Genomic DNA, 57671 nt, shown 5'->3' with positions numbered 1-57671 from the left:
AGTCCGCCATGGCCGGAGCACTATAACGAGCAGCATCGGAAATATGCGAATTTACCGCTGTTGCCAACGCCTCATCACGCTCAACTGTTCGCCCTACTTCCTCCAAGGCATGAGCAATTTTGCCGCTCAACTTACCATTTTTTTTAGCCACATCATTCACCAACCAAGTTCTCATATCCTGCCATACCATCAGTAAATAGTGTTGCAGTTTTTCATTTTCTAAAAGCTGCTCTCGCAATTGAACCAGTTTTGCTTCCACGTCAGGATCATTTTCCATGTTAGCGATAAAGTTATGTAAATACGTGTCAAAGCTTTTTCTGATCGGGTGACATTTATCATGGGCAATGTCTAAGAGCATGCCCACCAATGCTTTGGAAGCAATGCGGGCCCCCTGTTCGCTAATCCAGCCTGTGGGTAGTACCAACTCAATTCGTCGATATTCCAGTTTCAGCCACTCGTGCAGTTTTTCAGCAATTAGCGCTTCACTGGCAGGGCGTTCAGCCAATTCTGCCACCTTGAGCAGAACCTGATCAAGCACATCCTGATGCCGCTGTTCGCCGGTCAACACACGTAGGGTCCCTGCGGCAACCGGCGCCATGTCTACTTTCCTAAACGCCCGTTTCACGCCGGTAACCAGAAGTTTTTGTACTGGCTTATCGTCAAGTATATTCACCACACCGCCCAGCATCCCAGTAATAAATTGAGACGCCCGTTGGCTATTTCGCGGTACCAGCAGCCATTTCGCCACCCCCTGTGCAGGTTGACTCGTTCGTATGAGACGATCGATTGCGGCGTCATTAAAGAATTTTTCTTTCACGAAGCCGGATAAATTGGTCGCTACCGCTTTTTTATTTCGGGCCACAATGTTGGTATGCGGTATTGGCCAGCGAGCGGGAATGGGTTTAAACAGCGCGGTAACGGCAAACCAGTCAGCCAGGCCACCGATGAGAGCAGCTTCTGACGCCATTTTAAGCATACCTGCCCACACTGGCCATGGCGACAACCACTGTTTGGCTTGCGTCACGGTGAGAAATACAAACAATAGCGCTGCACCTACTAGCCAAGCGGTGGCAATACGTTTAGCTCGGGCGAGCTGTCGCGTTTTGTCCCTGTACATGGGTTTCCCGAATAACGTTACGATAGAAAAGATATGGTGGCGCTCGAAAAAAGTACAAGCGCTTCCATGCGCTTCCCAATATAGCTAGTCCCAATCGGGAGCAAAGTCAGGGTTTACAATACGCTCGCCGTTATCGAGTTCGTCAATACGAACGATGTCTTCACCAGTGAGGTTTACTGAAGTATAACTAATATTGTCTTTGAGGTGCGATTTGTCAGTAGATGATGGAATAGCATGAACGCCCTTGTACTCCAACCACGCCAAGACCACCTGGGCAGGAGTCGCTCGATACTGTTTTGCAATGGCAATCAATGTCTCATCCTTCATAACCTTGCCTACCGCAAAGGGCATATAAGCAGTTACAGAAATCCCTCTTTCCTTGCAATGTTCTACTACCTGTCGGTTTTGCATAAACGGATGTAATTCAATTTGGTTCGTCAGTATTTCTCCTTTACCAAGAATTGACTCAGCTTCATCAATTTGCGCCATAGTAAAATTAGACACGCCAATATGACGAGTGAGTCCGTCCTGTTTTACTTGCTTGAGCAATGAGAGGTAATTAGACATGGGTATATTGTCTTTGGGCGAGGGCCAGTGGATAAGCAATAAGTCGACATAGGCCAATTTTAACTTGCTTAAACTTTCATGTACTGAGGGAATAAAAGTCCCCTGTTCCAGATTTTCATGCCACACTTTGGTGGTCACAAAAAGCGTCTCCCGCGCCACCCCGCTAGTTTGAATAGCATCACCTATCTGCTCTTCATTCCCGTAAAACTGAGCGGTATCAATATGGCGAAACCCCACGTCGAGCGCATCTATTATCGTTCGTCTCGCCACGTCATCCTCGAGTCTGAATGTACCTACGCCAAGCTGCGGCATGGATTGCATTGTTGCCTCCTTGTTAATTGAAAATACGGGTTTACCCGCTGGATATTCCATGGCTACGGGAAAAAGTAAATTTGAGTTTACTTCTACTGTTCCCCCTCCGGGAAGAAAACACTAATAAACTTTAAATATCAGCCAGATAAACCATTTCAATAAATTTCAACAACTATTAGGTATAATTTTCAATACAATTATTTATTGGCAATGACGGAATGTTTTACCTGTGATTGATAAGATCTGATGAGCGTCTTATTATAGGAAATTGAGGGCAGAACCATGGGTTTAAAGAAGGCGTTACTTTGCCTCGCACTGACGTTTTTTTCTTCTATTATCAGTGCAAAGGACACCTTTTATATCGGCGTGGAAGCAGAACAAAACACACAAGTTCAGCCGGTGAACGGTCACTACTATCACCCGGTTGTGGAAGCTGTATTGCAAGCATTCGCTGTAAAAGAAGACATTCGTATCAAGTTTGTTTCTCTTCCCAACGATCGATTTAGCCAGTGGTTTAATGAAAACACCATCGATTTTCGCTTTCCCGACCATCCCAGATGGAGCGCTGCAGACCAAACCTTATTTTACAGTCAACCGGTAGTTAACATATGTGAAGTCGTGAGATTCATGCCACAAAACAGCTGGATGAGAATGCCTGACGTGAAGCGATTAGGCACCCTTGAAAATGTGCCTTTGCACTCTGACTGGAAAAAGCAAGAGCGCAAGGGTTTTACCCAGGTGCTGACATACAACAGTGAGAAAGCCTTGATAGATGCAGTGGTAAGCGGAAAAATTGATGCGGTTCTTGGAGCGAAAGAGCAAATAGAATCAGGTCTTAGAAGCTTAGGCGAACCCGAGGATACCCTTGCGCCTTCTGAATATCTCACTGACAAAAAAAGCAGTTTGCGCATTTCCAGCACTCAGTACCCTGCTATGTTGGAAAAACTCGATATGTTTATCAATAGCCATCAGGGTCTGATTACACAGGTGGCGCGCAGACACAACATCGACAACGCCAGAACCTGTGGACGTCGAACAGTAAAAAATCAGTCCGAGCTGGCCGACTGATTTTTCTGATGGTTTTGCTTAGCACGATGCTTTTTCACTGACCGTCGCATACGAGTAAGTCGCGCGTGATCAAGTTTTCCTTGCTTCACATCTACAAGCGACTGTGTTTCATTGGACAGACGTACCAGGCTGCGTAATTTGTTCACATCTTCCAAGCCTAATTCAACCCAAGCGCCCTGTGGCAGGCGTTTTTGCAATTCAACAGGCCCGTAACGCACTCGCATCAATCGGCTAACCTGCACATCTTGGGACTCCCAAAGACGACGCACTTCACGGTTTTTACCCTCAGCTAAAGTCACGTTATACCAACGGTTCATACTTTCGTCATCGCTAACAGATTTAGCCCGTGGTTTAATCTCAAGAAACTTCGCCAAACCATCTTCAAGCTCTACCCCAGCTTTCAATTTGCTGATGGTTTTACCCGATACTTCACCAAATACCCGTGCAGCATACTCTCGCTCAACTTCACACCGCGGATGCATCAGGCGATTTGCCAATTCACCATCATTGGTAAATAACAGCAATCCACTGGTGTTAATATCCAGGCGACCAACGGCAATCCAGCGACCGACCTTAATAACAGGCAAGCGCTCAAACACCGTCGGTCTGCCTTCCGGATCGTGTCGGCTACACAATTCACCTTCAGGTTTATTGTACATCAATACGCGACAAACCGGCTGCTCTGTCTGCCGCGACAGCAAATGTCCATCAACGCGGATTTGTGCCGACAGCTCCACCCGGTCCCCTAGTGTGGCGGTTTTGCCATCAACGGAAACACGGCCCGCTTCGATCCAACGTTCCATTTCACGTCGTGACCCTAATCCCTGGTTAGCCAGGACTTTTTGCAACTTTTCACTCATTTTCTTCTCGCTTTTGTTCAGCGGTTTCAATCGCACGGTCATCTTCAGACGGTGCATCCAGTGTAGCCGTCGCAGGCGGCTGTGTTTGGTCGTCCAGTGCTTCAAATACATCAGAACTGGGAAGATCGGCCAACGATTTTAACGAAAAATAGTCTAAAAACTGGCGGGTTGTCGCATACAGTGCTGGCCTGCCCGGCACCTCTTTGTGTCCAACCACTTTGATCCAGTTTCTTTCGGTGAGCGTTCGCACAATATTACTGCTGACAGCAACCCCCCGTACGGCTTCTATTTCTCCCCGGGTAATAGGCTGCCGATAGGCGATAAGTGCCAGGGTTTCCAACATGGCTCGAGAATAACGCGGTGCACTCTCCTGCCACATCTTGCTCAGCCAAGGACTCAAACTGTCTAAAGACTGAAAGCGATATCCGCTGGCTACTTCAACCAGTTGAATCCCTCTGGGCTGATAATCCAGCATCAGGGTTTTCAATACATCGTTGAGCGCCCTTTCACTAACCTGAAAATCTGACAACACCGTCTCTTTGAGTGTCACCTTAGACACGGGCGAATCGGCAACAAACAAAGCTGCTTCGACTAACTGCTTAAGCTGTTCTTTATTGATTTTCTTCATGCTGGCCCAATTTTACATGAATTCTTGAATAAGGTCCTGCCTGAACGCACAACAAGAGTTGCTCTTTTACTAATTCGAGAATAGCCAGAAACGATACCACTACACCACCGCGCCCTTCCTCTGGCGTAAACAGTGCATCAAGTGGCGTATACGTTTGACTGTTTACCATAGATAATATTTGGCTCATCCTTTCCCGGGTACTTAGTACTTCCCGTTCTATCGTGTGATGTTCAAAGGCTGCGGCCCGTTTCATAGCATGGCCAAAGGCCAACACCAATTCCTGTAAGCTGACATCAGGCTCAATCCGAATGGGTGACACACTATCAGCTACATCCGCTTTTACAGCAAAAATATCGCGCTCTAGCCGAGGTTGCTCATCCAGCGATTGCGCTGCCACTTTTACCGCCTCGTATTCCCGCAGACGACGAATCAGTTCAGCTCTGGGGTCTTCCTCGTCGTCATCTTCGTCACTGCGCCTGGGTAACAATAAGCGAGATTTAATTTCTGCCAGAATAGCCGCCATCAGCAAGTACTCGGCCGCCAATTCCAGTTTCAGGCTTTTCATCACCTCAACATATTCCATGTACTGAGCAGTAATATCTGCAACTGGCAGCGCAGTAATATCAAACTTTTGTTTGCGGATGAGGTACAGCAGTAAATCCAGGGGCCCCTCGAAGGTTTCCAGAATAACTTCAAGTGCATCTGGCGGAATATATAAATCCTGAGGTTTTTCAATCAACGCTTCACCGTGGATAAACGCCAAAGGCAACGGCTGCTGTACTGGGTCTGCCGCTGTTAGCTCCGAGGCGTTCTCCACGTCAGTCATAGACATCCTTTGGGCGTTCTAGATAAATGGCGTTGGATCGCCACTGCCTTCTCTAATCACTTCAGCGGTTCCTTCTGAGAAATCGACAATCGTTGTAGGATCTTCGCCTAAATAACCCCCGTGAATAATCAGTCCCACCTGTTTCTCCAATTTGTCACGAATGTCATCAGGATCGGACTCAGCGATGTCGCGACCAGGCAAAATCAACGAGGTAGACATTAAAGGTGCATCAAGCGTTTCCAGAAGTTTCAGCGCAATGATGTTATCCGGCACGCGAATACCAATGGTTTTTCGCTTTGGGTTTTGCAGCCGTCTTGGTACTTCCCGCGTCGCTTTAAACACAAAGGTGTAAGGTCCAGGCGTATTATTCTTGATTAACCTGAACGCAATATTATCGACTTTTGCGTAGAAGGATAACTCTGACATGTCCCGACACATGAGTGTAAAGTTGTGATCTTGTTCTATTTGTCTGATTTGGCAAAGCCGATCGAGTGCACGTTTATCTTCCATTTGACAACCAATGGCATAGCCGGAATCGGTGGGATAAACCACCACTTCCCCCTGTCGAATAAGCTCCGCCGCCTGATTGAGTAATCGCTGTTGAGGATTCTCCGGATGTATGTAAAAAAACTGACTCATACCCTGTTCCTAGTTAATTATTGACACACTGCCCAGTCGTGCCAGATGGGCGTAAGCGACGATGCAATACCCAGGTTTTTTCCCAGCTCTGTCCAGCGGGATGGAAAATGGAAATCTGAACCTGCAGACGCCTTGAGCTGATGTGCCACAGCCAATTCATTGATAAGCGCTTGTTTATCCGGATTAATACCAGGAAAAGCCGTTTCTATGGCATCGCCTCCCAATGCGGTAAATTCTGCAACTAGCCTGCGTAGCCATTTCGCTGTCATGTCGTAATGGGCAGGATGCGCCAGTACTGCCTGCCCACCAGCTTCGTGAATAGTCTCTATTGCAGCAGCCATACCAGGCCAAACGGCCTTGACCATCGCCCGTTTTCCCTTGCCGAGGTACTTTTTAAATGCGTTATCCATACTGCCAACGCCATATTCGTTCACAAGTACACGGGCGAAATGTGCGCGGGTAACCTGCCCTTCTCCGGCCAGACAAAACGCTTTATCAATGATCCCCACAAACCCACATTTCATCAGCTTATCACCAATTTTAAGCGCACGTTCGCGACGTATTGATGTCTGTTCAGCTAAAAACTGCTCAAGACTTGGGTGCTCACACTGAATATTGAGACCGACAACGTGTATATCAAAGCCGTGCCATGCAGTGGAAATCTCAACACCATCGATGATGGTCATCGCCCGTTTCTGCTTCGCTTGGGTGCTATGGGCCTGATGCAGCCCCGCCACCGTATCGTGATCGGTAATGGCCAACACATCCACCTGCATGGTATGGGCTCGGAGCACAAGTTCCTCTGGTGTAAGGTGCCCGTCTGAGTGTTTTGTATGACTGTGTAGATCTATTTTCAATGTCTTATGCAAATTTCCGGTTGACACAACTTCAATTTTGTTTTCTTCTATAGGGCATATTATACGTACTTACCCCTTCGATGCCTATCGAAGAATTTCGAGAGAAGACATGCAAAATCAATCTGCAGTTTCCGTTGTAATCAACGCTGTTTGGTGGTGGCACTCCCAGTAATTTCGGGCGGTGTATGCATGAGTGCGTAAAAGAACACATAAAAGGCCCGTTTAACGGGCCTTTTTTTTTAATCGCAGCGGGAGAGAATGCGACAATGAGTTTAGCAGAACTGGGCACTGAACCAGGCAAAGTGGAAACAATTGAACAACTGGGTACTTATCTACACGACCCTCTGGCTGCATTTACACATCTTTGTGCAGACAAAGCGAATGCGCTATTGCTGGAATCCGCTGAAATCGACAGCAAGGACGATTTGCAAAGTCTGCTGATGGTAGACGCCGCCATGCGTTTAGTGTGTAAGGGCAATCAGGTGATTTGCACAGCACTAACGGCAAATGGTGAGTCTGTACTCCCCCTTATTGCGTCTCATTGTCCGCCAAACACCGACCTCAGCCGAAGCGGTAATACGATTACACTCACCTGTCACCTCACCGATGACAGCCTGGATGAAGACAGCCGTTTAAAAGCCGCCAGTGTGTTCGATGCGCTTCGTTTGCTTGTTCGCGATATAACGCCCATCAGGCAGCATCCTCACGCCGTCTTTTTAGGAGGCGTATTTGCGTATGACTTACTGGCCACCTTTGAAAAGCTCCCCGATGTACCTGACGGAGAAAATGATTGTCCTGACTACGTATTCTATCTGGCTGAAACATTGCTGACGGTCGATCACCAATCCCGTGAAACCCATCTGATAGGCAGTGTGTTTAGCGGTCCTAACGTCGCCCAAAGCTATTTTGATATTGCACAGCGCTTGGAAAACCTGCAGGCTAAGCTTAACGATATTCCCGTGACAGCGCCGCTAGCGACCACCACACAAACTGACACCACAGATATTGATACCGATAAAAGTGACGAGCAATACAAAGAGGACGTGATACATCTGAAGTCTCACATCCTCTCCGGTGATATTTTTCAGGTTGTACCTTCACGCACGTTCTCACTTCCCTGTTCCAACCCTCTCGCAGCCTATGCGCAGTTAAAAATAAGTAATCCCAGTCCGTACATGTTTTATATGCAGGACGCAGACTTCACCATATTTGGTGCCTCTCCGGAATCAGCCATTAAATATGAAACGCAAAGTAATCAGGTTGAAATCTACCCCATTGCTGGCACCCGCCCAAGGGGAAAACGAGCAAATGGCGAAATAGACGCAGATTTAGACAGCCGTATCGAGCTGAATTTGCGCGAAGACAGCAAGGAAAAAGCCGAGCACATCATGTTGGTAGACTTAGCCCGAAACGACGTAGCTAAAGTCAGTGAACCGGGCACCCGATTCGTGAAGGATTTGCTAAAAGTAGATCGCTATTCCCACGTAATGCACTTGGTTTCCCGGGTCGTCGGCCAACTCAGAAACGATCTCGATGCCCTTCATGCTTATCAGGCCTGTATGAATATGGGTACGTTAGTCGGTGCGCCGAAAGTCAGCGCTGCCAACCTCATTAGGCAAGTCGAGAAAAAACGCCGTGGGAGTTATGGCGGTGCCGTAGGTTACCTCAACAGCCATGGCGACATGGATACCTGCATTGTTATACGTTCCGCCTACGTTAAAAACGGCCGCGCCTATATTCAGGCGGGCGCGGGTGTCGTTTACGATTCAGATCCGCAATCGGAAGCAGATGAAACCCGAGCTAAAGCCCAGGCCGTTATCAATGCTGTTAAACGCTCACTCACGTCAGGAGAATAATATGCGTGACAATATTACTGTTTTTCTCTTAGACAATGTCGATTCCTTTACCTATAACCTGGTAGACGAACTCCGGGCGCTACAGTTGCACATCCTCGTATACAGAAACACTGTAGATGCAGAATTGCTCTACGCACGTATGCAGGATGAAGCCCTAAAAGCACAAGTTCTGCTGTTGCTAAGCCCTGGTCCGGGTGCACCCCACGAGGCGGGCTGTATGCCTGCCCTGCTAAAAAAAGTGCAAGGTGCTTTTCCGGTATTGGGTATTTGTCTTGGCCACCAGGCTATCGTTCATCACTACGGCGGTGTAGTCGACCGTGCAGCAGAGGTTATGCACGGTAAATCGTCTGCCATAACACACAACGGTGAAGCCATGTTTGCGGGTTTACCTCAACCGCTTCACGTGGCGCGCTACCACTCACTGGCAGCAACATCATTGCCACAAGGCCTTAACCCTATCGCCCATTTTGGTGACACCACCATGGCGGTGTATCACGAAAAGGACAGGATGCTTGGTTTTCAATTTCATCCTGAATCCATATTAACCGCAGAGGGTAGTCGCCTTTTGCTGCAAAGTATTCACTATTTAACGAATAAGGAGCCAGCACATGTTTGATGCTTCTCTTTTACTGGAAAAACTTTTTGACAAAAAGCATTTAAGCCAGGCTCAGTCATTTTCCCTGTTCAACAGTATTATGCGTGGAGAACAATCAGAAACACTGCTGGCAACTATTCTGACGGCACTGAAACTCAATGGTGAATCGCCGAACGAAATCGCCGGCGCTGCCAGTGCAATGGTGTCAAATGCGCAGCCATTTCCCACGCCTGACTACGCGTTTGCTGATATAGTGGGTACCGGTGGCGATGGCCACAACACCATTAACATATCCAGTGCTGCCGGCGTAGTTGCAGCCAGTTGTGGTGTAAAAGTCGCTAAACACGGAAATCGAAGTGTAAGCAGTCGTTCCGGTTCAGCAGACTTGTTTCGGGAATTTGGCCTCAAACTCGACATTACCCCTGACGTCGCCAGACAGTGCCTAGACGACGCGAACTTCTGCTTCTTGTTCGCCCCTGTGTATCACGCAGGTATGCGTCATGCCGCTCCCATCCGCCAACTTTTGAAAACCCGAACAATATTTAATATTCTCGGTCCATTAGCCAACCCGGCTGGCCCGACGCATGGTTTGTTCGGCGTATACTCGCCGCACTTACTTGATTCCTACGCGCAAACCCTTATGCTGCTTGGCCAGCACAGAGCCATGATTGTTCATGGTGATGGCTTGGACGAACTGGCGTTACACGGCGAATCACATATCGTGGATTTAGAACACGGCGACCTACGCAAGTTTACCGTCACCGCAGCGGATTTTGGGTTGCCATCCTACCCACTCAGCGCTATTGAAGGCGGTGAGCCTGAAAAAAACCGTGAAATGATAGAAGCCGCCCTGGCTGGAAAAGGCCAAGAAGCGCACCGTGCTGCTATTGCGATGAATTGCGCAGCCCTATTGAAGCTTACCGAAAAAGCTGCATCCTTTAAAGAAGGGACAGAAATGGCGATGGAATCCATGAACCAGGGTAAGCCGCTGGCAACACTGACAAAAGCAGCCATGATCAGCCATCAGGAGAGTAACACCGATGAGTAATGTGTTAGCGAAAATCGTCGCCGACAAACACGTTGAACTGGAAACTAGAATGGCAGAAATGCCGTTGGCTTCTTTTATCGACACCCTGACGCCATCTACCAAGAGCTTGTTTAAGGCGCTACGTGAAGAAAACGCTGGTTTCATTTTCGAGTGTAAAAAAGCCTCGCCATCCAAGGGGTTAATACGTAGTGAGTTCAATCTCGAGGAAATTCTCAACGCCTACGAGCCCTTCGCCGCGGGTATTTCAGTACTCACTGATGAAAAGTATTTTCAAGGCAGCTACGACTACTTAGCGTATGTCACCGCGCGGGTAACTCAACCTGTCCTCAACAAAGACTTCTTTGTAAATGAATATCAGGTTTATCTGGCCAGATACTATCAGGCCGACGCTATTTTATTGATGCTTAGTGTGCTGAATGACGAGCAATACCGAACCCTGTCTGCCCTTGCCGATACCCTTTCTCTTGACGTACTTACCGAAGTGAGTAACGAAGATGAGATGCACCGTGCCATTGCCCTTAATGCTAAAATTATCGGTATAAACAACCGAAATCTGCGTGATTTGTCCACCGATTTGGCAACCACGGAACAATTGGTGCCTCTGCTTGCCAATGCCACCCACGATTTTGTGGTTATTTCTGAGTCAGGCATATACACCCACCGCGATGTACGTCGTCTGGCTCCCCTGTGTCAGGGGTTCTTAGTTGGCAGTGCACTGATGGCACAAACCGATCTCAAGGCTGCGGTAAAGGGCCTGGTTTACGGCGACATCAAAGTATGTGGCTTAACCAGAAAAGAAGACGCTGAAACCGCTTTTTCCCATGGAGCCAACTACGGCGGGTTAATCTTTGCAGAACAATCAAAACGCTGTATTTCCGTAGCCTCGGCAAGAACCATTGTCGAGGCGGTCCCTGGACGTTATGTGGGCGTATTTGTGAATCAAGCTACTGATGTAGTCGCTGATATAGCAAACGACCTGTCCTTACACGCTGTTCAGCTTCACGGTGACGAAGACGACACTTATCGTCAGATTTTACGTCAGCAATTGCCCCCGGCATGCGAAATTTGGCAAGCTCTTGGGGTTTCTACAACATTGCCAGATATCCTGGACCACTGTTTGGAAGACGATCACGTGAACCGGGTTTTACTTGATTGCCAAGTAGGCAAGGACAAAGGCGGCACTGGCCAAACCTTCAACTGGCGCATGCTCGATGACGTGAAACACAAAGAAAAACTTATCATCGCCGGAGGCATTAGTGCAGACAACCTGGTAGCAGCGCTTAACACCGGCGCCGGTACTATCGACGTGAACTCCGGTGTGGAAGACTCACCCGGTCAGAAATCGGCTGAAAAGCTGGCAGCACTGTTTGCCATAGCGCGACATTACTAATTAAACAACACAGGATCATTCATGAACCAACTCGATTCAAAATTTGGGGATTTCGGTGGCATGTATGTGCCGGAATTATTGATCCCAGCATTAGATCAACTCGAACAGGAATTTATCAAAGCCAAAGACGATCCTGCCTTTCAGAAAGAATTTACCGATTTACTCAAAGACTACGCGGGGCGGCCGACTGCCATGACACTCACCCGTAATCTGGTGAGTAACCCGAAGGTAAAGTTGTATCTGAAACGGGAAGACTTGCTCCATGGCGGTGCCCATAAAACCAATCAGGTACTGGGCCAGGCACTGCTTACAAAGCGCATGGGCAAAACGGAAGTCATAGCGGAAACCGGCGCAGGCCAACACGGTACAGCTACAGCGCTGGCATGTGCACTGCTCGGACTAAAAGCGCGAATTTATATGGGTGCTAAAGACGTAGAGCGCCAGGCGCCAAACGTCTTTAGAATGCGTCTGATGGGCGCAGAAGTGATCCCCGTGAACGCAGGCTCCGGCACATTAAAAGATGCGGTAAACGAAGCATTGCGCGACTGGTCTGCAAACTATGACAAGGCACACTATCTGTTGGGTACAGCCGCCGGCCCCCATCCCTTCCCCCATATTGTACGAGAGTTTCACCGCATGATCGGCGAAGAAACAAAAGCACAAATTCTGGAGAAAGAAGGCCGGTTACCTGATGCTGTGGTGGCATGTGTAGGTGGAGGCTCAAACGCCATTGGTATGTTTGCCGACTTTATCGATGACCCGTCTGTTAAGCTCATTGGCGTAGAACCTGCGGGCAAAGGGCTACACACCAAAGAGCACGGTGCCACTATCTGCACCGGCTCAAAAGGAATTCTACACGGCGCCTACACCTACATCATGCAAGACAAAGAAGGACAAATTGAAGAGAGTTACTCTGTGTCTGCCGGTCTTGATTATCCCGCCGTTGGGCCTCAGCACGCACATCTGGCCGACATCGGCCGGGCTGAATATGTAGCAGTCACTGACGATGAAGCCTTAAACGCTTTCCAGCTTCTGGCCAGAAAGGAAGGAATTATTCCCGCCCTCGAATCATCTCATGCGCTGGCTCATGCGTTGAACATGGCCGATGAAGCAGAGGACGACACTATTATCGTGGTCAACCTGTCCGGCCGCGGCGATAAAGATCTTGCGCACGTTATCAACATTTTGGGAGAAGATTTCAATGGATCGCTATAGTGCTATGTTCCAACGCCTGAATGAGACAAACCAAGGCGCCTTTGTTCCTTTCGTCATGGTGGGCGACCCGGATATTGAGACTTCAGAAAAAGTCATTTGTCAGTTGATTGAAAGCGGCGCAGATGCACTGGAGCTCGGTATTCCGTACAGTGACCCTATCGCCGACGGGCCAACCATTCAAGCCGCCAGTATTCGCGCATTAAAAAGCAATGTTACTCCGGATGCGTGCTTTGGTTTACTTAGCCGGGTACGGGAAAAATATCCCGACGTGCCTATTGGCCTTTTGCTTTACAGCAACCTGGTGATGGCCAGAGGCATTAGCGAATTTTACGCTCGGGCGAAAGCAGCAGGGGTAGACTCAATTTTAGTCGCCGACGTCCCTTTGCGCGAAGCCAAACCGTTTATCAAGGCTGCAAACGCCTCCGACGTTGCGCAAATTCTTATTGCGCCACCAAATGCAACTGAAGAAACCTTGCGTGAAATAGGCAAGCACTCCGCCGGTTACACATACCTGCTTGGCCGCGCTGGAGTAACGGGGGTAGAAACGGCAGCAGATATCCCCGCTGACACGCTAATTAGTCAGCTCAACGCCTATCAATGTGCGCCTCCGCTACTCGGCTTTGGTATTTCTTCACCGGCACAAGTGCAAACTGCCATTAAAGCCGGTGCAGCGGGAGCCATCAGCGGATCAGCCACGGTAAACATTATTGCGCAGCACCTTAATAATGTACCCGCCATGCTGGCGAAGTTGGATGAGTTCGTTGGTAACATGAAAGCCGCAACGCAAAAGGAAGGTTAATGATGTATTACATGATTTGTGCAACGGATACCCCAAACAGCCTGGAAAAAAGACTGTCTGCACGCCCAGCACATTTGGCGCGGCTAAATGCGTTAAAAGACGAAGGGCGTTTACTTGTGGCAGGCCCCTTCCCCGCCATTGATAGCGAAGATCCAGGCCCGGCCGGTTTTACCGGTTCTCTGGTGGTGGCAGAATTTGATTCACTCGAAGCTGCACAACACTGGGCCGATGCCGACCCATACATAGAAGCCGGTGTGTATGAAACGGTAGTGGTAAAACCGTATAAGAAAGTCCTTCCCTAACTTGCTTTTCCCATTGGCTTTGAGCAGCAGACGTACACAGCTCGAAGCCAAATTAGGAACCCTGACCACTCTCGCAGCTAAATAAAGGAAATAATTCGCCTTGCAAAGTAAAACGAATCATTTATCTTGTTACGTTACTAGTGGCAGGGAGCGATAGTATGAATAAAGTTTTAACGATGTTTTTAATAGTTTTAGCTTTTGCAATCGGATATCTGACAGGAAGTCATCAGGCAACAAATCAAACAGCTCACAATTTAAAATCCAATTCGTCTACCCAACGAACGCCGTCGAACATTGACATTGAGTTAGTCCGTAAAAACCCAGCTAATAGTGGGCAGCGTACTAATCATCCATCAAGTACTGTTTCATCTGATCCCCGCCCATCTAACAAGGAAGACAGGGTCGCAGTTTTAGGCGAAAAACCAGAAACCAAAAAAGAAGTACCTTATGGTGAAAAAACAGACGTTCCCTCTGACTCATTGCAAGACAAACGCAGGGACTTTCCTCTCGCTCAGCGCGAATTAGAAGAATGGCAAGATAGACATAAAGAAGAACTGAAGTCTCGCATGGAAGAAGTCCTGGGTGATTATGCCGATTTAATGTTTGACAAAATAGTATCGGAAAGTCCACTGCTAAACGAAGCTAGCGCTGAAAATTCCCTTGAAGATGATCTCGCGTGGCGCTATCAAGCCGAACAAGTGCTTACTGATTTTATCTTAAACAACACAAATGATTCTTCAGTAGAATTATTACAGGTCACTTGTATTCAAAAAAAATGCGAAATTACGATGACAGGGAATAACCAGCAGTCTGCTACCAATCTATATATGCAAATAACAGCGCAAAAGCCATTTGGATTAAAAGCTGCTTCAACACCAACTCTTTATATACAGGACGACAAAAGCTATTGGCTCTATTTAGCTTTATTTTTTAATTAACAAGCATTTAATTCTGACTATTACCTATGCCTCCCTTGGTAAACTCCTGCTACACATTCTCCTGCAATTACAAAATCCTTATTAATTCGTTAGATATTCTACAAGCATTTCCTCCCTGACTTTCCATACTGGTGCTGTTTGATAAGGATTATACCAACACCACTACAAATTTTACTTGACCCGCTGTCGCTAACATTACTGTGCATTTATGCTGCGCTCATCGCGATTGACCTATATCTTCCTGCTTTATTTTTGGCACCGGGCAATACAAACGTTTACTCCCTTGTGGCTCATGTTTAATCACAGTGCTGAACGCGCAGACACGTACGGAGTGGTCTATTTAGGCCCATTAGATATGATTGCCTTTACGTTTTTGCGAAGTTTTGTACTTGTCATCGTAGCAGGTGTTGCTGCAGAGGCTGCCACAATTTATAAGCCTCTATGTCTCTCCCCATATTTCAACACTTAAACGTTAAAGCTCCATAGACTTTGCACCGGAGGTAGGGCTGCACAACGATACCTCAACTCGGATAATCGAGATGATAACCGGTCGCGATGTATCAAGGCCCCCTGCCCCTTTTTGATAAAAAAATAGGAAATGTGCCTCGTTAATCCCTATTTAATCGTGGTTCAGCCAATGTTCATTTCAGTTGACTATGCTAGGATAACGCTTGTGTGTATTCACGCTAAAGTCACCTGAAGAGCATTGAAACGAATCTGTATGAAACTGTTAAAGCCACTGTGTGTAATATTGCTAACGTTGGGATTTTTCTCCCAGGGTGCAATGGCGCGTCAGGATCGCAATGCCCAACCTTTAGACAGAACCCAGGCAGCAGCGCGGGCCCAACAGCATACCAAAGGTCGGGTGCTGCGTATTGAGCAAACTAATACAAAATTTCGGGTAAAAGTGCTGAAAAAAAATGGCCGGGTTGTAATGCTAGACGTAGACCGACAAACCGGTCAGGTACAACCAACAACTAACAGGGACAATCAACATTAATGCGTATTCTTATAGCAGAAGATGACAGCAGGCTGCTGACGCAGTTAGATACGTTTTTACAACAACACGGGTACAGTGTTGATTTGGCAGACAACGGTGAAAACGCGTTATTCCAACTGCAGGAATACAGTTACGATGCCGCTATCGTGGATATTGGTTTGCCTTTGCTTGACGGCTTCGACGTTATACGAAAAGCGCGACAGAACGACATTCGCACACCGGTACTCATTCTCACTGCACGGGATCGATGGCAGGAAAAAGTTGAAGGCCTGGATGCTGGTGCCGATGACTACTTAACTAAACCATTTCACAACGAAGAGCTTTTGGCCAGAATCAAGGCTCTTATTCGACGGGCATCCGGTCAGGCGAACCCGACTATTCAGTTTGGGCCTATCAGCTTAGATACGGTTTCAGAAGAAATATTGTTACACGGCAGCCCCATGGAATTGACCGCGTACGAATACAAAGTCATGGAATACCTGATGCTCAACCCGCAAAAGGTGGTATCAAAAACAGAACTTACAGAGCACATCTACGATCAGGATTTCGACCTCGACAGTAACGTCATTGAGGTATTTGTTGGTCGACTTAGAAAAAAGCTGGACCCGGAGGGTAATCTCAAACCCATTGAAACCCTGCGCGGGCGAGGTTACCGGCTAAACCGCAATTTATGAAAAACCTGTCGCTAAAACTTCGAAGTTTACTGGTTGCGTTTATCGCGCTGGCACTTTTTATTCCTTTTAGCGTTTTCACTCTCGACAAAGCCTTTACCGAAAGCCTGACACAGGCTAAACACAACGAACTCAAACTGATGAACCTGGCGCTGGTATCAGCTTTCGAACTGGATGGCGACGTACCCTACATGCCGGAATTACTTTATGAAGAGCAGCTTAACCTTCCCGATTCCGGTTATATTGGATTAATCGTGTTCAGAGGCGAAATTGTGTGGAAATCGGCCTCTGCACTTCACAATACGATAAATCAGCCCCCCGCACCAGCAACTGTCGGAGAAGAGCGCTTTTTACTTACTGAAGAGGGAAGTATAGAACGGCTTTCAAGTTATTTTACCTACGCGTTTACCGCTGAATTTGCCTCGGAACGTGATTTTGAGCCCGTGCATTTTTACATTATCAATGACAAAACCGAGTTTAATCTTGAACGTGAAGCCTATCTGCATACGTTATGGCAGTGGCTGGCCATGTTGGCCGTAGGCCTGCTGATCTTACTTCTGGTAGGTATCAACGTGGTTCTCAATCCTGTGAGACAACTAATCAGTGAAATTAGCCGCACCGCCAATGGCCGGCAACCACACCTCAGCCAACGTTATCCGGTAGAATTTATTCCTTTAAAAAACAGTATTAATCGCTTGATTGACGTGGAAGCTGAACAACGCAGTCGCTACAAAAACAGTTTAGGCGATCTTGCCCACTCTCTTAAAACTCCTCTTGCCGTAGCAATGGGCTCACCGGCACTGCCCGATGAAACCTCGGAAGCACTTCAGCAAATAGACAATATAATCCGGCGGCAACTAAAACGATCCGCAGCGGCCAAATCCGGATGGCAGGCAAAGGTAGATGTAGAGCCTCTCGGCAAGAAACTGATCAGCGCCATGAAAAAGGTCCACCGGGAGCGAAACCTTCAGTTTGCCTTGGAAGTACTCGATACATGTGAGCTCCGCGGCGATGAAACAGACCTGATGGAAATGCTGGGAAACCTGCTGGACAATGCGTGCAAAGCCGCGAACGGCATCGTACAGCTAACGCTGAAACAAGAAGGGGAATGGCATCAAATTATCGTAGAGGATGACGGCCCCGGTATTCCCCATGCACAAAAATCTGTGCTACTTGAACGGGGAAAACGGCTGGATACCTATATCGAAGGTCAGGGGATCGGCATGGCAGTCGTATCTGATTTAGTTGCTATTTATGAAGGCCGGCTAGAAATTGAAAACAGCCCACTCGGCGGCGCAAAAGTCATATTGTCCTTTCCAGTAACCCAGTGAATTTAAACTCATTCAGCAACCATAAACAATGTTACGCCCGTCACTGAAACTAATTACTTTGTTTGCCCTGACCCGCATTACTGGACAACAACACCGCAAGCCACTGGCTTTCTTCACGAGATTCCAACGCTATTTTGACGACCATAGTCAATGGTACGGACAACAACATCCCCACACTGCCGAGTAACCACCCCCAGAATACCAAAGACAGAAAAACCACCAGCGTTGATAAGCCCATGCCCCGCCCCATTAACCTGGGTTCGACCATGTTGCCCATAACGGTGTTAACCATCACAAAGCCCAAGGCAACTAACCCGGCGGTGCCAACACCATATTGCACTAAGGCAATAAGCACGGCGGGAACCGCAGCGATAATAGAACCAATATTGGGAATATAGTTGAGTAGAAAGGCCAGTACACCCCATAAAAGAAAGTGATCGACACCGAGCACATAAAGCCAGACACCAATGATAAGCCCCGTACCCAGGCTCACAACGGTTTTGATGGCCAGATAGCTGTTCACCGACTGAATGAAGCGATCGATGTGCTTCATTTTCATCTCTGGATCAGCTAACGCGGTATGCAAACGAGATGGCATACTGTCGGCCTCAAACAACATAAAAATCACCGTGAGCAAGATGAGAAACAGATTCGATAACGCCCCGCCCATACCGCTTAAAAAATTGGTTGCCACCGACATAGCCATACCCGGGTCGAAATGCTGGGTAAACAATTCCCGATTGACGTGAATGTTAAAGGTAGCCAGTTTATCAATGACCCAGGCAAATTCGTTGTCGAGTTTTTCCCGGTATTGAGGCAGGTTTTCCTTAAAATCAGTTAATGATTGCCCTACAAGGCCTGCCAGCAGAAAACCAAAAACCAAAATAAGCAGTATTACTAATGTAATAGAGGCCCATCGCGGAATTCGTCGTGCCGTGGCCCAGTTGATAACAGGACTACACGCAATGGCGATAAACACCGAGAGAAAAAATGGCACCATGATCGCGCTCGCAGCTTTAATGCCGGCAAACACAACCACAAGGCAAGCCAATACCATCATGGCTTTCGCTGTGGGAGATCTTATTTCCATAGAATACTTATGTAATGTTCGGTTTCTGCTATCAAATTAACAAATTATACTGCTGATAGATATACTGAAAATAATGAGAAAAGAAATGACGTTAAATCAAGCCACCATCCGTATAAAAAACCTTCGCCTGCGTACTTATATTGGCATTAACGAAGACGAAATTCGCAATAAGCAAGATGTAGTTGTAAATGTCAAAATGCATTACGACGCTGCCAGAGCAACTGATACCGACAATATGCAGGATGCACTCAACTATAAAACTGTCACAAAGGCTATTATAAAATTAGTTGAAGACAATCGCTTCTCGTTGTTGGAGAAATTAACGGCAGATGTGCTGGCCATTGCGGCTGAACACGATTGGGTAACGTTTGCCGAAGTGGAAGTAGACAAACCCCACGCACTTAGGTTTTCTGATTCTGTTTCACTAACACTGTCCTGCACGAAGGGCTAAGAGGGTCACTTGAATATACTGCTCACCGGCGGCACGGGCCTTATTGGCACTCGCCTTATTGCTAAGCTGAATGGTGAAAGTCACTTTACAGTACTTTCTCGGTCACCGGAAAAAGCCAGACGCAAACTTCCTGCGAACGTTAACATCATCTCCGGGCTCCATGATGTACCTGATTTTTGCGACTTCGATGCGGTTGTAAACCTTGCCGGCGAACCGATTGCAGACAAGCGGTGGACATCGCTGCAAAAACACAGAATATGTGACAGTCGATGGGCCTTAACCGAGCAACTGGTTGAACGCATAAACCAGTGCAGTTTCCCCCCGGGGGTTTTCATTTCAGGTTCAGCGATTGGTTATTACGGCAGGCAGGGAGACAAGCCTGTTACAGAGTGCAATTTCACTATTCACGACGAATTTACCCATACTGTCTGCAGCCGCTGGGAAAACATTGCCATGAAAGCGGCGAGTGATAAGGTGCGGGTTTGTCTGTTACGCACCGGGGTGGTGCTGGATAAAGATCGCGGCGCACTGCCCAAGATGGCATTGCCAGTAAAACTTGGCGTGGGTGGCAAAATAGCAAGCGGACAGCAATACCTTTCATGGATCCACATTGACGATATGGTGAGTGGAATTATCCACCTGCTACACAACAGCAAGTGTGATGGCGCCTATAACCTTACCGCGCCCAACCCTGAAACCAACGGGGCTTTTACCGGCAAGCTCGCTCGCACATTACATAGGCCGGCGTTGTTCACCATACCGGCCTTTGTACTTGAGTTGCTAATGGGAGAGGCTGCGGATTTGGTAGTAACTGGGCAACGGGTACTCCCGGAGCGCTTATTAGAAGGTGGATTTGCATTCCAATACCCTACCCTCGAACAGGCGCTAAACAATCTGTACCCGAACTAAGGGCCAGCCATTGTCACACCATTTTTCGCAATAGTGCGGTGGTGTTTAACGACAACAATCGCCAACATCCGACAGCGCCCAGCCCCCCCACCATAGCAGCGCCGGCCACAGGCGCAATAATCCAGTATAACGGATGCAAAGACGCTTCCATCTGGAACACCTCGGTTTGCAATAGATAAAGGCTCAATTCGTTTGCCAGCGCCGCCATAAATCCGGCCACAGTACCAATAATGATAAACTCATACACAACACTCAACCGAATTAGGGAACCTCTTGCACCCAGGGTCCGGAGAATTGCCAGTTCTTGTTGCCTTTCATCCATAGACGCCTGAACTTGTGCAATCAACACCAGCGCCCCTGCCGCTAAGACCAAAACGAGGATAAACTCCACTGCCAGCGACACCTGATCGACAATATCTCGCAGTTGGTTAATACGCGCATCAACATCAAATAAGGTGGCGGACGGAAAGGGTTGCAGTAAATTAGTTAATTCAGCTTTACGCTCGGTCGGCAGATGAAAACTGGTTATATACGTGGGTGAAAATGCCGTCATGGCAGCAGGCGACAGCACAAAGAAAAAATTGGGTTGCATGGTTTGCCAGTCAACTTTTCGCAAACTCGTTACTCTTGCCTTTATCACTTCGCTACCAATATTAAAGGTGAGTTCATCACCAAGAAAAATATCCAGCCGCTCGGCTATCTGTTCTTCTACTGATACCGGATAGATACCGTCTTTCGGAGCCGTGGCGTCGTTACCCTGCCAGGTACCTGCGGTAATTTCATTGCCAGGCTGTAATGTGTCACTCCAGGTTAAATTGGCTTCCCGTCCCAACCCGTCTCTGCCCTCATCCTTGCGGGACGCGTCTTCTTTTGTCACTTCCGTATTTACCCGTTCGTCATTAACAGCAACAAACCGACCGCGAACCACGGGATAGAAATCTGACATTTGTACATCAGCCTGGTTGAAGTGTTTCTCAAGTATGGGTTTTTGTTGCTCCGTGATGTTAATGAGAAAGTAATTTGGCGTGCCGGCGGGCAACTGTGCTCGCCACTGAGACACCATATCGTTGCGCATGACCAGTACAATCAATAAGAGCAGCAACGTGATAGAAAAACTAATGAGCTGAACACTGTTGTCCATGGCTCGGCGCCGTATCCTTGCCCATGCGAGTTGTCGGGCACCCATGGAGCCGCTGCCGAGCCTGCGTCCCAACCGAATGAGCCCCAGCGTCACCAACAACAGTCCGGCAACTAAGGCACAGCCAGATGCAAATAGAATTGCGCTGATTTTTAAATCCTGGCTGTACATCCACATGAGGCAGAAAATGGCACCACCGGCAGCAAAAAACTGCAGGCTCTTGGCACTAAGCTTAGCATCCATATCACGCCGAAGCACCCGCAACGGCGGTACAGAAAATAGCCTTAACAAGGGATATAGAGAAAATAGAAGTGCACAGATGACACCGGTTAATACCGCTATAATAACAGGCCGCCAGTACCACACATCAAGGGCTACGTCAACAGTACCAGCCAGCGCAATCACCACTACCTGCTGAATAATAAATCCAGCAACGACGCCGAGAAAAATCCCCACTGTGGCAATGAAACAAATCTGCAGGGCATAGATGCGCTGGATAGTAGTTTTGCTCGCTCCCAGTGTTTTCATAATGGCAACAGGATCGAAATGTCGCTGGCTGTATCGCTGGGCCGCCACGGCAATAGACACGGCAGCAAGAATTATAGCCAGCAAGCTCGCCAACAGAAAATACCGGCCTGCCCGGGCAACGGAACGGCCAATAGGAGAGTCGTCGTCGCCCACAGCTCGCCAACGGTGAATTTCATCATCTAAATTCGGTCGTAACCAGTTAAAATAGGCGTCAAGAGCATGATTGTCCCCGGTAAAGTATGCCTTGTAAGTCACACGGCTTCCCGGCCCCGTAATATTAGCTGCGTCCAGGTCTGCTTTTCGCATCAGTACAATGGGATCTGAATTAAACACACTGAAGCCCGCATCGGGGATTTCCGACAGTACGCTTGTAATAGTTAAGGCAATATCGCCAATATACACAGTATCGCCAACACTAACGTCCAATAGCTGAAAAAGTCGAGAATCCAGCCAGGCTTCTCCGGGCGCTGGCAATTGTGCAGTACTGGTCGCCTCGCCAAATGGGGTTGTGGCAACTTTTATTGTGCCTTTTAACGGATATTGCGCATTCACTGCCCGTAAATCTACCAACGACATTTTCTCGTCGCCAAAGGCCATAGAACGCATTGATACCTGCTCAGCAGTGCCCAGGTTTTGTTCACGTGCTGTCGCCAGCCACTCGGGATTGATGGGTTGAGACGAACGCAACTGGCTATCTGCTGCCATAAAACTGGCAGAGCGCTCCGTCAAAGCGCCTTGCAATCTTTCACTGAACAATGACAACGACAATACAGACGCAACAGACAGCACGATAGCCAGTAAAATGATGGTCAACTCGCCGCGTTTAGCCTCGTGCTTGAACAATCGCCAAGCCAAATTATACGCCGTACCCATATTATGCTCCCTGTGCTATGACGGAGGCTGTTGTGGTTTCTGTTAACGCTCCGCCTAGCATAGTCAATTGTCTTTGACAGCGCTGCGCCAGCGCGTTGTCATGGGTCACCAGAACCAATGTCGTACCAATGTCTTTGTTCATTTGAAACAGCAACTGCTCAATTTTATCGCTGTTAGCCGCATCGAGATTACCGGTGGGTTCATCAGCAAACAGGATCTTTGGCTGGCCGATAAACGCCCGTGCAATTGCCACTCGTTGCTGCTCTCCGCCCGACAACTGATTGGGATAATGATGAGCCCGATGAGATAGCCCCACCTGTTCGAGAATGTCCTGCGCCCTGGCTTTGGCATCTTTATAACCGGCAATCTCAGCTGGCAACATCACATTTTCAATGGCAGTCAGGCTTTGCACAAGCATAAAGCTTTGAAAAATAAAGCCTACTTTCTCGCCGCGTAAGCGCGCTCTGGCCTCTTCATCCATGGTGTGCAGAGGTTCGCCATCCAAGAGAATTTCTCCGCCAGACACTTCATCGAGGCCCGCAAGCAAGCTCAATAAGGTGGATTTACCGGAGCCGGACGCACCGACAATGGCAACGGACTCGCCATCCTTGACTTCAAAAGAGATTGGTTGAAGGATCTGAAGTTCACCTTCACTCGTCATTACGTTTTTTATAATATTTCGGGTGCTGATCATAGGAGTCGTCACTGTCGTGGGTTTGTTACATCAATATCGCCGCAGATTGCTTGTCTGGGCCATTCTCTTTTTACCGCTTTTAGCGTTTTCAGATCATCTTTACGCCAGTGCAGATGACCATAAAACGTCTGCACAATTCAAGCTGTTAGTATTAGGTGACAGCTTAAGCGCCGGGTATGGATTAGCGCAACACCAAGGTTGGGTTAGTTTGTTACAAAATCTGTGGAACCACGATGAGGTTAAGATCGACGTTATAAATGCTGCGATAAGCGGAGAGACCACCGACGGTGGCCTTGCCCGGCTTCCCAGACTGTTACAGCAGCACTCACCAACTCACGTATTAATAGAGTTAGGGGGGAACGACGGCCTGCAAGGCCATGCAGTGCAGAAAACAAAAGCCAACCTCGACACCATGGTAACTATGGCTAAGCAAACTGGCGCTACTGTGTTCATACAAGATATGGAAATTCCCACGAACTACGGTCGACGCTACACCCAAATGTTTGCCGACGCTTTTGATTCTGTTGCAAAAGAGAACGATATCACGTTAATTCCATTTTTTTTGCAAGATATAGCACTTGACCCGGCTCTGATGCAAAAAGACGGTATACATCCAAATGCCGAAGCACAGCCTGTGATAGCTGAATTTATGAAACAACAGCTCACGCCCCTCATTGTGAAATAAAAAAGAGGATGCATGGGCATCCTCTTTTTTGGCGTTACAATGCTCGCAACTAGGGTTTCACATAATGGGATGTGGTGTCAGTCTTATTGCCTGACAACTTCAGGTAACGATCTCGCAATTTAGTTTGCCGGGACGTCATATCGATGGCTTCACCTTCAATAAACACCTGCTCAGCAGCTTCTGTCACTTCCAGTGGGTCACCACTCCACACCACTACATCGGCACGCATTCCCGGTGCCAGTGAACCAACTTTATCATCAACACCTAAGATGGCCGCTGGAACCGATGTCAAACTCGCAATGCCACCTTCGTACGACAAACCGTTCGCTACCGCATTACCGGCGTGCTGTGCAGCCAGGCGAATGTTGTGCGTATCCATGCCAATGGCAACTTTCACCCCCGCCGCTTCAAGCCGCGCGGCGTTGTGAAGTGTGGCACCCAACTGCCCAAAGTTGCCCGGTAAATTAAGCTGTGGATCCAAAATAACCGGAATATCTGCACTGGCAAGCTGATCTGCCACTCGCCATGCTTCTACACCGTGTAGGAGCACAATGCGCATTCCTGGATGACGTTTTTTAAAGGCCAAAACCTGACGAATATCAGCTGCTCGATCGGCCTCAATAAACAAGGGCATCTCGCCTTTTAATACGCCTCTTAGCGCTTTGACGTCTGCCCGTGAGTTAATGCCGTCCCAATGGGTTATGAGGTTAGGAACTTGAAGAGTATTTTTAGCCTCATCAATTAATGCTTCAAGGGTAACCCATAAAGCCGCCCGTGAACCACCATGACTATCCACAGCATTTCCGTCCACATTAACAACCATAAAGGCTTTTTCTTTTAGTAGTTCAGCATCGTCATCTAAGCCAATAACCGCCCCCTGCCCATGAAAGAACATGTCGGTGTACTGCACCGTGGTTGCTGCAGATGTTACCCCTTCAATACGGCTGACATCAATAAGCGTGGAATCAGGGTTGATGGCAAAAGTCACATCCAATGCAGCCCCCGTATGGGTAATCGGTGATTGGCTGGCAGACGCATCAACTTCTCCGGCCCAGGAGGATATTTCAACAAGGCCCAGGGAGGTAAGCGCGCCAATAAAACCAGGGGTGACCACCTTACCTGTAGCATCAACACGGGTATAGCCTTCAGGGACTTGTTCGCCTTCCAATACCTGGCTGATAATACCGTCTTTCAGTAACACCGTACCCGTTTCAATTGTGCCTTGCTCGGTTTGTGTTATGACCTTACCACCTACAATGGCAATGTTTTCTGCCAAAGCACTGGTGCTAATTGCCGCGGCGATAGCCAATGAAAGTAAATGCTTCATTTCTCGTCTCCTTCACCTACCTGGCCTACTTCAAAATCACTCAACGGCCAGCTCTGCGGGTCATTCAGGTTGAACGCCAGGCCTCCATCTATATAAACCTGCTCCGCTTTGGTATAGGTAGAAAACGGGTTGCCTGTCCACAACACCACATCAGCATTTTTGCCCACTTCCAGAGAGCCGGTTTTATCGAAAATTCCCAATGATTTCGCTGGGTTAGCACTCAACCACTGCCACGCTTGGGCCATGGGTATGTCGATACCCGCACGACGCCCGTCCGACCAGGCTTTGGCTGCTTCCTGATTTAGTCGCTGAATTCCCAACTCGTCATCGGAATGTACGATGGCACACGCCTTAGCCTGATGCACAACAGGAATATTTTCCCGAATACCGTCATAGGCCTCCAGTTTAAAGCCCCACCAATCTGCCCACATAGAAGCACATACGTTATTCTCTGCCAGTTTATCGGCTATTTTGTATCCTTCTACGGCATGGTGAAATGACGCTATCTGGTAGTCAAATTCTTTCATCATGTCCATCATCACCACCATTTCGTCGGCGCGGTAACAATGCATGTGCACAAGTATGTCGCCGTTAAGTACCCCTGCCATGGTGTCTTTGTCCAAATCCCGTTTTGGCGCTTTAGGGTTCTTTCCTGCGTCGTAATCGGCCTGATATTTTTCCCACTCACGCATGTAAGCCTGCGTATCCGCCCAAGCCTGACGATACCCTTTTACATTGCCCATGCGAGTCATAGGGCCGCCCTTCTTACCGTAAACCCGTTTTGGGTTTTCACCGCACGCCATTTTCATACCGTATGGGGCATCTGGGAATTTCATATCCTGCATTGTTCGGCTAGGCACATTTTTCAATACTACAGAACGACCACCAAATAAATTAGCTGAGCCCGGCAATATCTGTAGTGATGTGACACCGCCTGCCAGCGCACGGCCAAATCCCGGGTCCTGGGGCCATACGGAATGCTCTGCCCATACGCCGGGCGTCACCGGACTGGTCATCTCGTTGCCATCGGAGGTAGAGCCAACAGATGGTGAAGGATAAACGCCTAGGTGACTGTGATTATCGATAATGCCAGGTGTTACCCACTTTCCTTTACCATCTATCACGGTGGCGTTATCGGGGAAAGAAACCGTATCACCGACGGCCATTATCTTGCCATCAGCAAAGTAGATCATGCCATTTTCTATTTTGCTACCCAGCCCATCGAGAATGGTCACATTCTGAATTACCGTGGGATTGCCCGGAATGGGTGTATAAGTGCTTGGATAAGGATCGGTATTAATTGATACGTAGGCTGCCTGCTCTTGTGTGTCTGCGGGCTCGTCGGAGCAAGCCACCATTGCAACAGAACACAAACAGGCCAGCCCTACGGCCAACTTAGGAGGTGTGTGTTTCATGATAATATCCGTTTATAGTTTGAATTATGTGTTAAGGCATGCCATTGCAATAAAACAATGAACAACGAGCCTGACACCAACTTAGACAAACAAACGGCTTTACACAATAGTGTTTAAGATTAAGCAACCTTGACGTGCGAGGATTGCCTTTTTAAAACGGCCACGATGTCATCGGCATTTTGCATACGCCGAATATCATTAAACAGTACTTCTGCCTGACCATACTGGCGCTTCAAATAACCACACCATTGTTTGATGCGGTTAGGGTAATAACGCCCCTTGTCGCCGTATATCTCATAACCTGAATAACGGATCAGCAAACTGGCCACCTGTTCCCATGGCATTGGGTTTTCAACGCCGCGGATGGTTTGCGCCAAGTTCGGCAAGGCCAAAGCACCACGCCCTAACATTAAGTCTGTACAAGTGGATTGCTGTTGACAGTTTCTTGCGTCATCGGCAGTCCAAATTTCACCATTTGCTACCAGTGGAATATCGGTATGTTGCCTTATCTTGGCTATCCAATCCCAGTAAGCTGGCGGTTTATACCCTTCGGTTTTCGTACGGGCATGAACAACTAACTGACTGGCTCCGGCTTCAGATATGGCCACGGCATTGTCAACTGCCAAGGTTTTATCTTCGAAACCGAGGCGAATTTTCGCCGTCACGGGTTGATCCACAGGTACGGCTTCTCTAACGGTTTTAACAATGTTGTAAAGGGTTTCGGTTTCTTTTAGCAACACCGCCCCCCCCTTACTTTTATTCACCGTTTTCGCTGGGCAACCGAAATTCAGATCCACACCAGGCGACCCTAACTCCACGGCAGTTTGCGCGTTTTCGGCCAGCCACTGCGGATGCTGCCCCAGTAATTGCACACGCACGGGAACGCCTGCCGGTGTTTTCGAACCATGGTGTAATTCCGGACACAATTTGTAGAATGTGCGTTTGGGTAATTTCTGATCCACCACTCTGATAAACTCGGTTACACAGAGGTCAAAACCACCAACGCGAGTAAGCATATCCCTCATCAGGTGATCGACGACACCCTCCATGGGCGCGAGTAAAATTCTCATAACCGATACAGTCCAGCAAACCCCTGAAGTGGGACGAGATAAAAATGGACCCGAAGTATAGCAGATTTACCCTCGGGTTACACGGTAAATGCTGCTACCAACTGCTTGGTTTCTTTGGCCATACGGGCCAATTCATTCGTCGCTTCGGAGGCTTCTTCAGTACCTCTACTCAGTGCTTCTGTCATCTCCGCAATGCGGTTGATATTTTCACTCACACTGTTAGACGTTGCATCCTGTTCTTCCGTTGCCGACGCAACGCTGTCAGCCATAAGTTGAACTTGCTCAATAATGTTAGAAAGCTCATTCATTGCTGTGGTCACCAGATCGACCAAATGAATGCCACCATCCGCTGCGGTAGACGCTTTGTCCATCTCCTGCACAGAACGATGGGAGGAGACATTCATTTTTTCAACGATCTGGCCAATTTCCACCGTGCTTTTTTGCGAGCGATTTGCTAGCGCCCGCACTTCATCAGCAACAACAGAGAATCCTCTCCCCGCTTCCCCAGCCCGCGCCGCTTCAATAGCAGCGTTTAATGCAAGGAGATTGGTTTGATCGGCAATTGACGTGATGTCACTTAACAGGGAATTAATTTGCCCTACTTCATGTTGCAAAGATGAAATAACTTGCGTTGACTCACCCAGCAATGAAACGAGTAGCTTAATATTCCCTGCAGCGAGCTCTGCCCTTTCCATATTTTCTTTTAAGCTTGAGGATGCACTTTCAGTTTGTGAAAGGGAGTGAGTTGTACTCCTTGATACATCTGCAATAGACATTGACAATTCTTCCACGGACGACGCCACCACCTGTGTTTCATCCAATTGTTCATTGGCCTTGCTTCGACTTTGCAGCATGATTGCACTGAGAGAATCCGAGGCTTCGGCAAGCTTGGAAGCATCAATCTTTATTGTTTTAACAATTTGATGAATTTGACCAATAAACTGATTAAAAGGGTAAATCACATTGTTAATTTCGGGAATAGATACAGTCTCTAATCTTACGGTTAAATCCCCCTGCCCACTGGCTAACGCCGTACATGCCAATCCCAATCGCTTTAATGGTCTAACCATAGTATTGGCCAGCCATAACGCAATAAAAATAGCCACAGCTATAACAAATAGAGCTTGGATTAATGTTGAAATAAGCAACGTACTTTGTAAATCACTTGCAGGGCCTAAAGCTTCTTCCACATCAACTTCAGCAAGTAAAGCATATGTATATTCACCAATCTTCACCGGAGAAAATGATGAAAATACTTCCACGCCCCGGTAGTCTTCTACAATCCTAAAACCTTCTTTCCCCGTTAGTGCATCAACGCTAGATAAAGAGCGTACTTCTTGCAAACCTATAGATGTATCTGCACCCTTTATCTGTTTGGAAATGGAGGGGCTAATGTCGTTAATCGCGGCGAGATACCCTTTTTTATCTTCAAGAAAAAAGCGGCTTTCTGTGACAAGCAAATTATCTGGTGAAACGAGATAGGTCTCCCCACTTTCGCCAAAACCACTGCTTACCCATTCGCGATGATGGGTAAGTACACCGTTAATTCTATCTATGGGGATTTGAAATATAAGAATAGCAACTTTATCGCCATTTTCGCTGAAAACCGGCGTTGCTAGAAATCCTGCCATAGCATTATACGATGGCAAATATTGTGCAATTTTACTCACAACAACCATTTGCGAATCCGTTATTGCTTTGGCGAGCGTGAAGGCTTCACCAATACCGGTTCTCGCATATGGGCCGGACAACAAGCTCGTTGCATAATCCAATTCTTTGAACACACTGTAAACAATTTCTCCTGTTTCAGGCTCTGCGATAAAAATATCATAGTACCCAAAATCGAGTAAAAACTGACGTATCTCTTGATGGTATTGTTCGTGAACGCTGGCATAATCCGTACCATTGTTAAGATTAAGCAATTCATCTTTTTCGCCTAAAGGATATGAAGAGTTGGCGATAAAGTCGAATTGTAATTTCCTAGCGGTGTCTGGCAGGTTATTCACTAGTGAGGCAGGATCTGACAAGCGATTTATATTGCGCTCCCGATAGGTTTCGGCAAAAGCACTGGTGTAGTAATTGGTCAACTGGCTTGCCTCAGCCGCTGTAAGAGAGGCGCGTTGCTGCGCATAGCTAGCATAAGAGGTGGTAAAGGCTTTACTGGCATTGAGTATCAATGAAGAAGAAGCAAAGTTTCGCATTTGTGCTTCTATAAATTCGATGTAGCTTACAACAGCTTTTTTTGTTTGCGTATTCTGTTGGCGCAAACTGTGCCTTGCGGCCTCCTCCAAAGCTTGGTTTGATTGGGAAACGGCAACGAAAGAAGCCGATGATGCCAAAAATAGCACACACAGCGACACAAGTGTCACAATAGCAAACAGCAATCGATTTTTCAGCGTCAAAGCTCTTCCTAATTCACATTATCTGGATATATATCCTAAGAATAGCTGACAAATGAGAGAAATCACCGTTTAAAACACCAAACTGTAAACCAAATTTATTACTTTTACCCAAGCGATTGGTTGATTACGTTTTTTTGCATCCACAAGCACACATAGATACTGAATATTTCCCGCAAATATGCAGTAAATTCAGCCTCGCTTTCACAAGTATGCTTCACCAGTTGCTGACGGTTGCCATCAAAAATTAACGCGTAGAAAACGCTCATCGTGTACCTCCAGAAAACAGAAGCACAATATACATCCAGACGTCTAAACTTTCAAACATCCAGACACCCAAAATGGATAGATAGAAAAAGATGGTAAACACCTAATGATGAATTACAACAAAATAAAACGTAAGCCGCCAATAATCGCAGCTACTTGCGCGTCGTTACACACACCTGCGGTTGCCTGAGGACTGTCGGGATACACTTCCGTTGTAGTGACATAAGGTGCGTCTGTTAGCCCGCCACAGAGAAATAGCGCCTTTTTGTCATAGCCAATGACCCCGTCAGACAATAAAGAAACACCGATAATTTTCCCGTGTTCATCCGCGGGGGCAATGTGAGTAACCTGACGAACCTGATGAATGATTGCCTCCTGAAACGCCAGTTCAACTTTTTTGCTATCTGCAACCAAATAAAAGCCATCCGGTATATTCCAAATGTCATGGGACGTACCATCTCTAGCAGCAAGGGCAGGACGAAATTCAGTATTGTCAGTGTCTGTAGTCTCGTGTAAATCGATGTGCATATGCACGGGTTCTTCGATGTCATCAACCATGGCTTTTAACAACGCCGATTCTGGTGCCGCTGAATTTGCCTTAAAATTCCGGTTGGGATCAAGCGCAAGGGGATTCCAGCGGTTCACCGTTTCGTAACCCCATGGACTGACACAAGGAACAATGACAAAATTACATTTGTCGGTCCATGAAGCCAGGTGTTCTCGAGCAAATTTCAACGCTCCTTGAACTCCACTAGTTTCGTAACCGTGTACGCCACCGGTGATCAGTACCGTTGGCAATGACGGATTAAATGTTGCCGGACGGATAGACAACAACGGATATCGGCCGGTGTCGTAAGGAAGCGCACCGTATTGCACGATGTCATAACCAAATGGCAATTGAGGCATTCGCGATATCACCTCATCCCGATAACTTCGCTTAATAGTTTGATTGTCCCGCCATTGTTTTTTTTCTTCTTTTGACCAGGGAGTACCTGGCGTACCAATGGGATAATTGTGCATAGTTGACCTGAACGTAAATGTAAAAAGGAGTGCAGTCTATCACGACCCACACTTTCTTAGTTTGCTTTATAAGAGGCGCAAATACACCCAGTTTGATGTGGGTAAAGAATAACGGCTTATGAAGATTTTCAGCAGTAAAAAAAAAAGACCAGCAAATGCTGGTCTTTTTCGTTTTATGGCGTCCCCTAGGGGATTCGAACCCCTGTTACCGCCGTGAAAGGGCGGTGTCCTAGGCCTCTAGACGAAGGGGACAGAAATTTGGTTTTGCGAAGCCAAGCTTCGCTAAATTTCCGCAAGGCGATTCACGATTTGTCGCGAGTTCAACCTTAACCCAGGTTCGAAAGCTACGCTTTCGAATTTTTCAGTAGTGCGAGGTAAGTCAGCGAACTGAGCGACCTTTGTATACTGAATTTTTCAGTCAGAAGTTGAATTATCAACTTCAGCTTATTGCACAGTATTTATCGACTGTGATGCGATGTATATGGCGTCCCCTAGGGGATTCGAACCCCTGTTACCGCCGTGAAAGGGCGGTGTCCTAGGCCTCTAGACGAAGGGGACAAAATTTTTACTGGCGCTGCGCTGCAACACTAAAATTTTGTAAGGCAGATCACTTTAACGTGATAGCGGCCTTTACCTAGGCAATTTTGCAAGTGAAGCAAAGCTTCACTAAATTTCCGCAAGGTGAGATAAACGCTGCGAATCGAGCAACTTTTCCTTACCGAAACTTCTGTCCGAAGGTCAAACCTTCAGCCAACATCACATACTGGTACATGATGAAAATTGGTGGAGCCAGGCGGGATCGAACCGCCGACCTCCTGCATGCCATGCAGGCGCTCTCCCAGCTGAGCTATGGCCCCGTCCTGAGTTCAGCCACTTTTTAATGCGGCTGTTCCGTGACAGCGGGGCGCATTCTAGGCATCCCCTACTGTCCTGTCAACGCTTTTTTTAAGAATTTTCTCTGTTTGCTATAAAAGTAAGCGCATTGTCTATTCTGTCGGCAATCTTCTGTTTTGACAGCAGATTCAATGTAATATCCAGTGATGGCGAATTACCACTGCCAGTGGCGGCTACACGCAAAGGCATACCTATTTTGCCCATACCAACCCCCAACGTCTCTGCCGCCTTATTAATAGCGGCAGCAATATTCTCTGGATTCCACTCTTCCACTGCCAACAACATTTCTTTAACTGTCTTGAGTGCTTCTTTCGCCACCGGACGAAGATGCTTTTTCGCCGCATTAGCATCAAATGCTTCAAAGTCCTCATAAAAATAACAGCTGATTTCAGCCATTTCTTTTAACGTTTTAACTCTGTCAGCCTGAATAGCAATGACAGACTCCAGTGCAGGCCCGGCACTCAAATCAATATTCATTTGATCAAAATGCCACTTCAATCGGGAAGCCACTTCACTGGCAGGCAGTGTTTTCATGTAATGTTGATTTAGCCAAATCAGTTTCTCGGTGTTAAAGGCTGAAGCCGATTGACCAATAGCGTCCAAATCGAAGTACTCAATCATCTCATCAACTGAGAAAATTTCCTGGTCGCCGTGGGCCCACCCCAGCCTTACCAAGTAATTTAAAACAGCTTGGGGGAGAAAACCATCATCACGGTATTGCATAACACTCACGGCACCGTGACGTTTCGACAGTTTTTTACCGTCATCACCCAGTATCATTGACACGTGCGCATACTCAGGAACCGGCGCTCCTAATGCCTTGAGAATATTAATTTGACGCGGGGTATTGTTAATGTGGTCTTCACCGCGCACAACATGAGTAATCCCCATATCCCAGTCATCAACAACAACACAGAAGTTATAGGTTGGTGAACCGTCAGAACGCTGAATAATCAAGTCATCCAGTTCCGCATTACTTATCTCGATTTTGCCTCGAATGTGATCGTTAATAACCACTGTGCCTTCCTGAGGGTTTTTAAAACGCACAACAAAGGGTTCCCCCTCAGGATGATCTGTACGATCGCGCCAGGTACCCGGGTATCGCGGTTTCTCGCCGTTCTCTTTTTGCTTCTCTCTTATGGCGTCCAGTTCTTCTGGAGACATAAAGCACTTATAGGCTTTTCCCTCATCCAACAGTTGCTGGATGAGCGTCCTGTACCGATCAAAGCGCTCGGTTTGATAATAGGGCCCTTTGTCCCATGTAAGGCCGAGCCATTGCATACCGTCTAAAATAGCTTGTTTAGCGTCGTCAGTAGAGCGCTCTAAATCTGTATCTTCTATTCGAAGGACAAATTCCCCCCCCTGACTTTTTGCATATAACCAGGAGTAAAGAGCGGTTCGGGCACCGCCTACATGAAGATAGCCTGTTGGGCTAGGAGCAAATCGCGTTACGACTGACATTGATAATCTCTATAATAAAACGTGGAATGAAAACTGCGGGCATTCTACCAGTGTCGGTAGTTTTGAAAAAGCCCGGCTACACAATTCCGCAAACGCGAATGAAAAATCGCCTTTCTATTACTACCCTTCTGTCAATTTTTTACCATACTTAGGCAAAGTCACGGGTAATCACTTGCTTACAAAACGGCCAACATTGTTAAAAATCCATCGAAAAACCCAACGATTGGCGGCAATTCAGCCAATCAGTCATTTTTCCTTAATTTTGTGGTTGACAGTACGCCAAGCAACTCTATAATACCGCCCCACTTGCCAAGCACGGCAAGAAAACAAATAGCGGACGCTTAGCTCAGTTGGGAGAGCATCGCCCTTACAAGGCGAGGGTCACTGGTTCAAGTCCAGTAGCGTCCACCACTTTTCAGGCAGGATTCCACTGGTTTAGCAATACCCATTGCCGTTGCCGGTTGTAGTGAACAAGCCTGTGAAAAGGCTATTTGTAGTAAGAAAGACGGACGCTTAGCTCAGTTGGGAGAGCATCGCCCTTACAAGGCGAGGGTCACTGGTTCAAGTCCAGTAGCGTCCACCACTTCTCTGCAAGTGGTAATTTAGCGTTACTTTTTTACTATCATCTCAGGACGCTTAGCTCAGTTGGGAGAGCATCGCCCTTACAAGGCGAGGGTCACTGGTTCAAGTCCAGTAGCGTCCACCATCCTTCTTATTTTCAAGTTCTTGCTCGGGTCACTGGTTCAACAACATTCGTTGCGAGTCGCAGTAGCGTCCACCACTTTTCTGTCCAATCCATTCTCAATCCCTGTACATGTTGTTTTATTGTTTCATTCGCTTCACGGTTTCTCGCGATCCGTGCTATCTTCGAAAAAAGGAGCCAAGACAATCAATTTCTCAGGGAATTGTTCTTTTCGGCCGATAATTCGAATTAAACCTTGCTGCTATGGATAGGTACTAGCGTAACTCATGAACACACAACTCGCCCAACAAATCCGCGTACTCATTGTGGATGACCAAATCCTGGCAAAAGGATACCTGAAATACACCATGGAAGAGCTGGGCTTTCAGGATATAAGTTATATTGATAGTGCCGAAGAAGCGCGCAGAACTATCAGTGAATCAAATTTCGACCTTGTGGTTTGCGCTTACGACTTAAAAGAAGAAAAAGAAGGTTACTTTCTCTATGAGCAACTCAAAGCGCATCAGCTTCTGCCTCTGGCAACAGCATTCGTATTTATATCCGCCGATACCACAGCAGAAATAGTACATTCTATTGTAGAGCTTCAGCCAGACGAGTTCCTCGCTAAACCGTTTTCTGTTTCTGAACTCGACAAGCGGTTAAGCCGTGTTTTGGTGCGAAAACAATCCCTCAAGCCTATCTATACACTCATGGACGCCAATGCATTTCCCGCTGCACTGGAAGAGCTTGAGCGATTTCTTACCGAACCTAAAAACGCTGAATTCTTTCCCCTCGCCCTTCGCATTAAAGGGGAACTTTTAATGCTCTGTGGCAGGACTCATGAAGCGGAAGACTTTTACCAGGCCATTATCAACGTCCAGGATTTCACCTGGGCACGCCTTGGCTTAATTCGCTGTTATATTGAATTAGATAAAGACGATGAAGCAGAAAAACTGATTTTGCGCCTCGCTTTTCAACCCGATGCCATGCTCAGTGCCTACGATTTACTCACCGCACTGCAAATAAAGCAACAAGCCTTTGACGATGCATTGGAGTCGGTAAACCTTGCCAGCGGTATTTCTCCCCGCAATGTCCACCGGCACAAAAAAGCGGTGACCTTATCCCGCCTCACTCACGACTATGAAATGCAGTTTGATGCAGCTAAGCGCGTGGTAAAATATGCAAAACATTCGATTCACGATAAACCTGAAAACTATTTAAATGTTGCCCGAGCAGGTATTGATTTTGCTATGACCGCAGACACCAAAGAAACGCAAGTACTGGTGCACCAGGCTAAGGATTTTATTCGCCAAATGAAATCGGCTTTTCCCAAGGCGCAGTTAGATTCAGAACTCACCGTTATCAATGCCCGCTTGTACTATCTCGACGATGAAACCGAAAAAGCAAAAAATCTGCTGGGTCAGTTGTCAAATGAAACCTGGGAACAGGAAAGTACTGAAGCTCTCATGGATAGGGCCAAAGCGTTTCACGAAGTGGGGTTACAAGAACACGCGCTGGCAATCCTGGATACTATTGAGCAGCGCTGTCTTGCAGATGAGCAGGAAAACAACCTGTTGCTTCACTACGTGAAACAAGAAAAATTCGAAAAGAGCACTATTGCTCACAGTCCCAAAGCGCTGAACAATATTGCCGTTGCATACTATCATCAAGGAAATACGCAGCAAGCACTTCACGCGTTCAGGCAAGCCTTTACCGTCATGCCGAAAAACCCTGCGATTGCAATCAATCTCATTCAAACCACGGCTACCGAGATACGCGCTCAGCGGGCATCAAACAATGCCGCCACCAGAGAGTTGTTGTATAACTGCATGACTACCGTTGAAACGGCAACGTTGACTGACGAGCAACAAGAGCGTTATCAGAAACTGAAAAAAACCGTGCGCACCCTCGTCGATATATAAAAACCAGAGTAAAACTACTCCGTGTCGAAGTGCTGCTCATACACCACCACATCCTCGTCAAATACGTCATCGGTGTAGCGAAAATGATGGGAAAACGTCAGTCCCAATTTTTTCATCACCGCTATAGACCCCCGGTTTTCGGGCAGTGCTATGGCTGAAAAACGTCGATAGCCGTGGTCTACTAAACACTGTTTCACCTGACGCGCTGCTTCTGTGGCCACTCCCCTGCCCCAACTAACACGGCGGAAACGCCAGCCTAATTCAATATTTTCGTCGTCTCTTTCTCCTGAGAAAAAGCCCATTGGCCGCACCAGGATCCACCCCAAATCATTTCCGCCTTTGCCTTTTTCGGCCACGCGCCACAAACCCCAGCCTTTGTCCCGTTGGGAAAACGCCGCTAAGCGGGGTAAAAACGTATGGTTGATTTCTTCTCTGGTGGTTTTCCTTCCACCAGTGAGGTATCGCATCACTTCTTCATCCTGGTCGAGAGACCAGAGAAAGTCAGCGTCATCTGCGGTAATGAAATGAAAAGAGAGGCGCGAAGAATCCGCAACATTCACATCGTCACCCTCCAAGCATCGCTAAGTGAGACGTTGCCCCTGTAATGCCATCATGTAAATAATGAGTGGCGTGTTTTTTCCCCAGTAATTGTTGCAAAAAAGCCATTAAACCTGGTACATCGCCATTTTTCAAATACGGTCTGATATCAATGCCCTGTTCACTGAACAAGCACAAATGAAGTTTCCCATTCGCCGCCACCCGCAGTCGATTACAGCTCTGACAAAAATCCTTGCTGTACGGCATAATCAGACCGATACGCCCTGCGTATTCTGGGTGGAAAAACTCTTCCGCCGGGCCTGCATCTTTGGTGCGAATAACCGGCTGCCAACCTTCACTGAGTAACTCGGTTTTGACAGGGCCGCCCGACAAATGCTGTTGTTTGAAAAAACGAGGGTGATCACCGGTTTCCATGAGTTCAATGAAACGCAAAGTCACTGGTGTGTGTTTAAGCCATTGCTTAAACTCATGGAGTTGTTTACCCGCGTAGTCTTTGAGAAATACCGTATTGACCTTCACCGTCAGCTCTTCCTGCAAAGCGACATCGATGCCGTCTAAAATTGCTGTAAGCTTATTGTGACCGGTGATATCTGCAAATTGGCGGGGGTCCAAACTATCGATGCTAACATTAATTTGGTCTAAGCCGGCTTGCTTCCACGACTTAGCATCACGCTTGAGTCGCGCCCCATGTGTTGTGGTGGCAACCTTGTTTACGCCCTCAGTGGCTTTACATACCTCTATTACCTCAACAAAGTCCCTCCGCAGACTGGGCTCGCCTCCAGTTATTCTTACTTTACTGGTACCCAGAGCGGCGAAGGTCTTAACCAGAGTTGTGATTTCAGGCAGCGCCATAAACGCGTCGTCCGATGGGCCCTTATAACCATCAGGCAAGCAATACTGACACCTGAAGTTACACGCTTCAGTAATAGACAAACGCAAATAATGAAATCTACGACCAAAGCTATCCTCTAACAATTGGGCTCCCCGGTAACGGTTTGATCACATAACACAAAAGACCGCCATACTTTACTGACAATTTCAAATACGTCACTTTTTACATTCATGGGTTTAGGATACCATGACCAACCTCAACCTAACAGGGTCAGACAGTACACAATGCGACCATCGAAATTTAATGTTGACCCGAGTGTTCCTGTGCGCTGGCAGGTTATTCAACAACTTTGGCCATACCTTTTGGAATTCAAAGGCCGGGTTTTGCTGGCCCTGACATGTTTGGTTCTGGCCAAAGTCGCTTCCGTGGGCTTGCCCTATGTTCTGAAATATACGGTAGATGCACTCAGTGTTCCCGGCGATAAAACCGGGTTTGTTGCCGTTCCGCTAGCCCTTATTGTTGCCTACGGCACCCTGCGCTTACTCAACGTCATTATCAGTGAAATTCGCGACACCTTATTTGGCAGGGTGACGGAACGGGCCATGCGCAGAATGGGACTCAAAGTGTTCAATCATCTGCATCGCCTGGATCTTGGATTTCACCTCAATCGCCAAACTGGGGGGCTTTCCCGGGATATAGAAAGGGGAACTTCAGGGATCAGCTTTCTCATGCGTTTTTTAGTTTTTAATATTGGTCCCACTCTCCTTGAAATTACTGTAGTGGTCGGTTTACTGCTCGTTCAGTACGGTTTGTCTTTTGCCGCCATTATTTTGACCTCTGTGGTGTTGTACGTACTCTATTCTATGAAAGCCACACACTGGCGCACTCGCTATGTTCAGGCGATGAATCAGGCAGACTCTTCCACTCATACCCGTGCCATAGATAGCCTGCTGAACTTTGAAACCGTAAAGTACTTCAACAACGAGGCGTATGAAGCAAACCGGTACGACGAAAACCTCGCCAAATGGGAACAAGCGCGGCGTAAAAACAGGTTATCACTATTTGCCTTAAACGGCGGCCAGGCTCTGATCATCGCCTCAGCCATGACGGCGATGATGGCCATGGCGGCACACGGCGTTGCTCAGGGTAATATGACCATTGGCGATTTTGTCCTCATCAATGCCTTTACCATGCAAATATTTATGCCCCTTAACTTTTTAGGCTTTGTATACAGGGAAATTCGAGGCTCTCTGGCGAACATCGACAATCTGTTCGCACTGCTTGAGAGAAAGTCGGCAGTGGAAGACAAAAACGATGGAAGACAATTAAAAGTTACTCGTGGAGAAGTGCGTTTTGAACATGTCAGCTTCGCATACCGCAGCGACAGGCCAGTGCTTAATGACATCAGTTTTACCCTGTCTCCCGGCGAAAAACTGGCCATTGTCGGAGCAAGCGGGGCTGGTAAATCAACCATTACTCGCTTGCTTTTTCGTTTTTATGATGTGACGGCAGGACGTATTCTAATTGACAATCAGGACATACGAGAGGTCACTCAAGAGTCGTTGCGACGTCAGCTGGGCCTGGTACCTCAGGATACCGTGTTGTTCAACGATACCTTGCTGGAAAACATTCGCTATGGTAAACCGGACGCTTCAGAAGCAGAAATTAACCGCGCGATTAAGACCGCTCATTTAGACGATTTTATTGCTCAGCTACCAGAAAAACTGAACACCCGAGTTGGCGAACGAGGTTTGAAGCTTTCCGGTGGTGAGAAACAACGGGTTGCCATTGCCCGGGCTCTTCTCAAAAACCCACCCATTATGATATTTGACGAAGCGACGTCGTCACTGGACAGTGGTTCGGAACAAGCTATTTTACAAAGGTTGTCTGCCCTCGCTATCGGACACAGCAGCTTGGTTATCGCCCATCGTCTATCGACCATTACAGATGCGAATCACATTATTGTATTAATAGGTGGTCAAATAGCGGAAGTAGGTACTCATACCAGTTTATTGGACAAAAACGGGGAATACGCCCGTTTATGGACACTTCAACAGGCTCAATTAAAGGAGTGACCTTGGACGCCTCCCTCTTAAAAACAGCAGTTAATACGGTTATGCCATTCGGCAAGTACGCGGGTAGAAAGCTCTTCTATTTGCCGGAACCCTACTTGGTGTGGTTTCACAAACAAGGCTTCCCCAAGGGAAAACTAGGAGAGCAACTGGCGTTGCTCTACGAAATTAAACTCAACGGGCTGGAAGCCTTAGCCGAACCGCTTGTAGAGGACGACTGAACAGGATGTCGGGCTGCATTTAATTACTCAATTGGTAATCGAAGTGATAGTAATGCACACCGTCTTTAATGTGAATGGTCATGTCTCCCCTTAAACCAGTGAGTGCATCCGTGCCCGAATCAGGAATGACTTTAAGTGTTAAACTGTCCTGGCCCTTATCCATTAAGCCGAAATGTTGTAGCGCAAAGGTTCCTGTTTTACCTTTCAGAGCACCGGTGACTATCTCTATTGCTACATAACCGGCCGAACCGGATGTAGTCGTCATTACTGACAACATTTCGCCGTGGCTTTCTGCAGTTAACGGCCCCTGAAAATGCTTACTGATAGTCATTCTCGCTGGCTTGAGACCGCCTTGCGCCTTCACACTACAATCTACTGGTTGCAGGGCTACTGTAAATTCTCCACTGGCTTGCATGTTCTTTCCTTATACTTTGGTAATTGCCACACACTACTGTATAATCATACATATCTCATCGCAATTTACTAGCGCTTTTAGTTCCATGTACTCACAAACCAAAAGGCAGAAAAATAACCTTATTGATGACAGAATCCTTGCCATTCACCGGGCAATTGCAAAAAAAGTTATCGCTCAGCCCCTCTTTATAATGCAAGCAAAGAAGGTGTTAGAAAAACGGTACGAACAAAAGCTCATTCGATATGGCAGCTACTTACTTTGGCAGAGCCTGCTTGAGCTAGAAGAACCAGAAGTATTTAGTGCGCAACTCTTGAGCGTTGAGCCAAGGTGGTATGCATTGCGCAGAAGCACAATTTTTGTTGGGGTATTAACCGAGGAAGAAAGGAAGGATGCGCTGTCAGAATAGTGACAGCGCATTTATCAGTACTTAGTGGCCATTTCGCAGGTGATCTGCAACCAAGAAGGCCATCTCCAAAACCTGATCGGCATTTAAACGCGGATCGCACTGCGTTTTATAGGCTTGCTTCAGATCTTCATCAGATATCTGATATGCTCCGCCAGTACATTCAGTCACATGCTGACCGGTCATTTCAAGATGAACGCCACCAGCGTGCGTTCCTTCGGCTTCATGCGCCGCGAAGAACTGGCGAATTTCACTTAATATAGCGTCGAAATTCCGGGTTTTATATCCACTTGAAGCCGAAAAAGTATTGCCGTGCATAGGGTCTGAACTCCAGACAACGTTGCGACCTTCCGCCTTAACTCTGCGTAACAACCGGGGCAAATTTTGCTCTAACTTGTCGGCCCCCATACGAGTGATAAGCGTAAGACGGCCAGGATCGTTGTCAGGGCTTAACACGTCGATCAGCCTGATCAGCTCATCTTCGTCCATAGTGGGGCCCACTTTCACACCAATGGGGTTGTGAATGCCGCGGAAAAATTCCACATGTGCATGATCGAGCTGACGGGTCCTCTCACCAATCCACACCATATGGGCAGAACAATTGTAAGGCTTGCCAGTAAGAGTGTCTGTGCGTGTCAGCGCCTGTTCGTAATTCAACAACAAGGCTTCGTGAGAAGTAAACAGCGTCGTTTCATGCAAAGCTGGCGTGTTCAAAGCATTCAGTCCAATGACTTTCATAAACTCAATGGCATCCTGAATGCGACCAGCCATATCCTGATAGCGATCTTTAAGGGGGCTGTTTTCCACAAATGCCATATTCCAGCGATTCACTTCGCTAAGATCTGCCAAACCACCCTGTGCAAACGCCCGCAATAAATTGAGCGTGGATGCACTACGATGATAGGCATCCAACAACCGCTGTGGATCAGGTCGGCGAGCATCTTCAGTAAATTCGAAACTATTAATGATATCTCCGCGATAACTTGGCAGCGTAACACCGTTGATGGTTTCAACATCAGAAGAACGCGGCTTAGCATACTGCCCAGCCATGCGGGCGACCTTAGTTACCGGGCAACGACCGGCAAAAGTCATCACAATGGCCATTTGCAGCAAAACTTTAAACGTGTCGCGAATTTTTGGCGCGTTGAACTCATCAAAAGATTCTGCGCAATCCCCACCCTGCAATAAAAAACCTTTGCCCTGAGCCACTTCGCCGAGCTGACGACGCAGTTCACGGGCTTCAGCTGCAAACACGAGCGGAGGATACGAGCTCAATGTTTGTTCAACTTGTGCTACTTGTTCCTGATTGTCATATTCAGGTTGCTGCAGAATTGGCTTTTTTCTCCAGCTGTCGGGTTGCCAGTTACTCACGCTTACTCCTCGTATTTATTGATAGCGATGGCCCGTATTCATTGCCCACATGTTAACACAATTCTGTTTGTACCGCAGATCATGACGTGAGAAAAAAAGTGATTTTTTTGCGCAGACGAGAGCCATAAAGCAACAATGAATTTAAATACCTTCCAAAAAGTGATGACCAATAGGCCAGATCGATTTCTTAGTGACCTTGCAAGTGCTGAATGAGTCCGTCTGACGCTTGCTCGATGAGGTCTAACACCAACTCAAAGCCGCGTTTTCCACCGTAGTATGGATCCGGGACTTCGCGTTCTGGACCGGTGGTAAATTCCAGAAAATAACGAATTTTATGTTTAAATTCATCAGGACATACTTTGTGCAAGTTGTCGAAATTACTTTCGTCCATGGCAAGAATGAAATCGAAATGTTCAAAATCACGGCTTTCCACACGCCGACAACTGATGCCCTCAAACGAGTACCCCCTTTGTGCACCGCAAGCTTGAGAACGCTTATCAGGTTCTTTACCAATGTGATACCCGTGGGTACCGGCAGACTCAATATCCACTGCTAGACCGGCCTGTTTCGCTTTGTGGCGAAATACGGCCTCTGCGGTGGGGGAACGACAAATGTTCCCCAGACACACAAACAATACCGATGGTTTTTTATCCATTTGAAACCCTACATCAAAACAATACAGCACACGGGCTAAACACAGCCACTGGCTTCAAGTATGATGAAAAAAATTATGCTACGACCTATGGAGACCATATGCCTGCCCACGTACTTATGTTAAGTAGCTCCCGCGTAGGAGACGAAGATTACTTACTTCACGCCAAGCCCCTCATTCTTGCACACTTGGGCCCGATCCGCGACATCCTGTTTGTCCCGTACGCTGGGGTAACCGTATCTTGGGACGAATACACGGAAAAAGTACAACAGGCTTTACCCCATTTGAACATTAGAGGCCTGCACACTGAAGCAAACCCAGCCGAAGCCGTTTCTCAGGCTATCAGGCAAGACACGGCGATGATGGTTGGCGGAGGTAACACGTTCAACTTGTTACATTGTCTTTACAAACTCTCCCTTATCCCTCTGCTAAAGCTCGCCATCGACGGTGGTACGCCGTATATCGGCTGGAGCGCGGGTTCTAATATTTGCGGTGCAACCATACGAACAACCAACGATATGCCGATTATCGAGCCACCTTCTTTTAATGCACTTGACGTTCTGCCTTGTCAGCTCAATCCACATTACTCCGATTATCACCCACCGGGTTTTAACGGAGAAACGCGGGATCAACGGCTTCGCGAATTTACTGCGTTAAATCCTACTACCGCCGTGCTGGCTATTCGCGAGGGAACTGCGTTATCACTGACAAATAATACCCTGACTTTTAAGGGAAAATCTGGCGGTTATGTGTTCTTAGGAAAGCAAAAAAAATTGCTTTCAGACGGGGACGATTTAAGCCAATACCTCCATTCGGTGGATGATGCGCTGTAACGCCTCAACGGATTGAGAGAAGGGAATCTCGGCGATAAGAGGGGCGCTTATTGCCCCTTTTAACGTATTGAGGTTATCCTGATAAACAGGCATCTGCGCACTTAACTGATTGGCCACCCAGCCCTTCACTTTTAGTCCGTCTCGTTGGATAGCATCAATGGTTAACATGGCGTGATTCAAGCACCCTAAACGCATACCAACCACAACAATGACATCCAGTTTCAACGCTTTGACGACCTCTGGCATCCACAACGAAGAAGACAAGGGCAATCGCCATCCCCCGGCCCCTTCTACTAGCATAAAATCAGGTTGCTTCGCGACTAAATGCTCAAACCCGGCAATGATGTTTTGCTGAGTGATTTCCAGACCGGCTTGTTTCGCCGCAATATGAGGAGCAATAGGAGGTTTAAGGGCGATGGGGTTTACATCCTGGAGGGACACCTCTATGGACGATGCGTTTTGCAATGCTCGAGCATCTTCGTTGCTCCATTCCCCGTTGATAAACTCACACCCCGCGGAGACAGGTTTGTAACCGACAGTGCGCTTTCCAACAGAAGCTGCAGCCTGTAATAGTAAAGAAGAGACATAGGTTTTGCCCACTTCCGTATCTGTACCTGTGACAAAAAAAACGGACATGTTATTTTTCCAGCGTTAAATGTAGAACCTGATAAGTAAGTGGAAATAAGCGGTTATCGTCTTGCACGTATACCTTCTGCAAGGCATCGAGTTTCGTGCGGTTAAGGGGTTTCACACTGGCATTGGCCAGCGACAAACCCGCTCCAACCCCGGTGATAGAGCGCAACAACTGTCGCACATTGGAAAACCTGTCGACGTATGAGGTAATTGCAGACCCTTGAATGTTTAAACCGCTACTGATCGCTGCATTTTGCCATGCCAATACACTTGCCAGCGAGTTCACTGTGTCTGGAAGGGACGCCGCAGCCCTTGCGCTGATAAGCTCTTGAAAGGAACCGGCAACCATAATGGCAAGATAAGCAGTACCCCGTTTTTTTAATACCCGGTGAATTTCATCCATCGCCAACCCCGGGGACGACACCCATTGCAGTGCCATTGAAGAATAGACGAGGTGAAATATGTCGTTTTGGAAGGGCAAAGCTTCTGCCTGACCTTCAAAAAACTGAATATCACGGTGCCGGGATTGTGCGCTTGAAATCATTTTCGGTGAAATATCCACAGCGGTAATTGCGCTGGCAAACGTCTTCAATTTAGCGGTTAGCGTACCGGTGGCACAACCAATATCCAATAATGCCCCACCTTGAATCGTCCCCATGCGGTCACGCACATCACTGGCGATAGTCGCTTGAATATGTGCCGTTTCATCGTAGGAACGGCAGGCTTTGCTAAAGCGCGCTGCGATGGCTTTTTTTCGCACGCAATCTCGTGGGCAGGCCACCACCGTTTGGTCTGCCATCATACTGAATCTCTGGCTAACGCCAGTGCATCCACAAGTACACTGATGTCTTTTTCCACGTGCTGTGCACTTAGCGTGATACGCAACCTGTCTGATCCCTTTGGTACGGTGGGATACCGTATAGCCGGCACCCAAATTCCTCGTTGTCGCAGTTGTGCGGAGAATGCCATCGCTTTGTTAGGGTCACCAATGATCAAAGGCTGAATTGCGCTTTCAGAAGGAAGAATGTCAAACCCGTGCTGCTGTACCTGTTCTCGAAAAAAGGCGATGTTACTCTTAAGTCTCTCGCGCTCATTCCCTGTGCTAATTGCAGTTAACGAAAACAAGGTTGCAACGGCCTGAGAAGCTGGTATGGAGGTTGAATAGATGTAGTGTCTTGCATGGTTAATCAAATATTCAACAAGCGACTGACTCCCCGCCACAAATGCGCCCGCTGTGCCTACCGCTTTCCCAAAAGTCCCCATGACAAGGGGCGCGTCCTGTTGCGACAGTTGATATTGCTCAACCGTACCCAATCCGTTATCACCGAATACGCCAAAGCCATGGGCATCATCGAGCATTAACCAAGCATCATGCTGCCGGCACATTTCCGCCATATCTCGCACAGGTGCGGCATCACCATCCATGCTAAATATACCTTCTGTGGCCACCAGCTTGTCACCGCTACTCGCGGCAAGCAGGCTCGAAAGCTGTTGCTTGTCGTTGTGGTTATATCGTTTAAACTTGGCTTTGCCCGCCATTACGCCGTCTAAGAATGATGCATGCATGTAGCGATCGACAAACACCTGAACGTCGGACTTAAGTAATGCTTGGCAAATCGCCTGATTGGCTGCAAAACCCGAATTAAACAACAGCACAGCTTCACGTTGTAAGTGTTCTTCCAAATAGCTTTCCAACGCGCAATGGGCCTGAGTATAGCCAGTCACCAATGGCGACGCACCACTGCCACCGCCAAACTGGGCAAGGCCTTCAACCCAGCTTTGAAGCACACCGTGGTGCTGACGCATACCAAGATAGTCGTTGCTGGCAAAATTCAGGTAGTGCTCACCATTAATACAAATAATGGCGTCTTTTTCATACTCGATGCAAACCCGCTCACGCAAATACCCGGCTTCTTGTTTTTCCTGTAACCCAGCGTGAATAAAATCAAACGCCATCAGGCCTCCGACAACTGAGATTTTTTCCCTGCTGTAGCATCGTAAAACAAATCTTCAGCGTTATTTTGCGTGGCAATTTCATCTTGTAAGGCCTGCGCATGGGCTTCATCAGAAAACGCCCGGGTGCGCTCGGTATTAATACCCAGTTTTTTAAACAGCAATACGTCTTCATGAGTGTCCGGATTGGAGGTAGTCAACAACTTACAGCCATAAAATATTGAATTAGCCCCAGCCATAAAACACAACGCCTGCATTTGCTCGTTCATGTTTTCCCGCCCCGCAGACAAACGAACGTGTGATGCAGGCATCATAATGCGAGCCACCGCAATAGTGCGAATAAACTCAAAGGGCTCCAAATCTTCCACGTTGTCCAATGGTGTGCCTTCCACTTTCACCAGCATGTTGATGGGTACACTTTGTGGATGTTCCGGCAAATTCGCCAGTTGTACCAGCAGACCGGCACGATCTGACGCCGATTCTCCCATGCCCACAATGCCTCCTGAACAGACATTCATCCCCGCGTCTCGGACGTTTTGCAGCGTATCCAGGCGATCGCTGTATGTACGAGTTGTGATTATGTCGCCGTAAAATTCCGGAGACGTATCCAGATTGTGATTGTAATAATCAAGACCCGCTTGCTTTAATGCTATGGCCTGCTCACGGGTTAGCATGCCCAGTGTCATACACGTTTCCAGGCCGAGTTTTTTCACCTCAGAGACCATCTGAGTAACATAGGGCATGTCCCGGTCGCGAGGATTGCGCCATGCAGCTCCCATACAGAATCGGGTAGAACCTGCCGCTTTGGCTTCCCGCGCACGCTGGATAACTTTTTCAATTTCCAATAGTCGCTCTTTTTCCAACCCAGTATCATACCTCGCTGACTGCGGGCAATACTTGCAATCTTCAGGACACGCACCGGTTTTAATCGACAATAATGTACTTACCTGTACTTCATTGGGATCGAAATACTGTCTGTGAATCGTTTGGGCCTTAAAGAGCAAATCGTTAAACGGCATGGCAAATAACGCCTGAACCTCCTGTGAAGTCCAGTCATGTCTTATATCTGCCTGAAGTTGTGGTGCATTAACCGCTGTTGTCATGCCGTATCCTTTACTATTGTTTTGAGCTGGCTTAGTCTATGCACAACATCAGAGTTGTCAACTCTGACCAATACAAAAACTTTACCAATGGTTGAATTTTGAGCAATATAGATTTTGATCGCCAGCACATTTGGCATCCTTACACGTCGGCAATCTCCCCACTACCATGTTTTGAAGTAATTGGGGCTAACGGTGCCGAACTGTACCTGGCATCAGGCGAAACACTTATAGACGGCATGTCAAGTTGGTGGGCAGCCGTTCACGGATACAATCATCCTGTTCTCAATGAAGCGGCAAAAAAGCAAATTGATAAGTTTTCTCATGTCATGTTCGGGGGCCTGACTCATGAACCAGCGGTACGGGTGTGTAAGCAATTGCTCGACATCGCTCCATCTGGTATGAACCGCGTATTTTTGGCCGACTCCGGATCCGTATCTGTTGAGGTTGCTCTTAAGATGGCACTGCAATACTGGGCCTGCCAGGGAAGGCCGGAAAAGCACCGCGTAATCACTCCGCGCAATGGTTATCACGGCGATACTTTTGCCGCCATGTCAGTATGCGACCCGGTAAACGGTATGCACACTTTATTTTCCAATGTTTTGAACAAGCAAGTATTTGCCCCAGCCCCACAAACTCGCTTCGATCAGACCTTTAGTGAAGATGATATCTTACCTTTACAGGAATTATTTGAACGCCATCATCATGAACTTGCCGCTCTGATTATTGAGCCGGTGGTTCAGGGCGCGGGAGGCATGCGCATTTATCACCCTGAATATCTCAAGCAATGCCGGCAACTCTGCGACGCCTATGACGTACTACTTATTTGCGATGAAATTGCCACTGGATTTGGTCGCACAGGTAAATTGTTCGGTTGTAACCACGCCAGTATTAGCCCGGATATCATGTGCGTTGGTAAAGCACTGACCGGCGGTTACATGACCCTGGCAGCAACGCTCTGCTCTGAAGATGTTGCCCTAGGTGTTTGTCAGGGCGAGCCTGGCGTGTTTATGCACGGACCAACTTACATGGGCAATCCCTTGGCCTGTGCAGTTGCAAGTGCCAGCCTATCGCTCATTCAGAGAGGTCATTGGCAGCAACAGGTAAGCGCAATCGAAACACAACTTGTTGCCCAGTTAACCCCCTGCCGGGAACTTCCTGCAGTGGCTGATGTAAGGGTTTTGGGCGCAATTGGCGTAGTAGAAACCCGACATCCTGTAGATGTAGGGAAAATTCAGCAGCAATTCGTGAAAAAGGGTATTTGGGTTCGCCCTTTTGGTAAACTGGTTTACATCATGCCACCGTATATTATTTCACCGGCGCAACTGCGCCAGCTTACGACGGGCATATTTGAGGTGCTCGCAACATTTTAAATTAAGGGTAATTATGCATCTATTGGCACGGGTAACCGACAAGTTACTATTCGCAGTCTTGCTTTTAGCCGCGTTACAAGTGCCTATTCTTGCCGACCACTACCGTCAGTACCTCAGTGGCTATTACGATGGACTCCAAGAACAAGCTGACACTATAAAGCAGCTTGCCATAGATTATCATTACAGCTCAATAGAAGCATTGCTGGCAGATCTGGCCAACAATGCTGATCCCGTCGTCAGGGAGGACGCCAGGAACAAAATAGCAACCTTGGCACGATTAAGCGAACTGGAAACTGGCCTAGACGCGCTCAGTAACGGCGCTTACTACCAACAGGCATGGTATATGTTTGCGCCTGCCAGAAAAAACACCTTGCTTCGGGTACTTGATAATTTTTCGCCGTCAGTGCCCTTATCCCCGGAACCCGTCGTTTTCAGTATTTTGTTCGCCACACTGTTAAATATGCTTATTTGGTCGCCCGTCTGGGTGGGTAAACATTTTTATACCTGGTACAAGGAACGCCGCGAACGGTTCAAATTCGGCTAGTATCGCGATGTAATTCAATGCTGTTGCCCTGGCAGGGGTCCATATTCCCCACGCTTTTTCTTTGCTTCTTCTTTCACAATCTCATTTGGGTGCTTGTGTTGAGATTTGGCACTCATGTTGCTATCCAAATACTATGAGAATACAAAGCGTTGTTTTGAGCTTCAGACTACAAATCGTCAAATGTGCTGATTTACAAGGCTTTAAGAAAGCGTCGAGATAGATAAAGCAGGTAACCATTATGGTAAATGAAAATACGTTATTAATTGGCCAAGTGTTGCAAATAAGAGACAAAATACTGGCAAAGCGTCATGTCATCCCCGCATCAATGGAAAAAGAGTGGCAACGACTGGTAGAAAAAACATCAGCGTTTGATATCAAAAGTACGTTCACCTCTGCTCGTAAAGGAGCCACATTAACCAAGCCTTCTCTGTTTGATGGCAGTGCCCGAGATCTGGCAAATTTAGTCAGCGCATTGCGTGCTTTTAACAACAAGTTAATGTACTGATTTCTGGGAGGCTGTGCTCACTGTCGCCCAGCCTCCTGCTATGAAGAAATTACACTACCCGGCATTATTTTCTCTGTAAAGTCCGTCCAGCCAGGTTACTCCTTTCCAACAAAAAAACATAACCAACTGAATTTGTTAAATAATTATCAAACTCTCACTTCTCGGCACGGCCGTTGCTCCCGTTACATCAAGGCATCGTCACATGAAGTGCGATGGCCAGGATTCACCCAAACAGGAGGACTTATGAATAACCGTAATATGGCTGAATTTACTGCACCGGGTTTACCGAACGAGGCGGCAAAATCTACCATCGAGGTACTGTCGCAACGCCTGATAGCACTACTTGATCTCCAGTTGACCCTGAAACACATCCATTGGAACGTGGTGGGGCCTAACTTTATTGGTGTGCATGAAATGTTAGATCCACAAGTCGATGCCGTTCGCGCAATGACTGATACTATCGCTGAACGTATTGCCACATTGGGCGGTACGCCAAAAGGTACACCAAAAGCGATTGTTGAAGGACGCAGTTGGGACGATTACAGCATGGACAAGGCAATGGTGATTGATCACCTTGTTGCCCTTGATGCCGTATACAACGGTGTCAACAGTGATCATCGCTCTGCCATTGAAAAACTGGAAGAGTTAGACCCGGTATCCGAAGATATGATTACCGGGCAGCTGGCAGATCTTGAACAGTTCCAATGGTTTGTCCGCGCGCACATTGAATCTTCTTCAGGTGAACTGAAAGCTTAACGCTGAAGCCTTATCAAGGCCGAATCAGAAGGGCTATCAATGCACTATTAAAAAGCAGTGGGGTAATGCCGCGCTGCTTTTATATTTTATTTGTTTCGACGCACGATGACCGCTGCTCTTAACTTGCGCTTCCCGTAACTAGCCAGACGAATAAAGTCGTCTCTTGCCACTGGAATGTGCTGAAACTCGACAGCTTGCTCGTCTATCTTGTCCGGATAAGGATCGTGAAAATATAAGCAGCGCTCGTCAGAAGCGGTTACTGTCACCCAGTGCGGCGCTTTTTTCTTATCAAAGGCGTAGGTACTGATCAAGCAAAGCACGGCTGCCCCCTCTTTTAACACCTGCTCTAAGCTCTCCATCTTCCATTCGCTTATATGAACATCCACTCCCTGTTCGAGGGCGTCCGATAAGAAGCTGTTTTCCACCACTTCGACTATGGCTTTTTTGTGTGCAGAGCGCACGCCATCGGTAAACAATGGAAGAGGTTTATTTAACCACACCTCACTGTTGTATCCTGTCTTTTTCGCTGCCAGCGCCAATCCAATGGGGTGACACCCACCGTGACCAGACGTCATGAAAATGGTTGTTGCCTGACGCCATAATGTGAGCTCCTGCTCTTGAGAAGGGGTATAATTATCATCTAGTTGTGACATGGCCATCATCAGTGATGCAGGCCCACAGGTAAACTCTGTAGTTTGTTGATACCATGGATAGGCTTCTGTTTGCGCCGTCACCGTACGGTGATTCAACACCTTTTGCATACGGATCGCGTCAGACTGATCTTCATAGTAATCGGTGTAGACACCGAACCGACTAAAGCCCAGCTTGTCGTAAACCTTTATTGCGCCTTTGTTGCCTTCTGACACTTCCAGGCGCATAAAGCGCTTTCCCCGCAACAATGCCCTGCTTTCTAGTTCGCCGATTAACGCCGCCGCAACGCCTTTTCCTCGCGCATCAGGCAACACGGCAATGGAGTAAAGTCGGGTAAGCAGCGTCCCCCTGCGCAGTAGCAGCAGGGCATATCCGTATACCTGCTCGCCCTGTTGCGCTACAACGCACTCAGCATGGGATGCACTTAAGTAAAAACGCAACCGACGACGACTCAGGCGATCCAGAGAAAAACAGCTTTGCTCAATTTCCCACAACACATCCAAATCTGATGGCAAAGCGGTACGCACGACTATGCCGTCTGCCACCACAGGGGCTATTGCAGTGATGTTCATCGACCACGCCGCTCCAAACGCTCTGCAAATTCCTGCATGATGAGTTCGTACAAGCCTTTGCCTAAATATTTATCTTCCACACCATCGTCAATGCTCGGGTTGTCATTCACTTCAATTACGTACACCTTGTTGCCCGCCTGCTTAATGTCGACACCATAGAGGCCATCACCCACTACTTTAGCGGCCTTAATGGCGGCCTGCAGTACTGTCTGGGGTACTTCAAAAGTCGGCATAGTTTTAAACCCCCCCGAGCTAAATCTGTCTCCTTGATGATGATAAATTTGCCAATGGTTGCGCGCCATATAGTATTGGCAGGCGTAAATGGGTTTACCTCCCAGTACACCTATACGCCAGTCAAATTCTGTAAAAACGTATTCCTGCACCAGCACCAATGCCGATTGCGACAACATGTCTTTGAGCTTTTCCTCCAACGCTTGAAAATTTTCTGCTTTGTACACGCCTCGGGAAAACGAACTTTCAGGCAACTTCAGTACCAGCGGCAGGCCGAGCTTATTAATTAGTCGTTCACACGTAGCAGCTGTGCTATCAGACACCATTTCACTTTGCGGTGCAGGTACCTGCTGATACGTAAACGCATCTTGCAAAAATACTTTGTTACAGCAACGCAAAATTGACTGGGGATCGTCTATAACGATCAGGCCTTCGCGCTCAGCCGCTCGGGCAATACGATAAGTGTGATGGTCTATCGCCGTGGTTTCGCGAATAAACAGTGCATCGTAATGACCGACTGCTTCAGACGTTAAGCTGGTCACCACGTCGGCATTAAAACCTGCCTTCTCGGCGGCTTTAACAAATTTGCGAATGGCCTTGTCGTCCGAAGGCGGAGTAGGCTCCTGGGGGTTCACTAAAATAGCCATGTCCCAGCGCATCTTTTTTCCACTGCGGTCGTTCCGCCATTGCAACTGCGTAAACTGTTGTAAAAATTCAATACACACTGGTTTCAGCGCCGACGGCAAATCGGCTAACCCTTTTGCCCGCGCGGTCATAAAGCCAATGTTATCCGCAGCAATATGAACAGAAACTTCCAATATAGGGCATGGGAACACCGAAAACGCTTCGCTTGCCAGCAAACTGAATCGAGGATCCGGCGTTTTACCAAAAAACACGAAAAACGAGGTTGTGTTGACCGCGCCTGACCACGTAAACTTCTTGGGCAATGGTAAACGCGCAACATCTTCGCCCGCAATGCGGAGGTCGTTGATGGTTTTTACCGATGGCAAAACACGGTGTTTCCTGGCTTGGGCCAGCAAAGAACAGTAATAGCCCTGACTGAGATACCGCGTGGTATCGCAGAGGTTAATAACACGGGTTTTCGGTTCGTTTTTTTGTGGGAAATCTTCAAGGTATGCCTGAAATGAAAGTACGGTGTGTTCCGAAACAGATACGTCGTTGATATCATCAACAATTATCAGGGTTTTATGCATAACTGGCTTCTGTTTTCTCTATTAATGCTGGGGCAATCGTCACCCGTTTTTCACACTGGTGCTGCCGGAAAATTGTGCTGCGAAGTGTAGGGTAAACAGTGTGTTAATCCAGTATTTTCAGTACGGTATTTTTTTATCGTTACCATGACTTTTTGTGTTAGTTTAGCCACGTCTGAGATTTATTCGATTTAAGGAATTCATATGCTCCTCGCTTCCATCGCCATTCTTGCTGGTTTACCTGTTTTGTTGTGGAGTGCTGGAAAATTTGTCGATGGTGCTGCCGGTATCGCCCGGCAAATTGGCATGTCGCCTCTACTCATTGGCATGTTGATTATTGGCTTTGGCACATCGGCACCGGAAATTATTGTGTCAGTATTCGCCGCGTTACAGGGCAACTCTGGAATTGCACTGGGCAACGCATATGGGTCAAACATTGCCAATATTGCACTTATTCTCGGGCTTACCGCGCTGGTTAGTCCCATCGCCGTCAGATCAGAGATCATTAAACGGGAACTCCCAATACTGCTGGGGCTCACATTTTTCGCCGCTTGGCAACTTTTGGATTTCAACGTTTCAAAAGACGACGCGTTCTCTTTACTAGGCTTGTTTATCTTGTTGATGGGATGGAGTATTTGGACCGGAATAAAAGGCGATGACGACAATCTTGCCGCTGAATTTGACGAGCAAATTAACAATGAGGAAAGCACTGGTAAAACCAATATCATTTGGTTATTGGCTGGACTCGCGCTACTCATAGCCAGTTCCAGAATACTGGTGTGGGGGGCCGTTGAAATAGCGACTCATTTTGGTGTCAGCGACACCATCATTGGCCTCACCATTATTGCTATTGGTACATCACTCCCCGAACTTGCCTCTTCACTTATGGCAGTAAAAAAAGGCGAACACGACATGGCATTGGGCAATGTCATTGGCTCAAATATGTTTAATACACTAGCGGTTGTTGGTATTGCCGGCACCATTCAACCCATGGAAGTGGAGCACAGTTTCCTTTACCGCGACGTGCTGATTATGCTGTGCTTTTCTGTGGCGCTGTTTGTGTTCTGTATTGGTATTAAACGCCAAGGCCGCTTGAACCGCCTGGAAGGCGGTGCATTTGTATTGGCTTATTTAACCTACACCGCATTCCTTGTGCAGTCGGCGTTTGTATAAGCCTTACACCACACTCACATTAATAGTCAGCAAACTGACCAACGAAATACTGGCTAAAATAAACAGATTTACGCCGTAGCTGTCTTCGCGACGGCGATTTCTCTTCGACCGCAGTAACATGGTCACTAACGCCATACCCAAACACACCTGTAGGAGGACGATAAGGGCATCCACGTGCCTTTGCGACCACGTTTCGCGCCCTGCAATACCCCAGTATGTTTGCAAACCGGTTACCATTTCTGGTCTCGCAAAGTGAAACACCACCAGCGCGACAACAAGTAACAGCCAACTGACAAAGTTCACCGAAAGAACAAAACGGTAAAAACTGTCTTTTCTTCGGGGTTTTCTGCGTCTGTCTTGTTGCACAGGATTCATGCGCTTAGTACTCTCCATCATTAAAGTTCGCTGGTATCCCGTTTCTGAATGAGTATACTAGCCCTTTCGTTTATACAAATGAACAAACAATACGGATACTCATTTTCCGATTTTAATCACCAGTTAAACGTTTTTCTCAGGTTTATTGTCTTTATTCAATCTGAAATGACCTCACTGGGTAGTTTCACTATCGGCAGATGTTCCGTGTTTTTTAACGATTTTCGGCAGATTTCTCTAAAACGCCGACAACAAATCACAATTTAAAACAGGTAAGATGGAGACATTCAAATGACGCATGCACCCGTTTTCGACGTGCTTGAAGGTAAGTACGCAGTTGGCGAAACGGTGACGGTAAAAGGTTGGGTGCGTACTCGCCGAGACTCAAAAGCCGGACTTTCTTTTATTGCGCTGCACGACGGCAGTTGCTTTAATCCCATACAAGTAATCGCGTTAAATTCTCTGTCAAATTATACCGATATACAGCGTTTGACTACTGGTTGTTCACTGTCGGTTGAAGGCGAGGTGAAAGCTTCACAAGGGCAAGGTCAAAGTGTGGAACTCGAAGCCAAAAGCATAGAGATCCTGGGCTGGGTTGAAAACCCGGACACCTACCCAATGGCCGCAAAACGCCATTCTATTGAGTATTTACGTGAGTATGCGCATCTGCGCCCCCGTACAAACGTCATCGGTGCTGTTACCCGTATTCGCAACTGCCTTTCCCAAGCGATACATCGCTTTTTCCACGAACGCGGATATTTCTGGATCAGCACACCTATTTTAACGGCCAGTGACACCGAAGGCGCAGGAGAAATGTTTCGAGTATCCACGTTGGATATGATGAATCTGCCCCGCACTGATAAAGGCGACATTGACTATAAGGAAGACTTCTTTGGCAAAGAGACCTATCTCACGGTTTCTGGCCAATTGAACGTTGAAACCTACTGTGCCGCAATGTCTAAGGTATACACCTTCGGGCCCACATTTCGAGCCGAGAACAGTAACACTTCCCGCCACCTGGCAGAATTCTGGATGATTGAGCCCGAGGTGGCTTTTGCTGATTTAAGCGATGTTGCCCAATTAGCGGAAGACATGCTTAAGTATGTTTGCAAAGCCGTGTTAGATGAACGGGCTGACGATATGTCATTCTTCGCCGAGCGCATCAGCAAAGACGCCATTACCCGTTTGGAAAAACTCATCAATTCTGAATTTGTGCGCATGGACTACACCGATGCTATTGAGATTCTCAAGGCCAGTGGTAAAAAATTCGAATTCCCCGTTGAATGGGGTGTAGATTTGTCCTCTGAGCACGAGCGCTACCTGGCAGAAGAACATGTGGGCGCGCCCATCATCATGCAAAATTACCCGAAAGACATTAAAGCATTCTACATGCGTATAAATGACGACGGCAAAACTGTTGCCGCTATGGACATACTCGCCCCTGGGATCGGTGAAATTATAGGTGGTTCTCAACGTGAAGAACGTCTGGACGTCTTCGATCAACGCCTTGAAGAAATGGGGCTCGACAAAGAAGACTACAGTTGGTACCGGGATTTGCGTCGCTATGGCACCGTACCACACTCTGGATTCGGCCTGGGCTTTGAACGTTTGGTGGCGTATGTAACGGGTATGCAGAACGTGCGGGATGTCATCCCTTTCCCTCGTACACCAGGTAACGCGAACTATTAAAGCAATAGCGCGGAGCGGCCACGTGATTGGCTCGTTTCAATAAATGGCGGTAGCACATATAAAAAGCGGCATAGAAAGCCGCTTTTTATTTGCCTGTATATAAATCCATGTTCTGGTTGATGCGATATGTCCGTTTGTGTACATTGAACGATGGAGCAGCTTTTTTTAAAGACTATGCAGGAAGACGATTGTCAATATATACAGTGTGAGCAATGTCTCACACAGGTGCATTTACCCGTATTAGCCCATCGCCAACGGGCAGTATGTCCGCAATGTGGGCACACCTTGCTAACGTACAGAAACAACCAAAACGACAGCGTACTGGCTTTGGCGTTAAGTGCGCTCGTTTTTTTGATGTTGTCACTACCATTCAATTTTCTGTCATTTAAAGCCAGTGGCATTCAACATCAAATTGCCTTACCGGACAGCTTTAATGCTCTGCTCAATCAGGATTACCTCTCTTTAGCCATTATCACAGGTTTGGCTACACTGGTATTTCCTGGTATGGTTCTGATAGGCCTCGTGGTACTGGCGTTTCATCAAAAACGCGACATTAAACCCGCTTACCTCAAGCACGTATTTTATTGGGTAAAAGCGCTGCTTCCCTGGAGTATGGCGGAAATTTTCCTCGTTGGTACGCTGGTTAGTCTGATTAAAATTTCTTCCATGGCAGATATCTCCGTTGGACTGTCATTTTATGCCTTTAT

At 47.5% G+C, this 57671-nt stretch carries 56 protein-coding genes and 6 tRNA genes (2 of these 62 running past the window's edge); 30 read left to right on the top strand and 32 right to left on the bottom strand.

Annotated features, from left to right (window positions below):
* On the bottom strand, positions 1–1117 hold the 5' portion of the coding sequence (locus KO518_RS11990) for a DUF445 domain-containing protein (RefSeq protein ID WP_216026055.1). The gene continues 176 nt to the left of window position 1, outside the view; only the first 1117 of its 1293 coding nucleotides appear in the window; the start codon lies at positions 1115–1117; its stop codon lies beyond the left edge, outside the window.
* An 84-nt stretch (positions 1118–1201) separates the two neighbouring features.
* Positions 1202–2005, bottom strand: a complete 804-nt coding sequence (gene dkgB, locus KO518_RS11985) for a 2,5-didehydrogluconate reductase DkgB (protein WP_216026054.1) — start codon at positions 2003–2005, stop codon at positions 1202–1204.
* 273 nt (positions 2006–2278) lie between these two features.
* Between dkgB and KO518_RS11980 the strand changes: the two genes are divergently transcribed.
* Positions 2279–3064, top strand: a complete 786-nt coding sequence (locus tag KO518_RS11980) for a transporter substrate-binding domain-containing protein (RefSeq protein ID WP_216026053.1) — start codon at positions 2279–2281, stop codon at positions 3062–3064.
* On the opposite strand, the gene rluB is transcribed toward KO518_RS11980, so the two are convergent.
* The 5 genes from rluB to KO518_RS11955 are packed head-to-tail and all read right to left on the bottom strand — an operon-like array spanning position 3043 to position 6874.
* A complete protein-coding gene (rluB, locus tag KO518_RS11975) occupies positions 3043–3924 on the bottom strand; it encodes a 23S rRNA pseudouridine(2605) synthase RluB (protein WP_216026052.1) in 882 nt (293 codons plus the stop codon). The genes KO518_RS11980 and rluB overlap by 22 nt on opposite strands.
* Positions 3917–4552, bottom strand: coding sequence for an SMC-Scp complex subunit ScpB (gene scpB / locus KO518_RS11970; RefSeq protein WP_216026051.1), 636 nt, complete (start codon positions 4550–4552; stop codon positions 3917–3919). The genes rluB and scpB overlap by 8 nt, the downstream gene beginning before the upstream one ends.
* Positions 4536–5384, bottom strand: a complete 849-nt coding sequence (locus KO518_RS11965; protein WP_216026050.1) for a ScpA family protein — start codon at positions 5382–5384, stop codon at positions 4536–4538. Before KO518_RS11965 ends, scpB begins: the two co-directional genes overlap by 17 nt.
* 12 nt (positions 5385–5396) lie before the next feature.
* On the bottom strand, positions 5397–6017 hold the full coding sequence (locus tag KO518_RS11960; protein WP_216026049.1) for an L-threonylcarbamoyladenylate synthase: 621 nt from the start codon (positions 6015–6017) through the stop codon (positions 5397–5399).
* 17 nt (positions 6018–6034) lie between these two features.
* On the bottom strand, positions 6035–6874 hold the full coding sequence (locus KO518_RS11955) for a PHP domain-containing protein (protein ID WP_216026048.1): 840 nt from the start codon (positions 6872–6874) through the stop codon (positions 6035–6037).
* Between the two features lie 266 nt (positions 6875–7140).
* Between KO518_RS11955 and KO518_RS11950 the strand changes: the two genes are divergently transcribed.
* The 11 genes from KO518_RS11950 to KO518_RS11900 all read left to right on the top strand — a co-directional run bounded on the left by KO518_RS11950 (position 7141) and on the right by KO518_RS11900 (position 18019).
* A complete protein-coding gene (locus KO518_RS11950; protein WP_216026047.1) occupies positions 7141–8730 on the top strand; it encodes an anthranilate synthase component 1 in 1590 nt (529 codons plus the stop codon).
* Between the two features lies 1 nt (position 8731).
* The gene (locus tag KO518_RS11945) at positions 8732–9346 is read left to right on the top strand and encodes an aminodeoxychorismate/anthranilate synthase component II (RefSeq protein WP_216026046.1); all 615 of its coding nucleotides are present in this window, start codon (positions 8732–8734) and stop codon (positions 9344–9346) included.
* A complete protein-coding gene (gene trpD, locus KO518_RS11940) occupies positions 9339–10373 on the top strand; it encodes an anthranilate phosphoribosyltransferase (protein ID WP_216026045.1) in 1035 nt (344 codons plus the stop codon). The genes KO518_RS11945 and trpD overlap by 8 nt, the downstream gene beginning before the upstream one ends.
* Complete coding sequence (trpCF, locus tag KO518_RS11935) at positions 10366–11763, top strand: bifunctional indole-3-glycerol-phosphate synthase TrpC/phosphoribosylanthranilate isomerase TrpF (RefSeq protein WP_216026044.1); 1398 nt, start codon at positions 10366–10368, stop codon at positions 11761–11763. The genes trpD and trpCF overlap by 8 nt, the downstream gene beginning before the upstream one ends.
* Before the next feature lie 21 nt (positions 11764–11784).
* Entirely contained in the window at positions 11785–12978 is a 1194-nt protein-coding gene (gene trpB, locus KO518_RS11930) for a tryptophan synthase subunit beta (protein WP_216026043.1), read from the top strand.
* The gene (gene trpA / locus KO518_RS11925) at positions 12965–13777 is read left to right on the top strand and encodes a tryptophan synthase subunit alpha (RefSeq protein WP_216026042.1); all 813 of its coding nucleotides are present in this window, start codon (positions 12965–12967) and stop codon (positions 13775–13777) included. The genes trpB and trpA overlap by 14 nt, the downstream gene beginning before the upstream one ends.
* 2 nt (positions 13778–13779) lie before the next feature.
* Entirely contained in the window at positions 13780–14079 is a 300-nt protein-coding gene (locus KO518_RS11920; RefSeq protein WP_216026888.1) for a YciI family protein, read from the top strand.
* A gap of 158 nt (positions 14080–14237) precedes the next feature.
* Positions 14238–15017: a hypothetical protein gene (locus tag KO518_RS11915; protein ID WP_216026041.1), complete on the top strand. Its 780-nt coding sequence runs from the start codon at positions 14238–14240 to the stop codon at positions 15015–15017.
* Positions 15018–15738: 721 nt separating this feature from the next.
* Positions 15739–16017, top strand: a complete 279-nt coding sequence (locus KO518_RS11910) for a PepSY domain-containing protein (protein ID WP_216026040.1) — start codon at positions 15739–15741, stop codon at positions 16015–16017.
* Complete coding sequence (locus KO518_RS11905) at positions 16017–16691, top strand: response regulator transcription factor (protein ID WP_216026039.1); 675 nt, start codon at positions 16017–16019, stop codon at positions 16689–16691. Before KO518_RS11910 ends, KO518_RS11905 begins: the two co-directional genes overlap by 1 nt.
* A complete protein-coding gene (locus tag KO518_RS11900; RefSeq protein WP_216026038.1) occupies positions 16688–18019 on the top strand; it encodes an ATP-binding protein in 1332 nt (443 codons plus the stop codon). Before KO518_RS11905 ends, KO518_RS11900 begins: the two co-directional genes overlap by 4 nt.
* Positions 18020–18068: 49 nt before the next feature.
* On the opposite strand, the gene KO518_RS11895 is transcribed toward KO518_RS11900, so the two are convergent.
* Positions 18069–19109: an AI-2E family transporter gene (locus KO518_RS11895; RefSeq protein ID WP_216026037.1), complete on the bottom strand. Its 1041-nt coding sequence runs from the start codon at positions 19107–19109 to the stop codon at positions 18069–18071.
* 85 nt (positions 19110–19194) lie between these two features.
* Between KO518_RS11895 and folX the strand changes: the two genes are divergently transcribed.
* The gene (gene folX, locus KO518_RS11890; RefSeq protein WP_216026036.1) at positions 19195–19560 is read left to right on the top strand and encodes a dihydroneopterin triphosphate 2'-epimerase; all 366 of its coding nucleotides are present in this window, start codon (positions 19195–19197) and stop codon (positions 19558–19560) included.
* 9 nt (positions 19561–19569) lie between these two features.
* A complete protein-coding gene (locus KO518_RS11885) occupies positions 19570–20469 on the top strand; it encodes a TIGR01777 family oxidoreductase (RefSeq protein ID WP_216026035.1) in 900 nt (299 codons plus the stop codon).
* Positions 20470–20482: 13 nt separating this feature from the next.
* Here the strand turns inward: KO518_RS11885 and KO518_RS11880 are convergent, their stop codons facing one another.
* Together KO518_RS11880 and KO518_RS11875 are read right to left on the bottom strand one after the other, a co-directional pair.
* Positions 20483–23008: an ABC transporter permease gene (locus KO518_RS11880; RefSeq protein WP_216026034.1), complete on the bottom strand. Its 2526-nt coding sequence runs from the start codon at positions 23006–23008 to the stop codon at positions 20483–20485.
* A 1-nt stretch (position 23009) separates the two neighbouring features.
* A complete protein-coding gene (locus KO518_RS11875; protein ID WP_216026033.1) occupies positions 23010–23702 on the bottom strand; it encodes an ABC transporter ATP-binding protein in 693 nt (230 codons plus the stop codon).
* A gap of 22 nt (positions 23703–23724) precedes the next feature.
* On the opposite strand from KO518_RS11875, the gene KO518_RS11870 reads away from it, so the two are divergent.
* Positions 23725–24387: an arylesterase gene (locus tag KO518_RS11870; protein WP_216026887.1), complete on the top strand. Its 663-nt coding sequence runs from the start codon at positions 23725–23727 to the stop codon at positions 24385–24387.
* Between the two features lie 49 nt (positions 24388–24436).
* On the opposite strand, the gene KO518_RS11865 is transcribed toward KO518_RS11870, so the two are convergent.
* The 10 genes from KO518_RS11865 to gltX all read right to left on the bottom strand — a co-directional run bounded on the left by KO518_RS11865 (position 24437) and on the right by gltX (position 34240).
* On the bottom strand, positions 24437–25714 hold the full coding sequence (locus tag KO518_RS11865) for an amidohydrolase family protein (RefSeq protein WP_216026032.1): 1278 nt from the start codon (positions 25712–25714) through the stop codon (positions 24437–24439).
* On the bottom strand, positions 25711–27129 hold the full coding sequence (locus KO518_RS11860; protein WP_216026031.1) for an amidohydrolase: 1419 nt from the start codon (positions 27127–27129) through the stop codon (positions 25711–25713). Before KO518_RS11860 ends, KO518_RS11865 begins: the two co-directional genes overlap by 4 nt.
* A 119-nt stretch (positions 27130–27248) precedes the next feature.
* Positions 27249–28199 carry a tRNA-dihydrouridine synthase gene (locus tag KO518_RS11855; RefSeq protein WP_216026030.1) on the bottom strand — a complete coding sequence of 317 codons (951 nt, stop codon included), beginning with the start codon at positions 28197–28199 and terminating at the stop codon, positions 27249–27251.
* Between the two features lie 77 nt (positions 28200–28276).
* Entirely contained in the window at positions 28277–30601 is a 2325-nt protein-coding gene (locus KO518_RS11850; RefSeq protein WP_216026029.1) for a methyl-accepting chemotaxis protein, read from the bottom strand.
* Between the two features lie 104 nt (positions 30602–30705).
* Complete coding sequence (locus tag KO518_RS11845) at positions 30706–30867, bottom strand: hypothetical protein (RefSeq protein ID WP_216026028.1); 162 nt, start codon at positions 30865–30867, stop codon at positions 30706–30708.
* A gap of 112 nt (positions 30868–30979) precedes the next feature.
* Positions 30980–31885 (bottom strand): M14 family metallocarboxypeptidase, encoded by a 906-nt coding sequence (locus tag KO518_RS11840; protein ID WP_216026027.1) that lies wholly within the window; start codon positions 31883–31885, stop codon positions 30980–30982.
* Positions 31886–32061: 176 nt separating this feature from the next.
* Positions 32062–32137: transfer RNA gene (locus KO518_RS11835), tRNA-Glu, on the bottom strand.
* 230 nt (positions 32138–32367) lie between these two features.
* Positions 32368–32443: transfer RNA gene (locus KO518_RS11830), tRNA-Glu, on the bottom strand.
* A gap of 223 nt (positions 32444–32666) precedes the next feature.
* Positions 32667–32742: transfer RNA gene (locus tag KO518_RS11825), tRNA-Ala, on the bottom strand.
* A gap of 88 nt (positions 32743–32830) precedes the next feature.
* Positions 32831–34240, bottom strand: coding sequence for a glutamate--tRNA ligase (gene gltX / locus KO518_RS11820; protein WP_216026026.1), 1410 nt, complete (start codon positions 34238–34240; stop codon positions 32831–32833).
* A 335-nt stretch (positions 34241–34575) separates the two neighbouring features.
* Here gltX and KO518_RS11815 point away from each other — a divergent pair.
* From KO518_RS11815 to KO518_RS11800, 4 genes are all read left to right on the top strand, one after another.
* Positions 34576–34651, top strand: a tRNA-Val gene (locus KO518_RS11815).
* 96 nt (positions 34652–34747) lie between these two features.
* Positions 34748–34823: transfer RNA gene (locus KO518_RS11810), tRNA-Val, on the top strand.
* 47 nt (positions 34824–34870) lie between these two features.
* A tRNA-Val gene (locus KO518_RS11805) sits at positions 34871–34946 on the top strand.
* A 263-nt stretch (positions 34947–35209) separates the two neighbouring features.
* A complete protein-coding gene (locus KO518_RS11800; protein ID WP_216026025.1) occupies positions 35210–36844 on the top strand; it encodes a response regulator in 1635 nt (544 codons plus the stop codon).
* 14 nt (positions 36845–36858) lie between these two features.
* On the opposite strand, the gene KO518_RS11795 is transcribed toward KO518_RS11800, so the two are convergent.
* Positions 36859–37404 carry a GNAT family N-acetyltransferase gene (locus KO518_RS11795; protein WP_216026024.1) on the bottom strand — a complete coding sequence of 182 codons (546 nt, stop codon included), beginning with the start codon at positions 37402–37404 and terminating at the stop codon, positions 36859–36861.
* A gap of 4 nt (positions 37405–37408) precedes the next feature.
* The gene (moaA, locus tag KO518_RS11790; protein ID WP_216026023.1) at positions 37409–38377 is read right to left on the bottom strand and encodes a GTP 3',8-cyclase MoaA; all 969 of its coding nucleotides are present in this window, start codon (positions 38375–38377) and stop codon (positions 37409–37411) included.
* Positions 38378–38518: 141 nt separating this feature from the next.
* On the opposite strand from moaA, the gene KO518_RS11785 reads away from it, so the two are divergent.
* Both KO518_RS11785 and KO518_RS11780 read left to right on the top strand, forming a co-directional pair.
* Positions 38519–40309 (top strand): ABC transporter ATP-binding protein/permease, encoded by a 1791-nt coding sequence (locus KO518_RS11785; RefSeq protein ID WP_216026022.1) that lies wholly within the window; start codon positions 38519–38521, stop codon positions 40307–40309.
* Complete coding sequence (locus KO518_RS11780; RefSeq protein ID WP_216026021.1) at positions 40276–40527, top strand: DUF3820 family protein; 252 nt, start codon at positions 40276–40278, stop codon at positions 40525–40527. Before KO518_RS11785 ends, KO518_RS11780 begins: the two co-directional genes overlap by 34 nt.
* 19 nt (positions 40528–40546) lie before the next feature.
* Here KO518_RS11780 and KO518_RS11775 read toward each other — a convergent pair whose 3' ends face one another.
* Positions 40547–40942: a DUF3224 domain-containing protein gene (locus KO518_RS11775; RefSeq protein ID WP_216026020.1), complete on the bottom strand. Its 396-nt coding sequence runs from the start codon at positions 40940–40942 to the stop codon at positions 40547–40549.
* 85 nt (positions 40943–41027) lie between these two features.
* On the opposite strand from KO518_RS11775, the gene KO518_RS11770 reads away from it, so the two are divergent.
* Positions 41028–41348 (top strand): hypothetical protein, encoded by a 321-nt coding sequence (locus tag KO518_RS11770; protein WP_216026019.1) that lies wholly within the window; start codon positions 41028–41030, stop codon positions 41346–41348.
* A 21-nt stretch (positions 41349–41369) separates the two neighbouring features.
* Here the strand turns inward: KO518_RS11770 and KO518_RS11765 are convergent, their stop codons facing one another.
* Both KO518_RS11765 and KO518_RS11760 read right to left on the bottom strand, forming a co-directional pair.
* Positions 41370–42716 (bottom strand): class II 3-deoxy-7-phosphoheptulonate synthase, encoded by a 1347-nt coding sequence (locus tag KO518_RS11765; protein WP_216026018.1) that lies wholly within the window; start codon positions 42714–42716, stop codon positions 41370–41372.
* Between the two features lie 187 nt (positions 42717–42903).
* Positions 42904–43371, bottom strand: coding sequence for a low molecular weight protein-tyrosine-phosphatase (locus KO518_RS11760; RefSeq protein ID WP_216026017.1), 468 nt, complete (start codon positions 43369–43371; stop codon positions 42904–42906).
* A 98-nt stretch (positions 43372–43469) separates the two neighbouring features.
* On the opposite strand from KO518_RS11760, the gene pepE reads away from it, so the two are divergent.
* On the top strand, positions 43470–44201 hold the full coding sequence (gene pepE / locus KO518_RS11755; RefSeq protein ID WP_216026016.1) for a dipeptidase PepE: 732 nt from the start codon (positions 43470–43472) through the stop codon (positions 44199–44201).
* Here pepE and bioD read toward each other — a convergent pair.
* From bioD to bioB, 4 genes are read right to left on the bottom strand one after another with little or no spacing between them, the layout of a single operon-like run.
* Positions 44163–44837 (bottom strand): dethiobiotin synthase, encoded by a 675-nt coding sequence (gene bioD, locus KO518_RS11750; protein WP_216026015.1) that lies wholly within the window; start codon positions 44835–44837, stop codon positions 44163–44165. The genes pepE and bioD overlap by 39 nt on opposite strands.
* 1 nt (position 44838) lies before the next feature.
* The gene (locus KO518_RS11745; RefSeq protein ID WP_216026014.1) at positions 44839–45636 is read right to left on the bottom strand and encodes a methyltransferase domain-containing protein; all 798 of its coding nucleotides are present in this window, start codon (positions 45634–45636) and stop codon (positions 44839–44841) included.
* Entirely contained in the window at positions 45633–46790 is a 1158-nt protein-coding gene (bioF, locus tag KO518_RS11740; RefSeq protein ID WP_216026013.1) for an 8-amino-7-oxononanoate synthase, read from the bottom strand. Before bioF ends, KO518_RS11745 begins: the two co-directional genes overlap by 4 nt.
* The gene (bioB, locus tag KO518_RS11735) at positions 46790–47890 is read right to left on the bottom strand and encodes a biotin synthase BioB (protein ID WP_216026012.1); all 1101 of its coding nucleotides are present in this window, start codon (positions 47888–47890) and stop codon (positions 46790–46792) included. Before bioB ends, bioF begins: the two co-directional genes overlap by 1 nt.
* A gap of 98 nt (positions 47891–47988) precedes the next feature.
* Between bioB and bioA the strand changes: the two genes are divergently transcribed.
* From bioA to dps, 4 genes are all read left to right on the top strand, one after another.
* Positions 47989–49260, top strand: coding sequence for an adenosylmethionine--8-amino-7-oxononanoate transaminase (bioA, locus tag KO518_RS11730; protein WP_216026011.1), 1272 nt, complete (start codon positions 47989–47991; stop codon positions 49258–49260).
* Positions 49261–49273: 13 nt separating this feature from the next.
* Complete coding sequence (locus KO518_RS11725; protein WP_216026010.1) at positions 49274–49804, top strand: DUF2937 family protein; 531 nt, start codon at positions 49274–49276, stop codon at positions 49802–49804.
* Between the two features lie 238 nt (positions 49805–50042).
* Positions 50043–50309 (top strand): hypothetical protein, encoded by a 267-nt coding sequence (locus tag KO518_RS11720; protein WP_216026009.1) that lies wholly within the window; start codon positions 50043–50045, stop codon positions 50307–50309.
* A gap of 243 nt (positions 50310–50552) precedes the next feature.
* Positions 50553–51065, top strand: a complete 513-nt coding sequence (gene dps / locus KO518_RS11715) for a DNA starvation/stationary phase protection protein Dps (protein ID WP_216026008.1) — start codon at positions 50553–50555, stop codon at positions 51063–51065.
* Between the two features lie 86 nt (positions 51066–51151).
* On the opposite strand, the gene KO518_RS11710 is transcribed toward dps, so the two are convergent.
* Both KO518_RS11710 and KO518_RS11705 read right to left on the bottom strand, forming a co-directional pair.
* A complete protein-coding gene (locus KO518_RS11710; RefSeq protein WP_216026007.1) occupies positions 51152–52288 on the bottom strand; it encodes a GNAT family N-acetyltransferase/peptidase C39 family protein in 1137 nt (378 codons plus the stop codon).
* On the bottom strand, positions 52285–53733 hold the full coding sequence (locus KO518_RS11705) for a RimK family protein (protein WP_216026006.1): 1449 nt from the start codon (positions 53731–53733) through the stop codon (positions 52285–52287). The genes KO518_RS11710 and KO518_RS11705 overlap by 4 nt, the downstream gene beginning before the upstream one ends.
* A 201-nt stretch (positions 53734–53934) precedes the next feature.
* Here KO518_RS11705 and KO518_RS11700 point away from each other — a divergent pair, with 201 nt between their 5' ends.
* Positions 53935–54903, top strand: a complete 969-nt coding sequence (locus KO518_RS11700; RefSeq protein WP_216026005.1) for a calcium/sodium antiporter — start codon at positions 53935–53937, stop codon at positions 54901–54903.
* Between the two features lie 3 nt (positions 54904–54906).
* Here the strand turns inward: KO518_RS11700 and KO518_RS11695 are convergent, their stop codons facing one another.
* A complete protein-coding gene (locus tag KO518_RS11695) occupies positions 54907–55299 on the bottom strand; it encodes a hypothetical protein (protein WP_216026004.1) in 393 nt (130 codons plus the stop codon).
* A 267-nt stretch (positions 55300–55566) separates the two neighbouring features.
* Here KO518_RS11695 and asnS point away from each other — a divergent pair, with 267 nt between their 5' ends.
* Positions 55567–56964: an asparagine--tRNA ligase gene (gene asnS, locus KO518_RS11690; protein WP_216026003.1), complete on the top strand. Its 1398-nt coding sequence runs from the start codon at positions 55567–55569 to the stop codon at positions 56962–56964.
* 150 nt (positions 56965–57114) lie between these two features.
* Positions 57115–57671, top strand: partial view of a paraquat-inducible protein A gene (locus tag KO518_RS11685; protein WP_252736106.1) — the 5' portion only. Its footprint extends 607 nt past the window's final position; the window shows 557 of its 1164 coding nt (coding positions 1–557); the start codon lies at positions 57115–57117; its stop codon lies beyond the right edge, outside the window.

Origin of the sequence: Aestuariibacter sp. A3R04, from assembly GCF_018860805.1 — a bacterium.
GTDB lineage: Bacteria > Pseudomonadota > Gammaproteobacteria > Enterobacterales > Alteromonadaceae > Alteromonas.
The sequence above is the reverse complement of the archived record's forward strand: the minus strand, read 5'-3'. Positions and strand labels throughout refer to the sequence as shown.

What these genes read in the sequence shown, in the direction of transcription:
- KO518_RS11945 (WP_216026046.1), top strand. Translation starts at nt 8,732, where the DNA reads ATGCGTGACAATATTACTGTTTTTCTCTTAGACAATGTCGATTCCTTT.
- KO518_RS11960 (WP_216026049.1), bottom strand. Translation starts at nt 6,017, where the DNA reads ATGAGTCAGTTTTTTTACATACATCCGGAGAATCCTCAACAGCGATTA.
- KO518_RS11895 (WP_216026037.1), bottom strand. Translation starts at nt 19,109, where the DNA reads ATGGAAATAAGATCTCCCACAGCGAAAGCCATGATGGTATTGGCTTGC.
- trpB (WP_216026043.1), top strand. Translation starts at nt 11,785, where the DNA reads ATGAACCAACTCGATTCAAAATTTGGGGATTTCGGTGGCATGTATGTG.
- gltX (WP_216026026.1), bottom strand. Translation starts at nt 34,240, where the DNA reads ATGTCAGTCGTAACGCGATTTGCTCCTAGCCCAACAGGCTATCTTCAT.
- pepE (WP_216026016.1), top strand. Translation starts at nt 43,470, where the DNA reads ATGCCTGCCCACGTACTTATGTTAAGTAGCTCCCGCGTAGGAGACGAA.
- KO518_RS11770 (WP_216026019.1), top strand. Translation starts at nt 41,028, where the DNA reads ATGTACTCACAAACCAAAAGGCAGAAAAATAACCTTATTGATGACAGA.
- KO518_RS11905 (WP_216026039.1), top strand. Translation starts at nt 16,017, where the DNA reads ATGCGTATTCTTATAGCAGAAGATGACAGCAGGCTGCTGACGCAGTTA.
- KO518_RS11710 (WP_216026007.1), bottom strand. Translation starts at nt 52,288, where the DNA reads ATGAACATCACTGCAATAGCCCCTGTGGTGGCAGACGGCATAGTCGTG.
- KO518_RS11920 (WP_216026888.1), top strand. Translation starts at nt 13,780, where the DNA reads ATGTATTACATGATTTGTGCAACGGATACCCCAAACAGCCTGGAAAAA.
- KO518_RS11780 (WP_216026021.1), top strand. Translation starts at nt 40,276, where the DNA reads ATGGACACTTCAACAGGCTCAATTAAAGGAGTGACCTTGGACGCCTCC.
- KO518_RS11705 (WP_216026006.1), bottom strand. Translation starts at nt 53,733, where the DNA reads ATGCATAAAACCCTGATAATTGTTGATGATATCAACGACGTATCTGTT.
- KO518_RS11880 (WP_216026034.1), bottom strand. Translation starts at nt 23,008, where the DNA reads ATGGGTACGGCGTATAATTTGGCTTGGCGATTGTTCAAGCACGAGGCT.
- dkgB (WP_216026054.1), bottom strand. Translation starts at nt 2,005, where the DNA reads ATGCAATCCATGCCGCAGCTTGGCGTAGGTACATTCAGACTCGAGGAT.
- KO518_RS11965 (WP_216026050.1), bottom strand. Translation starts at nt 5,384, where the DNA reads ATGTCTATGACTGACGTGGAGAACGCCTCGGAGCTAACAGCGGCAGAC.
- KO518_RS11915 (WP_216026041.1), top strand. Translation starts at nt 14,238, where the DNA reads ATGAATAAAGTTTTAACGATGTTTTTAATAGTTTTAGCTTTTGCAATC.
- KO518_RS11910 (WP_216026040.1), top strand. Translation starts at nt 15,739, where the DNA reads ATGAAACTGTTAAAGCCACTGTGTGTAATATTGCTAACGTTGGGATTT.
- KO518_RS11800 (WP_216026025.1), top strand. Translation starts at nt 35,210, where the DNA reads ATGAACACACAACTCGCCCAACAAATCCGCGTACTCATTGTGGATGAC.
- KO518_RS11980 (WP_216026053.1), top strand. Translation starts at nt 2,279, where the DNA reads ATGGGTTTAAAGAAGGCGTTACTTTGCCTCGCACTGACGTTTTTTTCT.
- KO518_RS11785 (WP_216026022.1), top strand. Translation starts at nt 38,519, where the DNA reads ATGCGACCATCGAAATTTAATGTTGACCCGAGTGTTCCTGTGCGCTGG.
- rluB (WP_216026052.1), bottom strand. Translation starts at nt 3,924, where the DNA reads ATGAGTGAAAAGTTGCAAAAAGTCCTGGCTAACCAGGGATTAGGGTCA.
- KO518_RS11950 (WP_216026047.1), top strand. Translation starts at nt 7,141, where the DNA reads ATGAGTTTAGCAGAACTGGGCACTGAACCAGGCAAAGTGGAAACAATT.
- trpA (WP_216026042.1), top strand. Translation starts at nt 12,965, where the DNA reads ATGGATCGCTATAGTGCTATGTTCCAACGCCTGAATGAGACAAACCAA.
- KO518_RS11865 (WP_216026032.1), bottom strand. Translation starts at nt 25,714, where the DNA reads ATGAAGCATTTACTTTCATTGGCTATCGCCGCGGCAATTAGCACCAGT.
- KO518_RS11900 (WP_216026038.1), top strand. Translation starts at nt 16,688, where the DNA reads ATGAAAAACCTGTCGCTAAAACTTCGAAGTTTACTGGTTGCGTTTATC.
- KO518_RS11695 (WP_216026004.1), bottom strand. Translation starts at nt 55,299, where the DNA reads ATGATGGAGAGTACTAAGCGCATGAATCCTGTGCAACAAGACAGACGC.
- bioD (WP_216026015.1), bottom strand. Translation starts at nt 44,837, where the DNA reads ATGTCCGTTTTTTTTGTCACAGGTACAGATACGGAAGTGGGCAAAACC.
- dps (WP_216026008.1), top strand. Translation starts at nt 50,553, where the DNA reads ATGAATAACCGTAATATGGCTGAATTTACTGCACCGGGTTTACCGAAC.
- bioB (WP_216026012.1), bottom strand. Translation starts at nt 47,890, where the DNA reads ATGACAACAGCGGTTAATGCACCACAACTTCAGGCAGATATAAGACAT.
- trpD (WP_216026045.1), top strand. Translation starts at nt 9,339, where the DNA reads ATGTTTGATGCTTCTCTTTTACTGGAAAAACTTTTTGACAAAAAGCAT.
- bioF (WP_216026013.1), bottom strand. Translation starts at nt 46,790, where the DNA reads ATGGCGTTTGATTTTATTCACGCTGGGTTACAGGAAAAACAAGAAGCC.
- asnS (WP_216026003.1), top strand. Translation starts at nt 55,567, where the DNA reads ATGACGCATGCACCCGTTTTCGACGTGCTTGAAGGTAAGTACGCAGTT.
- KO518_RS11760 (WP_216026017.1), bottom strand. Translation starts at nt 43,371, where the DNA reads ATGGATAAAAAACCATCGGTATTGTTTGTGTGTCTGGGGAACATTTGT.
- KO518_RS11840 (WP_216026027.1), bottom strand. Translation starts at nt 31,885, where the DNA reads ATGCACAATTATCCCATTGGTACGCCAGGTACTCCCTGGTCAAAAGAA.
- KO518_RS11855 (WP_216026030.1), bottom strand. Translation starts at nt 28,199, where the DNA reads ATGAGAATTTTACTCGCGCCCATGGAGGGTGTCGTCGATCACCTGATG.
- KO518_RS11875 (WP_216026033.1), bottom strand. Translation starts at nt 23,702, where the DNA reads ATGATCAGCACCCGAAATATTATAAAAAACGTAATGACGAGTGAAGGT.
- KO518_RS11700 (WP_216026005.1), top strand. Translation starts at nt 53,935, where the DNA reads ATGCTCCTCGCTTCCATCGCCATTCTTGCTGGTTTACCTGTTTTGTTG.
- KO518_RS11720 (WP_216026009.1), top strand. Translation starts at nt 50,043, where the DNA reads ATGGTAAATGAAAATACGTTATTAATTGGCCAAGTGTTGCAAATAAGA.
- KO518_RS11725 (WP_216026010.1), top strand. Translation starts at nt 49,274, where the DNA reads ATGCATCTATTGGCACGGGTAACCGACAAGTTACTATTCGCAGTCTTG.
- KO518_RS11845 (WP_216026028.1), bottom strand. Translation starts at nt 30,867, where the DNA reads ATGAGCGTTTTCTACGCGTTAATTTTTGATGGCAACCGTCAGCAACTG.
- folX (WP_216026036.1), top strand. Translation starts at nt 19,195, where the DNA reads ATGACGTTAAATCAAGCCACCATCCGTATAAAAAACCTTCGCCTGCGT.
- KO518_RS11745 (WP_216026014.1), bottom strand. Translation starts at nt 45,636, where the DNA reads ATGATGGCAGACCAAACGGTGGTGGCCTGCCCACGAGATTGCGTGCGA.
- KO518_RS11775 (WP_216026020.1), bottom strand. Translation starts at nt 40,942, where the DNA reads ATGCAAGCCAGTGGAGAATTTACAGTAGCCCTGCAACCAGTAGATTGT.
- KO518_RS11860 (WP_216026031.1), bottom strand. Translation starts at nt 27,129, where the DNA reads ATGAAACACACACCTCCTAAGTTGGCCGTAGGGCTGGCCTGTTTGTGT.
- trpCF (WP_216026044.1), top strand. Translation starts at nt 10,366, where the DNA reads ATGAGTAATGTGTTAGCGAAAATCGTCGCCGACAAACACGTTGAACTG.
- scpB (WP_216026051.1), bottom strand. Translation starts at nt 4,552, where the DNA reads ATGAAGAAAATCAATAAAGAACAGCTTAAGCAGTTAGTCGAAGCAGCT.